The sequence below is a fragment of the Archangium sp. genome, assembly GCF_045802675.1.
In the GTDB taxonomy this organism is placed as follows: Bacteria; Myxococcota; Myxococcia; order Myxococcales; family Myxococcaceae; genus Archangium.
Map to the genome: position 1 here is coordinate 1 of NZ_JBJMQO010000051.1, position 56,017 is coordinate 56,017.

Here is a 56,017-nt window from a genome sequence, read left to right on the forward strand (position 1 = left end):
GGGGCCGCTGGGAGGGGGGAGGGGGGTGGGATATACCGGACGCTTGCCCGCTCGCCGTTCCATGCTGGACGCCCGGGGGACTGCACGAGCAGGGGCCGGGCGTTATCACTGGCGTTGGCGTCGGCCGTCAGGGAGAGTGGAGGGTGGGCTCCCCTTGTCACCGGGCGAGCGGCCACTCGCGGGCACTCCTGCTCAGGGAGTCCCTGTCAGGCGCGGGACGTGGGTGGGGCGGGCTGCCTCACAGCCGGGTCCCGCACCCTGTCGTAATGCAGCAACCTGTCCCACCTTTAGGCGGGCCGGGTCTGAAACCCTTTTCGGAGGAGAGTCACCATCATTCGCGAACAGAGAAGCAGCCGCGGCGGTAGCCGCGACCAGAGGACCAACCGCCGTATCCGCGCTCGCGAGGTCCGGGTCGTGGGGTCCGACGGCTCGCAGCTGGGAGTCATGCCCCTCGAGGCCGCGCTGGATCGGGCCCGGACCGAGGGACTCGACCTCGTCGAGATCAGCCCCATGGCCAGTCCACCGGTCTGTAAGATCATGGACTACGGCAAGTTCAAGTACGAAGAGAAGAAGAAGGCCGCCGAGACGCGGCGCACGCAGGTGAAGGTCGAGCTCAAGGAAGTGAAGCTCCGTCCGAAGACGGAGGAGCACGACTACGAGTTCAAGGTGCGCAACACGCGCCGGTTCATCGAGGAAGGCAACAAGGCCAAGGTCGTCATCCAGTTCCGCGGGCGTGAAATCACCCACAAGGAGCTGGGCACGGCCATCCTCGATGACGTGGCCAAGGACCTGAAGGAAGTGGCGGTGGTGGAGCAGGCCCCCCGCATGGAAGGGCGCCTGATGTTCATGATTCTCGCGCCCACGCCGAAGGTCGCCCAGAAGGCGCGCGAGCTGGCACGGCAGGCCGTGGCCGCCCGGCGGGCCGCGAGCGAGAAGGACAACAAGCCGGCCGCCGCCGCGTCCACCCCTGCCCCCGAAGCGGGCGAGCAGGAAGCGCCGGAAGTGCCGGAAGCGCAGACCCCGCCGGCTGCTCCCTGAGTCCGCACGCCGCACGCGGTGGACGCGCTCCACCGCGTGCAGACGGGCTCCTTCGCACCGCCCTCACGCTCCGGTCCGCCCGGACTGCACGCCCCCGCCCTCCGCGAGGGGCTGCGTTGCGGCCCGGGGCGCTTGTGTCAGCAGGGCCCGGGCGGCGATCTCCGTGAGGGTGTAGAGGATGAAGGCGTCCTGATCGTCGATGGGGCGCTCGTCCTGGAGGGCGTGGATCTTCTTCCGCCGCTCGTTGAGGGCCGAGAAGATGTTGTCCTCGAAGCGGCCGATGAGCCCGTGCTGGCGGCAGGCGCCCACCAGCTCGCCGAGGGTGGCCCGGCCCACGTCCTTGCCTCCCACCTGAGTGACGGGCGGCTCGTGGGCGGCCAGGAGCCCGCGCAGCATCCGCTCGCAGCAGCGCGCGCACGCCACCACCACCTTCTGCGCCTGACGCTCCTCGAGCGCCAGACGGGCCGAGGCCAGCTCCTGCAGCAGCTCCAGGTCATGGGTCTGCCAGGTGAAGAGCGAGACGGGGAGGGCGAGGGTGTCGGTCCCCAGGGAGGTGAGGGTGAGCTGCGGGCCGTGGTGCTCGTCCACCACGTCCAGGTAGCCGAGGGTTACCAGCTTGCGCAGCCGCAGGTTGAGGTCCCTCACGCCAATGGCCATGTCGTTGATCATCACCGCGGATACATCGCTGCCGCTCTGGGCGACGAGCTGCAGCACGCGGTAGTCGAGCGTATCGAGCGGCGTGCGGGAGGACAGCAGGGGTCCGGCGCCATCGAGCGCGCCGCGCGCCGAGAGCACCATGTGGGGATCGAAGCCCGCGAGCCAGCTCTGCTGGTGGAGTACGGCGGGCAGCAGGCCCACGCCCACCACGGACAGGAGGAGATCCGCCCAGAAGGCTGGCAGGGCGAAGCGCTCGGGCCAGACGACGAGCAGGAAGCCGTCGAGCGCGACGAGGACCTGGAAGACATTGCAGAAGACGGGGTAGAGCCGCAGCAGGGCGCGGTGCTGGTACACGGAGACGTCGGTGATGCCCAGGCGCACGAGGACGAGCACGGCGGGGTAGGCGCCCGCGAGCACGAACAACCCGGCGAGCCGCGCCAGCAGCCGCACCTGCGAGAGCGCCGAGGCCTCCACCCAGGCCGGGAAGGTGAGCCGGGCCACCAGCGGAGTCGCCACGCCCAGCGCCACCACTGTCAGGATGGCCGCGGCCCGCGTGTCGCGCAGGCTCCCCAGGTCCAGATGCTTGCGTCCGGCGTTCGCCATGGCCCCGGAGCATAGCCTCGGGGACGCGCCCGAGGCAGGCTGCACATCGCTTGTAGATGTCTACAAGCGAGGCTTACGAGCACCCATGAGCCGCAAGCTCACTGATCGACCGACTGTGGCGGCGGCTTCGCGCTGAAGTTGGGCACGTAGCACTTGCCCTGGTATTCGTAGAGCACGTCCGGACACGGGGCCTTCAACTCGTGAGGCGTCCAGCAGGCGCCGATGAGCTCCACCTCGGCGTAGCGGTTGCAGGGAGGGCGCTTCTGCCCCTTGAAGGGCTCGCGCGGCAGCGGACGGGCGATCACGGATTCCCCAGCGTCCGCGGTGTCCACGAGCGCACCGCTGGAGAAAGGATCCGGCGTTCCAGCGGCCTCCTGTGCGTTGTCGCTCATGAGCACTGGCGGGACGTCCGCCAGGGGCTCCGAGTCGCTCGGCGGTGGGGACCCGGAGACCAGACGCACCAGTGCGAAGACCGCGGCGGCACTCGCCAGACTCAGCCCCAGGCGCCAGAGGGGGCGGGGGGCCTGGGGCCCAGCGAGGGCGCGGTCCATGCTCCGCACCCCCTCTTGCACACCCTCGAGCGTGAACACCAGCGACTCCACCGAGTGCTTCTCGGGAGACACGGACCAGGGGGTCTGCTCCACCTGCATGGCGACGTAGTTCTCCGAGGCCGAGGCACTGAGGAGCACCCGCCAGTCCTTCTGGGAGACCTTGTCCTCCTCGGCGGGCTTGAGCACCAGGGCCGAGGCTCCGCTCGTCTCGTGCGTGGCCCGGTAGAGCTCACCCTGACTGTCAGGAGACTGCGGCACCTGCTCCTGGAGCTGATACGGCCCCAACTGCTCCAATTCCTCGCCGCCCGCCCCGGTCTTCTTCTTGTCGTCCATGCGTGCTCCTCACGGGCCGTCCCATCCACAAGAGGCCCGAGCACCTGTTCGCATGGCGCTGGCTCCGGCTCCAGGAGCTACCCGGTACCTCTGGGGGTGCCCTACCCCACGGGTGCATGCTCGAGCCCGGCCCCAGACACGGCTTGAATCCCTGACGCGCTTCCGCAGAAGGTGTCAGACGACTCGTGACGCCGAGCTGCTCTCCCGTGGGCCTCTCAGTCCAGGTTCTTGTCGGCAAGGAACCGCGACAGCAGGTCCGCGATCTGGACATTGTTGGTGTCCGAGAACGGGAAGTGGGTGTTCCCTCGGATCCCGAGCTCCGGCAGATGGACGAGCGTGACGTCCCCGCCATGGCGGTTGACGGTGTCGCGCCAGAGCCGCGCCATCGCGAGCCGAACGCGCCAGTTGTCCTGCCCCGGATTGGGCGATGGCTCCTCCGGGATGTTGTCCCCGAAGTAGAGGACGATCGGGATTTTGGTCAGCGGCATGAACTGAGACAGCGGAACGCCGACGGCCTCGAGCGGCCCCGTGAGGCTGGGCATCGGCGGAGGCACCTCTCCCTCTGGAAAGACGAAGCCGCTGCCCGGCTCATACGAGACGACCGCCCGAACGTTCGGGTTCCGCATCACGACCAGCCAGCCGGGGCCACCTCCTTGCGAGTGCGTGACGAGAATGCCTGGCCCCATCTTGCCGAACAGGGCGGAGACGGCGCTCGCGCTCACCTCCGCATCGAAGGGCCCCGTGTTCGGCGTCATCGCGCGGAAGAACTGGTTGAGCGCCTCCGGTTCACGAGAGAACTGCACCCCGGGGAAGTAGTCCGGCCAGACGCCCATTCGGAACATGCCGAACCAGGTCTGGTCGTCCGGTGTCGCCGGCATCGTGAACGGAACGGTGCTGCGTCCCGCATCGCCGCGGCGTGGCTGGTCCAGCAGATAGACCGAGAACCGGCGTCGCAAGAAGAGATTCTGAAACCCTTCCCGGCCGTCCGCGGTGGTTTCCCACGTCTTCGAGGACTGGCCGGCTCCGTGCCAGAACACGATCGGGAGCCGGCGCGCGTCGACTGGGACCTGGTAGAAGACGTACGCGTGGTCCCCGTGAAGCGTCGCGCCCTCCGACGAAGGATGGAGCGGGTCAAAGGTCCCCGGGTTGGCCACGACGGTCCCGCCAACGGCGAAGCTCCCTTGCTCCCGGAGCACGAGGCCTGGCGACGCCGCCACGCCAGTCCTGGTCGGCCCCACGCATGAACTCAACGCCACGCTCGTCACGACGAGCGACCACTGAATGAACCGTCCTGGCAGCTGCGCGCGCATCTGGGTTACCCTCTCAGAGTTCTCATGAAGAAGTCCGTCAGCTTCGTCACGGCGGGCGTGACGAACTGCTCCTTGTCGTACATGTCAATGTGCGTCGCGCCTTCGATGACGAAGAGCTCCTTGGGCTCCCTCGCCTTCGCGTAGGCCTCCTGACTCCAGTACAGGGTGTCGGCCTTGGAGCCACCGATGAGCAGGATGGGGCGAGGCGAGATGGTTTCGATCTGTTCGAACGGGAAGAAGGCCATCTGCAGACCGAGCGTGGTGAACACGTACCGATTGGGCGAGTTGGGGTGCTGCGCTCGCGACGTGCGGTAGTACTCGTAGCCCTCCCGATAGAGCGTCGGCGTCGTCTCGGTAATCTCCGCGGCCGTGTCCGGCACGACGGGAACGAGCTTGAGTGGCTCACCGCGTGCCTCCCGGGCACGTTGCCTGCCCACCTCTTGCAGGCGCCTCATACGCTCCTCGTACGAGATGGTTCCTCCGACCCCCTCCCGCCGGGCTGCTCCGAGGTTGAACGTGCTGACCGCGGCGACGGCCTTGATGCGCATCTCGGTTTGCGTCGCATTCAAGGCGTACCCGCCCCCCGCGCAGATGCCGAGTGCTCCGATGTGGTTCTCATCCACGAGCGGGTGGTTGCTGAGGTAGTCGACCGCGGCGCGGATGTCTTCCACGCGCGCGGCAGGGACCTCCATCAAGCGAGGCTCGCCTCCGCTCTCCCCTTGATACGAGGCGTCGAAGGCTAGCGTGATGAAGCCCTGCTCGGCGAGCTTCGCGGCATACAGCCCGGACGTCTGTTCCTTCACCCCTCCGAACGGGTGGACGGTCACGATGGCAGCGTGCTTCCTCGACCTGTCGATACGATGGGGGATGAAGAGGTTGCCCACCACCGTGATTCCCTTGCTGGGGAACGTGACGCGCTCAACGACGACGTCGGTGGGAGTGTAGTTCACGACGCTCACGACGGTTGCGTCCGGCGATCGGCGGTGGGGCGCGCCCACTGTAGTGGGCGAGGCGCACGACATCGCCATCGAGCTCGCGGCAAGAAAGAGTTGGATGAGTGCTCTTCGGTTCATGGCTTCAGCGCTCCTTGGGTGGAGTGTCACTTTCCCTCGAAGACTTCCTTCGCTACGCCGATCGCCGTCATCGCGCTCGGCCAGCCCGCGTAGAAGGCCAGGTGGGTGATGGTTTCGATCAACTCCTCTCGCGTCACCCCGTTCTCCCGCGCCCGGGCGAAGTGGGACCGGAGTTGGTCCGGACGGTTCATCGCGATGAGGGCGCTGACGGTCACCAGGCTGCGGTCCCGCTTGGAGAGCTCCGGGCGCTCCCAGATGTCCCCGAAGAGCACGCCGTCGGTGAGCTCGACCATCTTGGGCGAGAAGTCGCCGATCAGCCGCTGCGCCGGGGTGGGCTGGCCACCTGCACCGACGCCGGGGCGCGCGAGTGAAGCGGACGTCGCCTTTCGGCCCGTGGCGGGCGCGTGATACTGCTCGTCGCTGACCTTCTCCATCCAGTCGACGGACTTGCCGTCGAGGTGCTCCGAGACTGCGATGTGTGTCATCCGGCTCTCGGGCGAAGCGCCGTGCCAGTGCTTCTGCCCGGGCGGAATCCAGACGACGTCCCCCTGCTGGAGCTGTTCGACAGGGTCGCCCCAGCGCTGCACCCGGCCGGAACCCTCGGTCACGAGCAGGACCTGGCCCAGGGGATGCGAGTGCCAGGCGGACCGAGCGCCAGGCTCGAACGTGACAGCGGCGCCCGAGGCGCGTGCCGGGGCCTTCGCCTGGAACAGCGGGTCGACGCGCACGTCCCCCGTGAAGTTCTCGGCAGGCCCCTGGCGCGGGGGCTGCGAGCCGCTACGGGCAATCTGCAGCGCCTGCGCGCCGTCGCCTGGGGCGGACACGGGCACCTGCGCACCCGAGATAGTCCCTGCCTTGTTCGTGTGGGTACAGGCCGCGGCAACGAGCGGGAGCGCCAATGCGGTCAGGGTCAGCAGTTTCATGTCGGTCCTTTCAATTGAGCCTCGGGGCCCGGTGCAGCCCTCGCGCCTCCAGGCGGCCCTGCTGGGCCTTTGGACGGCGCGGGGTGGCGCTTCCTAGGGCCGTGGCGGCGCCTCCACGCCCGACAAGACCAGCACTGCGTCCGGCAGACGCTGCCCCTGGGTCTCGATCGCGGCAACCTCCGAATTCAAGTCAGCGAGCTCGGAGGGCGTGAATCGAACCGCGGCCGCGCCGTTGTTCTCGAGCATGTGCGCCATCTGTGTCGTCCCGGGGATGGGCACGATCCAGGGCTTGCGCGCCATCAGCCACGCCAGCGCGATTTGCGCGGGGGTGGCCTGCTTCCGCTCAGCCCACCTCTTCACCAGGTCCACGAGCGCCAGGTTGTGGGGCAGGTTGTCTGGCGAGAATCGGGACTCGACGCCGCGAATGTCACCGGGAGCGAACCGTGTATTGGCGTCGATGGCACCGGTGAGGAAACCGACCCCCAGCGGGCTCCATGGGACGAAGCCGATTCCCAGCTCCTCGCAGAGCGGAATGACGTCGTGCTCCGGCCCGCGCCACAGCATTGAGTATTCGTTCTCGACGGCGCTGACGGGCAGCTCGGCGTGCGCTCGGCGCAGCGTGTTCAGCCCCATCTCGGACAGGCCCCAGTGAAGAACCTTGCCTTCCCCCATCAGCTCCTTGACTGCGCCGGCGACGTCCTCGATCGGGACCTGCGGGTCCACTCGGTGCTGGTAGAGCAGATCGATGCGGTCGGTGCGAAGGCGCCTCAGCATGCCCTCCACCACGAGTTTGATGTGCTCCGGCCGGCTGTTGAGCCCGGGGCGCCACGCGCCGGTCTCCTGATCGATGTTCCAGCCGAACTTGGTTGCGATCTGGACCTTGTCTCGGAAGGGGGCCACACCTTCGCCGAGGATGCGTTCCACCTCATGAGGGCCGTAAGCCTCGGCCGCGTCGAAAAAGGTGACACCGCGGTCGAAGGCCGCCCGGATGATGTTGAGCATCTCGGGCCGATTCGGCACGGTCGTTTCATACTTGCGGCTCATGTTCTGGACCCCCAGCCCGACTGCCGATACCTCCAGCTGACCAAGCCTGCGGCGTCCGAGCGGCTCCGTCGACTCTCGAGGAGGGTCGACGATGCCCGGCCCCACGCAACCCGCGAGCCCGGCCACGAGCGGAGTGGCGCCAATCGCTACCGCACCCTTGAGAAGGTCACGCCGGCTGCTTCCTGCCGTGCCGGGACTCTGGGGCTGATTCCTCTTCGAACGCATGTGTGGTGATCCCGTCATCGTCCAGTGGCTGCTGCTCTTCGGTGGTACAGCTCAACCAGGCTCAATCCAGCCCCTTCTGCGCGAGAAACCGCGACAGTGGCGATGCTCAGCCGTTCGTCAGCTTCAGCACCGACTCAGGAAGCCGCGCTCCATGCACCGTGATCTTCGCAGCCGCGATCTCGATCTCTTGGAGGTCGTCCGCCGTGAGTTCGACATTCGCCGCGCCGACGTTCTCCTCCAACCGGTGCAGCTTCGTGGTCCCGGGAATTGGCACGATCCACGGCTTCTGGGCGAGCAACCAGGCGAGTGCGATTTGCGCGGGCGTCGCCTTCTTCCTCTCGGCGATCCGCTTCAGCAGATCGACCAGGACCAGATTTGCCGCGCGGGCCTCGGGAGCAAAGCGCGGGACCTGATTGCGGAAGTCGGTGCTGTCAAACTGAGTGGTGGTATCGATCTTTCCTGTGAGAAAGCCCGCGCCCAACGGGCTGAATGGCACGAAGCCGATCCCCAATGCCTCACACGTCGCCAGCACGTCGTTCTGCTCCGGATCTCGCGTCCACAGTGAGTACTCGCTCTGCACCGCGGTGAGCGGCTGCACCGCGTGTGCACGGCGGATCGTCTTCGCGCTCGCCTCCGATAGACCAAAGTGCTTGACCTTGCCCTCCTGAATCAGCTCCTTGACCGTGCCGGCGACGTCTTCGATCGGCACATTCGGGTCGACGCGGTGTTGATAGAGAAGGTCGATCCTTTCGACCCTGAGCCGCTTGAGCGAGCTCTCCGTCACCTGCCGGATGTGCGCGGGCCGACTGTCGAGTCCGTACCGACTACCGTCCGGGTTGATCCCGAAGCCGAACTTGGTGGCGATCGTCACCTGTTCTCGGAAGGGGGCAAGCGCCTCGCCTACCAATTCCTCGTTCTTGAAGGGGCCGTAGGCTTCGGCGGTGTCGAAGAAGGTGACGCCGAGCTCGACGGCAGCGCGAATGAGCTTGACTCCTTCCTGCCAGTCGAGCGGCGGGCCGTAATTTGCGCTGAGCCCCATGCTGCCGTACCCGAGCGCCGAGACTTCCGGGCCGCTGTTTCCGAGTCTGCGTTTCTGCATCTTTCCTCCTATGTCGTAGGACCTTCCGAACGGCCTGGCGTGCGCTGCATTGCCAGGCGACGATGGCTGTCATCTTGGCGCGCCCCGGCGTTCCGGAAGGGCGCCGTGCTGCCGGGACGGTTCATGGCGATGAGCTCGTGCGGACGCGTCCACACATCGCCTAAGAGCACTTCGTCAGTCAGCTCGACCCGCTTCGGCGAGAAGTCGCCAATCTTCGAGAACTGCCCCCTCAGTCCGGAATGGAGATGGAGAAGCGCATGCTGTCGACGACCTCGGGGGGCGGGCCGCCGCGCACGCCGGTGTCCAGCGCGTCGATGGCCGCGGCCTCCTCCGCCGTCAGGGCGAAGTCGAAGACATCGAAATTCTCGGCGATGCGCTCGGGCCGCACGGACTTGGGGATGGCCGACAGGCCGCTCTGCAGGTGCCAGCGCAGCACCACCTGGGCGGGCGTCTTGCGGTAATTCTGCGAGAGCGCGACGACGACCGGGTGCGCCAGCGGGTTCTTCACCGCCTTGGGGTTGCCGGGCATGTACACGTTGACGCCGCCGAGTGGCGACCACGCCTGGGTGACGATGCCGCGGCGCGCGTGGACCGCGCGCAGCTCGCGCTGAGTGAAGAAGGGGTGTACCTCCACCTGGTTCACGGCGGGCACCACGCGGGTGCGCGCGGCGAGGTCCTCCAGTTGCTTCGGGCTGAAGTTGCTCACGCCGATGGCACGGACGCGCCCGTCCGCGAGCAGCTTCTCAGCGGCCCGGTACGCCTCCACGGTCGCCTCGAAGTCCGAGGGCAACGGCTGGTGGAGGAGATACAGGTCGATGGACTCCAGGCCGAGCTTGCGCAGGCTCACGTCGAAGGCGCGCAGGGCGCGCTCGTAGCCGTAGTCGCTGATCCACAGCTTCGTCGTGACGAACACCTCGGAGCGCGGCACGCCACCGCGGGCGATGGCCTCACCCACCTGGGGCTCGTTGAGGTACGCCGCGGCGGTGTCGATGAGCCGGTAGCCGCGGGCGAGTGCCGCCGTCACGGCGTCCACGGTCTGCTCGGGCGTGCTCTGGAACACGCCGAGTCCGAGCGCCGGCATCTGGACGCCGTTGTTCAGGGTGAGAGTGGGGTGGGCCTTGGTCATGGTCCTGTCGTTTCTTGTGGTCGTGCGCGGCTCGGCGGTGGGGACCAACTCGACGTCCCTCGCCAACACGAAGAGAAATAGCCGTCACGGGAGCAGCGAACTAGGTGGCGAGAAGACGATGGGCCTTTAAGCTGCGCTTGAAGATCGGCTGCGGTTGATACACAGTCGTTGAACGGGCACGGACGCTCGGGGCGCCACGCGCCGGCGGAGCGAGCCAGCGGTGGCCTGCACGGACGCTCCTCATGAAGACGACGCTCCTCCCGCAGCTCCAGGTATTCCTCGTGGCGGCGCGCCTGAAGAGCTTCAGCGCGGCGGCGCGCGAGCTCGGCGTCTCTCCGGCGGCGGTGAGCCTGTCCGTGCGCCAGCTCGAGGAGCAATTGCGAGTGGTGCTCTTCGCCCGCACCACCCGCAGCATGTCGCTCACGGACGCAGGACGGCGGCTGATGGAAGGCGCGGGGCCGGCCCTCAGCCAGGCGCTCGCGAGCCTCACGGAGGTGTCGGCGCAGCCGGGCGAAGTGGTGGGGCGGCTGAAGCTGACGGTGCCGGAAGTCGCGGTACCCTTCGTCATCACCCCGGTGCTGCCCGCCTTCCGCGCACGCCACCCGCGGGTGGAGGTGGAGGTCGTGGCCGAGAACCGCCTCGTGGACATCGTCGCGGAGGGCTATGACGCGGGCGTGCGCCTGCACGAGGCCCTTGAGCGCGACATGGTGCAGGTGCGCCTGACCGATGGCTTCCGCTTCGTCGTGGTGGGCGCCCCCTCGTATCTCGAGCGACATGGTACTCCGCAGCGTCCCGAGGATCTGCTGCGCCACGAGTGCTTCACCATCCGCATGCCTTCGAGCGGGGGGCTCTACGCCTGGGAGCTGGAGCGTGGGAGCAGGAACTGGCGGGTGCCGGTGCGAGGCGGCGTGGTCACCAACAATCGCGAGCTGACGCTGGCCCTGGTGGAGCAGGGCCTGGGACTGGCGTACGCCTCCGAGCCGGCGGTGAAGGAGCAGTTGCGCACGGGGCGACTCGTGCGTGTGCTCGAGGCGTACGCGCCAACTGTGCCCGGCTTCTTCCTCTACTTCCCCAGCAGGGCGCAGCGCTCCGAGCCGCTGCGCCTCTTCGTCGAGACGGCGAAGGAGTTGGCCGCTCGCCCATGGGGTGAGCGGTAGGGGAAATGACGAAAGCCCCTAGCGAAACAGCCTCTTACTGCTCGAGCGACGGGGGCGGGGGCTTCGCGCTGATGGTGGGCACGTAGCACTCGCTGCGTGCTCGAGCCCGGCCCCGGGCCCGGCCTGAATCCCTGACGCGCGTCAGGTGCCACGGCCGTGCGCCGCCGCCGTCAGCTGCGCGGTATCGACGCGGACGAAGATCGAATCGCCCACCGCGGTCAGCACGTCGCCGGCGTAGACCTCGCAGAGGACCCGGCTCTTGCGGCCGACCTCGCCTTCGACTCGCGCTTTCAGGGTGAGCGGCACACCCATGGGCGTGGGCTTGAGGTACTTCACGCCAAGCTGGCCCGTGACGCATTCGATCTTCGGCTCACTGCCGGGCTCACGGCCTTCGGCGCGGTAGTGATAGGCCATGGCTGTCCAGTTCGAGTGGCAGTCCACCAGCATGGCGATGAGCCCGCCGTACACCAGCTCGGGCCAGCCACTGTATTTGGGCTCGGGGGTGTACGTGGCCATGACGTGGATGCCGTCCTCGTGCCAGTAGCTCTTGATGTGCAGACCGTGCGGGTTGTTGCAGCCACAGCCGTAGCAGATGCCTTCTGGCGCGACGACTTCTTGCAGAGACGGGGTTTCCATGGCGGAGCCTTTTACTCGATACGGCCCGACTCCTCACCGACGTGTCTCAGGGCTTGCTGGCGCCCGTGATGGGCGTGGCGATGCACCCCGGAGCCTTGGGGTCCTTGCAGCACCGGGCGAGCTCCTCCACGCTGGTGCGGTAGGTGGCCTCCCACTGCCCCAGGGACATGGAGAGGCCCGGTGGCATCCAGTGCGAGTTCGGGTAGAGCATCGCCCAGCTGTCCAGGTAGGGGCTGAGCGTCTCGCCTATCGACTCGTACATGGCCGTATTGCAGGTGTGCTGCGAGCCGATGCGGTGGCAACCCGTGCACGCGTTGCCCCGCGTGGAGAGGGCGACGGGCTTGGGCCACTTCTTGAAATCCTCGCCAATGTCATTGGCATACAGCCCGAGCGGGTCCCTCGGCATCTTCCCCGTCTGTCCGATGAGCGGGCTGTACATGAAGGGATCGCTGTCGTGGCACGCACCGCAGTTGGCGGAGGCCGTCTTGACGGGCGGATTCCAGAAGTCCTTCGCGGCCACCTTCCCCGCGGGAGGTGTGGCCTCCTCGGGGGGAGGCACGCGCCGCCCGTCCAGCCCCTTGTCGGCCGACAGGGGATTGGGCGCCAGCGCCTGGAACCAGCAGGTGCTGCCCGTCTCCACGTTGTGCGAGATGAGGTCCACCTCGTCGTAGAGAGAGGTATTCGCCGGACGGACCTTCTTCTGGCGGCAGTAGGCGCTGATCTGCACCTTGCCGTCGTCCCGCAGCACCAGGGCCCGGGACTCGGGAATGCATTGCCCGTCGGTGTTCTCGCCCTCGCCCGGGGGCAGCAGCGAGGGCCGGTCACACGTCATCTGGGGCACGTAGGCGGTGGGGACCTTGCCATTGACGGTGATGGGGACGCGCGTGCCCGTCCGGCAGTCGAAGGCGGGAATGGGGCCGATCTTCTCGGCGCACTCGCGGGCATAGGGCAGCAAGTCTTGTTGGGCCCACGCTCCGGGTGCGAACAGCACCAGCAGCCAGCAGGCACCACGGCGGAGGGACGATATCGGTCTGGACCAGCGCATGGGGGAACGGGCGCCTCCCTGAAGTCGAGTGCTCACCGCACCGTCAGCCCGGGCGTCCCCAGGATGACCTTGCGGATGGCGGCGTAGTAACGGGCGTAACCGGTGCAGCGGCAGATGTGGCTCCCACAGGCGTCCTGGATGGCCGCGTCCAGTTGGTCCTCGGGGATGGGCTTCGCGCGCAGCCGCTCCATCAGCATGTTCGTGGCCATGAGGAAGCCCGGCGTGCAGTAGCCGCATTGGAAGGCGAACTCGTCGAGAAAGGCCTGCTGGAGCGGGCTCGGACCCGAGGGCCCGGCCAGTCCTTCCACCGTGGTGAGTGTCTGTCCATTGAGCTCGCCCACGGGCGTGGAGCACGCGAGCGTCGGCACCGCATGGGCCTTGGGCACCCGGCACGCGGCGACCGTGCAGGCCCGGCACACGCCGATGCCGCAGCTGAACTTGGTGCCCGTCAGCGACAGCTCCTCGTGCAGGAAATCCACCAGCGGCAGCGAGGCGGGCACCTTGCGGGTGTATGTCTTTCCATTGACCGTGAGGGTCACATCGACAAGGGGGGAGCTCATGAGCGGAGGGACTCCAGGATCTTGGCCGGGGTGATGGGCAGCGAGCGGAAGCGGCGCTGGGTGGCGTCGGTGACCGCGTTGGCGATGGCGGGAGGAATCGGGCACAGCACCGCCTCGGCGATGCCCTTGGGATGGTCATCCGGCGGGGGCAGGGGAGGCAGCACGTTGAGCTTCATCCGCCCCAGCGGCAGGTCTCCCGCGAGCGCCACCCGGTAGCGGTCCAGGTTCCAGTTGCCCTCGCCCGCGCCCCCCACGCCCAGGGGCAGTTGCTCCAGCAGCGCATAGCCGATGCCCATGGCCACCGCGCCCTCGGATTGGCCGACGACCAGATCGGGTTGGATGAGGCGTCCGGCGTCGAGGAAGGTCTGCACCTCGATGACCTGGACGCGGCCCGAGGTGGGGTCGACCTCGACGGCCACCAGGGCGCCCGAGGGCGAGTAGAGGCAGCGTCCGTAGGAGGCGCTGGCGGCGGTCGGCGCGACGACGTTCTTGCGCTCGTGCCACCGCCAGGAGCCGGCACTGGCCAGCCGCGTGCACAACCCGTCGATGGGCCACGTCCAGGTGGAGCCCTCGAGCGTGTAATCCGCCTGCACCCAGCGCGCCTGGTAGAGGGCGTGCACCATGGCGCCCGCCACGCCCTTGTCGGCGTGGAGCCGGGCGGCGATGGCCGCTTGCGCGAGGCGAGGCAGGCCCGGTGCCACGAGGAAGCCATCCTCCCAGTGCGTGTCCTCCGCCTTCAGGGGATTCGAGGGCGCCAGGCCCCAGAGCTTCCGGGCCGCGGGGAACAGGCCCGTGGTGAAGAGCACCTGGCTGGCCTGCTCGATGGCGTGCACCTGCTGGAAGGCGGTGATGCACGCGCTGGACGACATGGAATAGCTCTTCGTGTAGTGCGGATTGTCCCAGGGGTTGCTCGAATCGGTGGGGGCTGACTCGAGGGTGGTGGGACGCTCGTTGCGCCGCAGCAGCTGCGAGGAGTTGAGGAGCCGGAAGGTCTCCCCCTTCTTCTGCACGGCCTTGGTGTTATCGGAAGAGCTGACCGGCTGCTGATTGGGCTGGACGAAGCCGAGCACGTCGAAGAACTCCACCTGCCCCATGTCCGCGCGCGAGGCGTTGACTCCGAGGTAGCGCGCCGTGCTGATGGCCAGCGACGTGGCCGAGCCATTGCCCATGTCCACGCAATTGCTGGTCAGGCGGAGCGCCCCCTTGGCATCGATCTCGACCGCGGCCATCACTCCGTCCGCGCCCGTGCCGTACGCCTGATTGGCCAGCGCGAAGCCGACCCCGTAGAGCCGGCCCTGCTGCTTGCGCTTCGCCTTCTCTTCCTGGCGCCGCGTCCACAGCTCGTGCTTGCGGGCCAGCTGGCAGATCTCCGCCAGCCGCATGGGCTCCTGGAGCGGAGCGCCCGTCACGGTGTTGTTGCCCTGGACCAGCGCGTTCTGCTCGCGCAGCTCGATGGGGTCGCGGCCCAGCGAGGCGGCGATCTCATCCATCATGGACTCGACGGCGAAGAAGGCCTGCGGCCCCCCAAAGCCTCGCATGGAGCCCGCCACCACGCCGACGGAGGGCTGGGCGAGCGCGTCGATGGACACCCGGGGCACCCTGTAGCCGCCGCCGCCGCAGTAGCCCGCGAGCTGGGCGACCCACTGGCTGTAATTGTTCTGGCCGCCGGCCAGCAGCGAGAGCTGGCTGACGATGGCCTGGAGCTGGCCCTTGCCATCCACGGCGAACGTCTGGCTCATCTTCGCGCCGAGCTGCTTGATGCCGCCCTGGAACTGCTCGAAGCGGTCATAGGCGATGCGCACCGGGCCGTCGGAGTAGGTGGCCGCCAGGAGCATGAGGATGGGGAAGAGCGACACGTCCCGTCCGCCGAAGCCTCCACCCGGGTAGCAGGAATTGAGCACGACGCTCTTCACGTCGAACGGGCCCGAGGAGTGGTTCTTGAAGAGGCTGAAGGCATCCGAGAGGTCACCGTTGGTGCTCTGCGTGCCCAGCACCAGGTTCATGCGCTTGTTGGCGCGGTCGAGCCACGCGAGGCCCGCCTCGGGCTCCATGAACATGGGGTCGAGCACCTGGGTCTCGTAGGTGCCCTGGAACACCTTCCAACCCGCGGTCTTCAGCTCTTGCTGGATGAGCTGGCGCGTCTTGGCGGCCTCCTGGTCCTGCGGCGTGGACGAGGAATAGGGATTGGTGGAGCCGTCCTTCACCTGGGAGAAGCGCACCTCGCCTTGGGCGCCGCCGTAGAACGTGAGGTAGGTGGGCGGGCTGTAGGGCGCATAGCTCTGAGCGCCGGTTGCCGGCTGCGGCGGAGGCCCGTACTGGAGCACGTCCGGGTTGAAGCGCAGCAGGCGCGAGGCCTCGCGGAAGACGTAGTAGCTCTCGAAGATGAGCAGGGCCACGGGCTGCCCGAGGTAGGCGGGCACCTGATTCAAGGCCGCGAGGAAGACCTTCTGCCGGCCGTCGGGGGGCGTGGTGCTCGAGGGCAGCTGCAGGCCGTCGCTGGCCAGGTCCACCGAGGTGACGACGCGCAGGGGCTGCAGCTCCGGCGGCAGCCCGGACAGGTCGATGGCGACGAGGGGGCGGTCCGCGGAGGTCGCGCGCAGCACCATGGCGTAGCGCTCGGTGGTGGGCCACCCCTTCATGTCCCGGGCCCGGAAGTCGCGCGCGTAGATTTTCTGCCCGGTGACCTTGGGCAGCCCCTCGATGCGGAAGCGCGCCTTGCCCGGCGGCCCCATCCAGCCCGAGCCGCCCGCCTGGCCTCCCGAGGCTTTCTGGGCCATGGAGGGCAGGGAATTGAAGATGACGGTGATGCCTCCCGCCGCGGCGGCCGACTCGAGGAACTGCCTGCGGGAGAAGACGAAATGATCGGTCAAGGAGAACCTCCTCGGCCGGAGACGAACACCATGAGCGAAGAGAATCAAGAACCCGCGTGAAATTCGGAAAGGGGCTCCAGGCCATGGAAGGCCGGGGCGGGGGTCCTCACGCTCAGAAGGAGATCCGGAGCTGCACGCCGACGTGGTGGGGCGCCATCGCCACGCCGACGCGCCAGTCGAGCGCGGCCAGGCCTTCTCCGGCGAGGGTCTTTCCCTCACGGTAGGCGCGGAGCGCGTCCTGGGCTCCGGTGGGTTGCGTGAGAATCATCACCTCGCCGAGCAGCACTCCCGTGGCCGCGGTGAGCACGGCGGAAGGCCAGCGGTCGAAGAACAGGCCCAGCACCAGCCCGGTGAGGACGTTGTAGACGACGTTGGCGCCATGCATCAGCAAGCTCCGTCCCTCTTCTTCGCTCCGGGCGCTCCGGACGAGCAGCCGCTCGGCCTCGGCGAGCACCGCGCAATCCACCGACTCCGGTTGTCGCGCTGCCAGTGCGTCGAGCGTGGGAGAGTCCTCCATCACGGTCAGCGGGACCGCGAGCAGCACGGCCACGCCCCCCGCTGAGGAGACCGCGCCCACGTAGAAGTCCACCTGCTCCTCGGGCGAGAAGAGGGGTGCGAGCGCGAGCTGGCCCACCGTCAGCACGGACCAGGTGGCGCCCCATGCGCCCGTCCAGATTCGCGCCCGCCGCGCGTCCTCGTGCAGGTGCGACTGGATGAAGGCGAGCCGCCGTGAGGGCTCCAGCTCACCCACCGATGCACTTGCACCTTCCGGCACGGGGCAGCGGAGCTGCGCATGGGCAAGACACGGCGGCAGGACGCACAGCAGGAGCAGGAGCCGGAGCGCGGGGGCGTTCACGGAGCCGCCTTTCTGGTGGATTTGGAGGGCACCTGGTGGCCTGTCATAGTCGAGGAGACCTTCTCCCGTCTGGCCTTCATGCTCGAAAAAATCAATCGGCTGTCCGAATCCCACGGCCATATGCCGCGTGGCGTTGGCGTGGTCTCCGGTGTCTTCGCACTGGTCCTCGGCCTGCTCTGTCTCCTGGGCGTGTTGGCCTTCCACTTCCCGGCCTACCTGACCACGCCGGAGCTGCGCCGTGGTTACGACGTGGCCGGACTCCGGCAGGTGCTGTTCTGGTCCATGGTGGTCGCGGGCGGTATCTCGCTCGGCAATATCGTGCTCGGGCGGGTGCGCTGGCTGTCGGCCTGGGCCTTCCTGTCCGTGGTGGTGGCCGCCCTCATGGGTGGGCACAAGGTGCCGGTCCACGATTTCGCCGACCATACTCCGTATATCGGCCTGGACTGGTTCATCCTCGACCTGCTGGGCTCGAGCCTGATCTTCATCTTCATCGAGAAGCTGTTCCCGCTCCGGCGCCAGGCGGTGTTCCGCGCCGAGTGGCAGACCGACTTCCACCACTTCATCGTCAACCACATGGTGGTGGGCTTCATCCTGCTGGCCACCAACCTGCTGGTGCACAAGCTGTTTGGCTGGGCCGTGCGCGGCGGCGTGCAGAGCCAGGTGGAAGGTCTGCCCTTCGCCGTCGAGCTGTTGCTCATCATCCTGGTGGCCGACCTGGTGCAATACTGGACGCACAGGGCCTACCACGAGGTGCCCATGCTCTGGCGCCTCCACGCCGTGCATCACAGCGTGAAGAGCATGGATTGGCTGGCCGGCTCGCGACAACACATCATCGAATTGCTGCTCACCCGCACGTTGATCCTGGCGCCCATCTACGTGCTGGGTTTCAGCAAGGAAGTGATTGATGCCTATATCGTCGTGGTGGGATTCCAGGCCGTGTTCAACCACGCCAATGTGAGCGTGCGGCTCGGGCCGTTGCGCTACCTGATCGTCACCCCCAACTTCCACCACTGGCACCACAGCCAGGACCAGGAAGCACTCGACCGCAACTACGCGGCCCACTACGCCTTCCTGGACTACCTGTTTGGCACGGCGGTGAAGAGCGACCGCGAGTGGCCGAGCGATTACGGCGTGCTCGGCGATTACGTGCCGGACGGCTTCTGGAAGCAGCTGGCCTTCCCGTTCCGCAGGAAGGATTAGTGGCAGCTTGGGTGGCCCGTGCTGATGCCCACGGCCCGGTAGATGAGCACCGCCGCGGCCAGCAGGGGCACCGCTCGTTTGAGCACGAACGCCGCCATGCGCGGTTGCCGTTGCCATAATCCCGTCTGGAGCTGCGCGCCCAGCAGCGCCGGGAGCCCGCCCAGCGCGAACGCTCCCATCAGCAGCACGCCTCCTCCAATGGAGCCGCTCGCCAGGGCCGCCGCGTACACTCCGTAGAGCAGGCCGCACGGCAGCAGCGGCGTCACCGCACCCATTGCGCCCGCTTTGCTCAAAAGCGAAAACTTTGCGCCCGCCCGGGTGACGGCTGCCGCCAGGTGGGACAGGCCGGGCAATGGCCGCAGCCGCTTCCCCAGCTCCAGCGCCGAGGCCACCAACGCCGCCGCCATCACCCACGGCAGGTACGGCCGCGTCGATACCGCGAGCACTCGTGTCACCCCTCCGCCCAGCGCTCCCAGCAGCCCGCCCATCAGCATGTACGCCCCCACGCGCGCACTCTGATACGCGAGCACCGCGCGCCACCGCTCCGGGCCCTTCACCCCCGGCAGTCCCGCGCACGCCAGCGGCCCGCACATGAGGAGGCAGTGCACGCTGCCGGTGACGCCCACCAGCAGTGCGCCCGCGGCTCCCGCCACCACCACCGGGGCCGCCGGGAGCTGCGCCCACACGCCTTCGAGAACGGGAAATGCCGGAGTCATGCCCCCGCCCATCGCAATGGGCATGCCGTTCGCAAGGGGCCCGTCCCGATGCCGGCCTCCCAGCCAATCGAGCAGCACCCGGCCTCGTGCCGTCACTGTGGCAGCCCCGTTCCCGAGGGCTCGCCGCTGAAGGACTTCTGTTGCGCGGGCTGCGACGCCGTCCACCGGCTCCTCGTGGACCAGGGCCTCACCCGCTACTACGCGCTCGCCGAGGGCAAGGCGGCCCCAGCTCCCGAGCCCAAGCAGGACCGTGGCTTCGTCTGGCTCGAGCCGCTCGTCGCCCGCGCCGAGGCCTCCTCCAGCTCCGTGTGTGCGCTCGAGCTGGACGTGCAGGGCATCCACTGCGCCGCATGCGTCTGGCTGATGAACGAGTTGTTCCGCCGCCAGCCGGGTGGGGCCTCGCTCACCGTGAATCCCGCGCTCGGCAAGGTGCGGCTCGCCTGGCGCAAGGGCGCCTTCGACGTCTCCAGCTTCCTCCGCTCCGTCGAGGGCTTCGGCTACCTCTTCGGCCCCAGCCGCAAGCGCTCCGAGTCCGCCTCTCATGACTTGCCCCTCCGGCTCGGCATCTGCGCCGCCATCACGATGAACGTGATGCTCTTCTCGGTGAGCTTCTACGTGGGGCTCACCCCCGCAGACGGCGAGGTCTTCTCTCTTTTCAGCCAGCTCAGCGTGTGGCTCTCCACCGGCGTGGTGCTGGTGGGGGGCTGGCCCTTCTTCCGCTCGGCGTGGCGCGGGCTGCGCAGTGGCGTCCTCCACCTGGACCTGCCCATTGCCCTGGGCATTCTCCTCGTCTTCTCCACCTCGCTGCTCGAGGCGCGCGATGGCCGGGGAGACCTCGCCTACTTCGACACGCTCAATACCTTCGTCACCCTGATGCTGGTGGGCCGCTGGCTGCAGCAGCGCGTCCTCGAGCGCAACCGCCGCTTCCTCCTGGAAGATGATGGGGCGGATGGCCTCTTCGCCCGCAGGCAGGAGGGGGACCGGCTCGTCACCGTGCGCGCCGCCCAGCTGCGCGCGGGAGATGTGCTCGTCATCGCCCCGGGCGAGCTGGTGCCCGTGGATGCCGAGCTACTCGACGCGCGCGCCAGCTTCTCCACCGACTGGGTGACGGGCGAGCCGGACGTGCGCGCGGTGGAGCAGGGCGGTGAGGTGCCCGCCGGTGCCTTCAACGCGGCTCGCGCCGCCTCCCACCTGCGGGCCCGCACGGACTTCCAGGACTCGCCGCTGGTGGCCCTGCTGCGCCAGGCGCCCGCTTCTCCCAGCCGCGTGCCCGCCCATGCGCGCTTCTGGAACGTGGTGTCCCGCCGCTGGGTGCTCTCCGTGCTGCTCATCGCCGGCCTGGGCCTCGCGCTCTGGCTGCCCAAGGGACAGGACAAGGCGCTGCAGGTGGCCGTGGCCCTCCTCGTGGTGACGTGCCCGTGTGCTATTGGCATCGCCGTGCCGCTCGCCTACGAGCTCACCCAGACGCGCCTGCGCCGGCTCGGCCTCTTCGTGCGCAGCCAGGACTTGCTGGACCGGCTGCCCCGCGTGCGCAAGGTGCTCTTCGACAAGACGGGCACGCTGACGCTCGGCCGTCTGGAATTGGTGGACCGCGAGGCCGTGGACACACTCGCGCCCGAGCTGTGTGACGTGGCCTTCGACCTGTCCGCGCGCAGCAATCACCCGGTGAGCCGTTGCCTCGCCGCGGCCCTTTCCCGCGCTGGCGCGCGTTTCTCCGCTGGTGCACAGGTGACGGAGCACCCCGGGCAGGGCCTGGAGTGGCTCCGTGCGGACGGTACGTGGCGGCTGGGTGCCCCGGGATGGGCGGCGGCCGGTGCCACGGGGTTGGATGGAACCGTCCTATCCCGCGATGGCCAGCCCCTGGCCTCTTTCGCCCTGCGCGAGTCCGTGCGTGCCGATGCGCGCCGGGAAATCCAAGCGCTGCGCGACTCCGGCCACGAGGTGTGGCTCATCTCCGGCGACGCGCCCGAGCGGGTGCGCACCATGGCCGAGGCGCTGGGTGTGCCGGTGACGCACGCGCTCGGCGGCCAGCGGCCCGAGCAGAAGGCCAAGGCGGTGGTGTGCATCGACCAGTCGGACACGCTCTACCTGGGGGATGGCGTCAATGACAGTCTCGCCTTCGAGCGCGCCTTCTGCGCGGGCACGCCGGCCATCGACCGGCCGGTGCTGCCGGGCAAGTCGGACTTCTTCCTCATGGGCGAGGGCCTGTCCGCCATCCGCGAGGCCCTGGAGCTCTCGGGGCGGTTGCGCCAGGTGGTGCGCCGCATCATCGGCATCTCGCTCGCCTACAACGTGGTGTCGGTGGCGGTGAGCCTCGCCGGGCTGATGACGCCCCTGCGCGCGGCGGTGGTGATGCCGCTCAGCTCCCTGTCCCTCATCCTCTTCACCCTCGCGAGCCTCTCCGCCCGCCGCCAGCACGCGGCCGGCGAGCAGCCCCGAGCGCTCGAGGAGGTGCCCGTATGAATGTCATCGTCCTGCAGGTCTTCGTCAGCCTGATGCTCGTGGCGGGCTCGGTCCTGCTCTACGCCTTCAGCGTGCGGCACCGCGACTACGAGCACTCCGACCGTCTGTCCCTCATCCCGCTCGAGGACGACACCGCGCGCCCCGACCCGGCCGCGTCCTCCGAGTCCAAGCCGCAACCGTGAATTTCCCGAGGTGATCTCGTGCAACAGCAACGCATCGTCTACGACGACACCACCACCCGGCACTTCATCACCGCCTCCGTCCTGTTCGGCGTGGTGGGGCTGCTGGTGGGCTGCCTCGCCGCCGCCCAGCTCGCGTGGTGGCAGCTCAACTTCGGCCTTCCCTACACCACCTTCTCGCGCCTGCGCCCGCTGCATACCAACGCGGTCATCTTCGCGTTCGTAGGCAACATGATGTTCGCCGGCATCTACTATTCCACCCAGCGTCTGTTGAAGACGCGGATGGCGTCCGACCTCCTCTCCAAAATCCACTTCTGGGGATGGCAGGCCATCATCGTCTCGGCGGCGGTGACGCTGCCGCTCGGCATCACCACCTCGAAGGAGTACGCCGAGCTCGAGTGGCCCATCGACATCGCCATCGCGCTCATCTGGGTGGTGTTCGCCATCAACTTCTTCTGGACGTTGGCGAAGCGCAACGAGAAGAACCTCTACGTCGCCATCTGGTTCTACATCGCCACCATCATCACGGTGGCGGTGCTGCACATCGTCAACAGTCTGGCTTTGCCGCTCAGCCCGCTGAAGAGCTACTCGGTCTACGCCGGAGTGCAGGACGCGCTGGTGCAGTGGTGGTACGGCCACAACGCCGTCGCCTTCTTCCTGACCACGCCCATCCTGGGCATCATGTATTACTTCCTGCCCAAGGCGGCCGAGCGCCCGGTCTATTCCTACCGGCTCTCCATCATCCACTTCTGGGCCCTGGTGTTCATGTACATCTGGGCCGGTCCGCACCACCTGCTCTACACCGCGCTGCCCGATTGGGCGCAGTCGCTGGGCATGGTGTTCAGCGTGGCGCTGTGGGCTCCCTCCTGGGGCGGCATGCTCAATGGGCTGCTCACCCTGCGCGGCGCCTGGCACAAGCTGCGCGAGGACCCCGTCATCAAGTTCTTCATCGCCGGTATCACCTTCTACGGCATGGCGACCTTCGAAGGCCCGCTGCTCTCCATCAAGTCGGTGAGCGCGCTCGGCCACTACACGGATTGGATCATCGGCCACGTGCACGGCGGCGCCCTGGGCTGGAACGGCCTCATGGCGGCCGGCCTGTTCTACTGGCTGGTGCCCAGGCTGTACGGCACGAAGCTGCACTCGCAGAAGGCCGCGGACCTGCATTTCTGGACGAGCACGGTGGGCATCCTGCTCTACATCGTCGCGATGTGGGCCTCGGGTATCACCCAGGGCCTCATGTGGCGCGCCACCAACCCGGACGGCACGCTGCTCTACCCGAGCTTCGTCGAGACGCTCATCGCCATCCGGCCCATGTACATCGTCCGCTTCCTCGGCGGCACGCTCTACCTGCTCGGCTTCCTGCTGATGGTGTGGAACCTCTGGAAGACGGCCCGCTCCGGCCAGGCGGTGGATGGGGAGACGACGGTGGTGGTGGAGGACAAGGCTCCCGCGTCCATCTTGACGGGCCGGCCCGCGTGGGTGGCCATCGTCACCGGCTGGCCGCTCCTGTTCGCGCTCGCCATCATCGGCGTCACGCTGTTCCTCGGCTGGTCCGGCCCGGTGCGCGCCATCGTCATCATGGGGGCAGTGGTGGCCCTGGGCGAGTTCGCGTGGATCGTCGCCCGGCGCAACCGCGAGGCCGGTGGGCCCTCCTGGTTCGCCCTCATCGAGGGCCGCCCGCTGGCCTTCACCGTGCTCACGCTGCTCGCCGTCCTCATTGGCGGTGTGGCGGAGCTGCTGCCCACCATCCTCATCCGGCAGGCGGTGCCGGCGCATGGCGAGGCGCAGCAGCCGTACTCCCCGCTGGAGCTGCAGGGGCGTGACCTGTACGTGCGCGAGGGCTGCTATGTCTGCCATTCTCAGATGATCCGTCCCTTCCTCGCCGAGTCGCAGCGCTATGGCGACGTGTCCCGTGCCGAGGAGTTCATCTACGACCACCCGTTCCAGTGGGGCAGTAAGCGCACCGGCCCGGACCTGCACCGCGTGGGCGGCAAGTACCCCAATCTCTGGCACTACACGCACCTGATGGATCCGCGCGCCACCAGCCAGGGCTCCAACATGCCGCCGTACTCGTGGCTCGCGGACAATCGAATCGACGTGAAGCTGGCGCCCAGGAAGCTCGCGCTGATGCAGAAGCTCGGCGTGCCCTACACCAACGCCGACATCGACGGGGCCGAGGCCCGACAGAAGGCCCAGGCCGAAACCATCACCGCGGACCTCGCCACCCAGGGCATCCAGGTGGCGTGGGACTCGGAGATGGTGGCCCTCATCTCCTACCTGCAGCGGCTCGGGCGCGGGCCCCAGGACATTCAGCAGACGCCGGGCAGCCTCGAGACGGCCTCGGCGGGAGGGACTCCCTGATGTGGCGCCAGTTCTACGAGGGAATGGATTGGGTCCATCTCCCGCTCTTCACCCTGCTTCTCTTCTTCGCTGTCTTCCTCGGCGTGACGGCGTGGGTGCTGCTCGCCCGCCGGGGGCAGGACTACGACGCGCTCTCGCGGCTGCCGCTGGCCGAGCCGGGCGCGATGACCTCCGACTCTCGCGGCACGAGGAGCCACCATGAGCTCGAGTGACAAGCCGGGCGTTCTCCACGTCTATGACGGCATCGAGGAGATGGACAACCACCTGCCCAACTGGTGGTTGTTCCTCCTCTGGACCACCCTCGTGTTTGGCTTTGGCTACTGGTTCTACTACCACGCGAGTGGAATGGGCGCCGGCTCGCTGGAGGTGTACAAGGCCGAGGCCCAGGAGGCCGCGCGCAAGGCCGCCTCCGGCAAGCCCACGTCCGATGAGACGCTGCTCGCGCTCATGCAGGACCCCCTGGTGGTGGACCAGGGCAAGACGCAGTTCATCCAGCAGTGCGCGGCGTGCCATGGCCAGAAGGGCGAGGGGCTGATCGGCCCCAACCTCACGGACAGGTTCTGGCTGCACGGCGGCAAGCCCATGGACCTCCACAAGACGGTGTCCGAGGGCGTGGTCGTCAAGGGCATGCCCGCCTGGGAGCGGACGCTGGGCGCCGAGCGCGTGCGCTCCATCGTCGCCTACGTACTGACGCTCAAGGACACCAACGTCCCCGGCAAGGCCCCCCAGGGCGAGCCGGAGCAATAGGGGAAGGCCTATGCAGCCGCGAGCTCCAGGGCCGGGTACCGGGCACCTCTCCTCCATCCGTCCGGATGGGTCGCGGGTGGCCATTCACCCCTCGGACGTGCGCGGCCGCTTCGTCTCCTGGCGGCGCATCGTCTACGTGGTGCTGATCGCCATCTATGTCGTGCTGCCCTTCGTCCGGGTGGGGGGCCACCCCGCCGTCCACCTGGACGTGGCCGCGCGCCGCTTCTACCTCTTCGGCAGCACCTTCAACGCGCAGGACTTCTGGATCGTCCTCTTCCTGCTCACCACCGCGGGCTTCTGCCTGCTCTTCGCCACGGCGTGGCTCGGCCGCGTGTGGTGCGGTTGGGCCTGTCCGCAGACGGTGTTCCTCGAGGGCGTCTACCGGCGGATCGAGCGGTGGATCGACGGTCCTCGCGAGCGCCGTCTGAGAATGGCCGCCGGGCCGTGGACGCCGGACCGGGTGCTGCGCGCGGTGACGAAGCACGGAGTCTTCCTCGTCGTGTCGTGGCTGCTGGCGCACGTGGCGCTGGCGCTCTTCGTCTCGGTGAAGGACCTGGACACCATGGTGCGCGAGGGGCCCGGTGGTCACGGCGTGCCCTTCGCCTGGGCCATGGCCGTCACGGGCGCGCTGTACTTCAACTTCGCCTGGTTCCGTGAGCAGTTGTGCGTGGTGCTCTGCCCCTATGGGCGCCTGCAGTCGGCCATGCAGGACAGGGACTCGCTCATCATCGGCTATGACATCGCCCGCGGAGAGCCCCGTGGCCGGCTGGTGAAGGCGCGGCTGGGTACTCCCGAGGCCCCGCGCCAGGGTGACTGCGTGGACTGCCGCAAGTGCGTCATCGCCTGTCCCACGGGTATCGACATCCGCAATGGCTTGCAGATGGACTGCATCGCCTGCGCGCAGTGCGTGGACGCCTGTGACGAGGTGATGGGCAAGCTGGGGCGCTCCAAGGGCCTTGTCCGCTATGACTCGCTCAACGGGCTGGTGGGCCAGCCGCGCCGGGTCGTCCGGTCACGCCTGCTGCTCTACGGCGTCCTGCTGCTCGTCTCCGCCATCGCGCTCACGGTGGCCCTGGTGGGCCGCACGCCCTTCGAGGCCAACCTGCTGCGTTTCCAGGGCCTGCCCTACTTCCTGGAGGACACCACGGTGCGCAATCAATTCGAGCTGCACCTGGTGAACAAGAACCCCGTGGACACCACCTTCACCGTGCGTGTGGACAGCCCCGTCCCCGCCAACGTGGTGGTGGCGCAGCCGCGGGTGAAGCTCGGCTCCCTGGAGAGCTTCCGACTCCCCCTCTTCGTCACCGTGGACCGGGCCCAGCGCTTTCCCTTCACCTTCCAGATCGAGGTCGCCGACCAGGCGTCCGGGCAGGTGAAACGGCTCGAGGCCCGCTTCCTGGGGCCGCCCACGCCGGGCCGGTAGCGGGACGAGGGCGTTCCAAGCGCAGCCAGTGTACGCCCTGGCTGGTTGCGAGGGGCTGTGCCCGAGGCTCTGGGGATTACGTCAGCAGCGCGCGGGCCCACCTCCCCGTATAGGGCCCACTCCAAGCCGGGCGGTGTGTATGCCGCGCCCCTCGCTCGCTCGTTCGTCGCTGTCGAAGCGTGCTGGCATACTCCCCAACGCGCCCGACTTGAGCCTGCCCCCTCGCTTGATAAAAGGACGTGACGATGCGCTTGCGAACTTGGAGCGCGCTCCTGGTGCTGCTCACCGCCTGCGCTAGCGCGCCCGCCCCGCGGTCGATGCCACGGCCCCACGCCTTCGCGTCGACTCCCGCTTCGGGCCCGCGCATCCGGCTCGTTTCCACGCCGATGGAGCCGGCACCGGAACGGTCGTGGATTGGAAAGGCGGACCTGGACAAGGCCAGGGCACTGCTGTCTCGGGCGCGCGAAGACATCGAGCCGCGTCAGTGGGAACAGTTGGACCGCGAGCTCACCGCAGCGGAACGGGCCTTCGAGCGCTTCTCCCGCGCCGCGAGGACGAGCGGGCAAGCCGCTGAGGTGGCGAGGGGGGCCGAGGGCCTCGCCCAGGCTGGACGTGCCAGCGAGGCCCCTTTAGCGCTCTCCAGGGTGGGTCCGGTGCTCGTGGCCCTCGTCCTGCTCTGGCCCTCCAGCACCGCCGGGCCGGAGTCTGACAGCCGTCCGCCCTGGGTCGACGCTCAACGGGAGTTCGAGGCACGGCTGCGGGACGTCTCGGAGTCCTCGCGGCAACTCATGGTGGAACTCGAGGCTCAGCCTCGTGCGACGAAAGTACCGGCCCGGGAGCCGTCACCGCGAAAGCAGCCCGCGACCGCCCTCACCCAGGAAGAAGACGACCCGAGATGCAAGCCCATCCCCTTGCCGCGCCACCTGGGCGGGCATGACCCGCACAACGAATGCGCCGACAAGATGCCGGGCAACACCTTCCCCGGTGGGGATGTGTACGTGAATGGGAAGAGCTTCGACGCGCTGCAACTGGCCACGCGCACGCTCTGGGAGGTCAAAACGGATGACTTTGAGAAACAACCGCCTCGCTCGCAGCAGTTCTTCGTCGAAATGAAGTTGCCGGAAATACAGCGAGAGCGAAGGCTTGCTGAGGAATGTGGCTTCAAATTTGTCGTCGGCGTTCGTAGCGAAGCACACAAAGCAGCTTTGCTCCGAGCAGACCCCAGCCATGACGTAGTAGTCATGAATTGGTGTTGAAATGTCAGACAAGAAAAATCCCCTCACCCTCAATGTCTACGCGCCTTCACTCATGAATCATGATGAGCGCAGACTTGCCATCGTTCATGGGATGGAACGAGCTTTCCCTGGTTTGCACCTGGGATGGACGATGTCCAAGGAAGAGGGACTCGTCTCTTTGCCCCAACGAGATGAGTGGGTCGAAAGGGAGAGAACAGATGGGGATTTTCCGTTCCTCTGTAATGACGATGACAACCATGTCGTGACGCTAGGCGGATGGGAAATCCCGGCGGGCCGTTATCCGGGCGCCCGGCCGCAGCTTCAAATCCATGCGATGTTGCCGCTGGAGGAAGCCGCTATCGCCGCCGCGGGGGGTGTATTGGCAGGTGTGGCAGAGGGTGCACAGGCTTTGTGGGGACACATAACGCCGGGAAACGTGATGCTTGTCATTGCGGAGCAGATGGGGCCGAAGATGTATGGGCCACCAAAGCCACCACGGGGGTTGCCAGCGCTCAAGCTCCCAGACGCCATCCCCGCACCCGAGATTCCACATTGTATCGGGTGGTTGAACTACTGGTCGCAAGCTGCCGCACGGGCCATCGGCTTTCCGGATCCCGCCCGCGACGCGGAGCTGCTTTCGCGCTCACGGCGTACCGCGACGGGCGGGTGGGTTGTCCGGCTCACCGAGGCTCCGCTCGACCTGGACAACCCCGCGCACCTGGACGCGCTGAAACGGGCCTACGAGCGTTTCCCGGAGATCGGCGGGCGCTCCACCCCTTGAAGCCCGCCGCAGCTCGCAAGGGCTGTGCTCGAGAGCCCGTCTCCTGGCTCACCGGGAAGGTGAGACTCCCCGGAAGGTCAGCAGGCGTCCGGGCAGGTGAAACGGCTGGAGGCTCGCTTCCTGGGTCCGCCTACGCCGGGCCGGTAGCGGCGCCGAGGGCCTCCGGAGCGCAACGCTTGCGTCCGGACGCAGCCCTTGCACCCGGAAAGGCCCTCGGGACGGGGGTTTCCGAGGGCCCGGCGTTGGCACGGTGCTTGGAATGGCAAGGGCACCGATGGCTGCGTCCCTCGACATCCCGACCCCCTCCGAAGAGCTGATGCGGCGCTACGATGTCGCCGGCCCGCGCTACACCAGCTACCCCACCGCCCCCGAGTGGAAGCATGACTTCGGCACCGAGCACTACGCCGAGCGGCTCGACGTGGCGGGCAGCGCGAGCCCCGACGAGCCCCTCTCCCTGTACGTGCACCTGCCTTTCTGCCGCAGCCTCTGCTGGTACTGCGGGTGCAACGTCGTCATCTCCCAGGAGCGGAGCGCCGCGGACGTCTACATCGACCACGTCCTCCTGGAGCTGGAGCAGGTGCTGGCCCGGCTCGGAAAGCGGCGCAAGTTGTCGCAGGTGCACTGGGGCGGCGGCACGCCCACCTTCCTCTCCGAGGCCCAGCTCGAGCGCCTGTGGAGTGGCATCACCCGGCGCCTCCGGATGCTGCCCGACGCGGAGGTGGCCATCGAGGTGCACCCGGCCGTCACCTCCCCCCAGCAGCTCTCGCTGCTGCGGGCGCTCGGCTTCAACCGTGTCTCCATGGGCCTGCAGGACTTCGATCCGAAGGTGCAGGAGGTCACCAACCGCCACCAGCCCTTCGAGCAGACGCGCGAATTGCTCGAGCACGCGCGCGAGCTGGGCTTCTCCGGGGTGAACTTCGATCTCATCTACGGGCTGCCGTACCAGACGCCGGAGAGCTGGGAGCGCACGCTGCGCCAGGTGCTGTCGCTGAGGCCGGACCGGCTGGCGGTGTACTCGTTCGCCTTCATCCCGGAGGTGCTCAAGCACCAGCGGCGCATGCCGGCCGAGGCCCTGCCGGACGCACGCACCAAGCTGGGGCTGTTCCGCGCCGCGTGGGCCGCCTTCGCGGACGCGGGCTACCGGCCCATCGGCATGGACCACTTCGCCGTCCCCGAGGACGAGCTGTCGCGCGCCCAGGAGCGGCGCTCGCTGGGGCGCAACTTCCAGGGCTACACGGTGAAGGTGGCCTCGGACGTGGTAGCGCTCGGGGCCACGGGCATCAGCGACGTGGGCGGGGCGTACGCGCAGAACGTCCGCGCCCTGCCGTACTACTACGAGCGCGTGCGCGAGGGCCGCTTCGCCACCGAGCGCGGCATCCAGCTCACCGGCGAGGATCGCCGCCGCCGCGCCATCATCACCCAGCTCATGTGCAACTTCTGGGTGGACCTGGGTGAGGACGGCACACGCGACTTCGCGCTGGAATTGGAGCGGCTCGCGCCGCTGGAAGAGGACGGGCTGGTGCGCCGCGAGGGCAGCCAGCTCGAGGTGACTCCCCTGGGGCGGTTGTTCGTGCGCAACGTGGCGATGGTGTTCGACACCTACCTGCGCCAGGCCGAGCGGCCCCGCTTCTCCCGGACGGTGTGAGCATGGACGCCATCGACATCCTGGTGAACGAGCATCGTCACATCGAGCGCGTCATGGATCTGCTCGGGTGGGCCGTGGAGCACGGGCGCGGAGGAGGGGAGGTGTCCCCGGTGCTCTTCGAGCGCGCCGCGCACTTCCTGCTCACCTTCGTGGACGGCAGCCACGACGCGAAGGAGGGCGAGGTCTTCCAGGCCATCACCGCGCGCGGGGTGCCACTGGGCGAGGGCGTGGTGGCGGCGCTCTCGGCGCAGCACGAGGTGGGGCGGGAGATCGCCGGGGAGCTGCGCGAGGTGGCTCGGGCGGTGATGCGGGGCGAGAAGGAGCCCGAGGAGCAGTACGCGCTCGCCGAGCGCTACGTGCGGTTGCACCGGGGCCATACGGAGTCGGAGGAGAGTCGCTTCTTCCCGATGGTGCGGCGGCTGCTGCCGGTGGACGCGATGGAGCGGGTGCGGGCGAAGTTCGCACGCATCGAGGCCGCGCATGGCTCGCTGGGAGAGGCGGCGGATGCCTTGGAGCTGGCCTTCCCGGTGCCGGCCACGGCGGTGCGCCGCCCGGGGAACGTGCGTGCACAACCGTGGATCGGGAGGTGAGTGCCATGAAGCGCATCCTGGTGGTGGATGGCGAGCCGGTGGCGATGGGCGCGCTGTGCGACCTGTTGGTGATGGACGGCTACGCGACGGTGGGCCTGTGCGAGTCGGAGGAGGCCGTGCGGCGCCTGCGCGACGAGCTCTTCGACGCGGTCATCACGGACGTGGAATTGCCAGGAGGACACGGGCTGGAGGTGATTCGCACCGCCCGCGAGGCCCGGCCGGGCGCACCGGTGCTGGTGGTGACGGGGCACGTGAATTCACTGGCCTCCGACGTCGCCCGGGCCCTCGGCGTGCGCCGCGTGCTGGGCAAGCCGCTGCGCTACGAGACGCTCATCTCCGAGCTGGAGAGCTCCATCCAGGGCCGCTGACGGCTCATGGATGGGAGAGGATGGAGTCGGCGATGACGGGCACTCCGTCCGCGGGAGCCAGGAGGAAGCCACGCCGCTTCACCTCGCGCGTGGGGTGTTGGGATTGCGTGGCCGTCCGGAGCCCCGCCCCACGGCAGCACGGCGAACCCCGCCGGCAACTCCCACTGTTCCAGCATGAGCGGGCCCTCGGTTGTCTGGCCGCCGAGGGAGGCTCTGGAGTCACTGCTTCACCCGGCTGCCAGATAGGTGGAGCGGGCCGCAGCGGATGTGATGCGTGGCGGAGTCCCCATGTCTCCGCCTTATCGAAGGAGTTGCCCGGGCCCGCTGCCGCGAGCGGCCTGGAACGCGGGATGTCGTTTGGGAATCGATGCCCCCGGACCTGGTGTAGACAGGGGTCATGGCCGACAAGCGTCGCTTCGAGCTCTTCGCCCAGTTCCTCACCGAGCGCTTCCCCGCTCCGCGCATCTACGACATCGCGGGAGGGCAGGGCCGGCTCAACGAGGCCCTGTCCCAGCTGGGGCGCACCGTCACCACCTTCGACCTGCGCCACAAGCACCTGCCCGTCCGCTACGCCCAGCGCATGTTCACCCTGGAGGAGCCGTGCGAGTGCGACCTGCTCGTGGGCATGCACCCGGACGGGGCGACTCGAATCATCATCGAGTACGCGGCGCAGCACCGGCTGCCCTTCGCGGTGGTGCCGTGCTGCTCGGACAACAGCATGCCGTACAACCCGTGGCGGCGGTTCCTGGCGGACCTGGCGCGCGAGCGCGGCTTCACCTCCGTCGAGGAGCATGAGCTGCCCATGGAGGGCCGCTCGCGCGTGGTGCTCGGAGACTTCCTACCCCGGTAGGTTCTGGGGCAGGTCGAACGTGGCGTCCTGCCCGCCCAGCCCGATCGACACGGCCCGCCGCCAGTAGGCCATGCCCGCGTTCAGCGCCAGCACGTCCACGCCCGGTAGCCGGCGCAGCACCTTGTGGGGGCCCGCCAGCAGCCTGCGCAGCAGCGGCGCCATGAGCCGCCACGCATTCTGCGGGTAGCCGAGCGCATCCGCGTGCACGTCCCCAATGAGGTAGCGGGAGATCCCGTAGCCGAGCTCGATGGCCCGCGCCGCCCGGTAGAGCTCCTCGGGCGTGCGCGCCTGGACGCGGGGGCTCTCGATGAGGGCCTCGGTCAGGGCCGCCGAGTCCTCGTCCGGCGGCCCCTGCGTGCTGGTAATCAGCTCCCAGAGGGTGCGGGCCTCGGGCTCGGTGACGCACAGCAATTCCTCGCGCACGCCGAGCACGTAGCCCGCGTAGCGCCACAGGTGCAGCAGGTCCGACACCTCGGCCGGCGACAGTTGCACCCCGAGCCGCCGCAGCCCATCCACCGCCACGAGGCTGAAGAGGAGCACCGTGCCCGCCATGTCGAGCTGGTTGATGGGCGCGCCCCAGAGTCTCGCGTTCCACCGGGGCGAAGGGGTGATCAGGCGCCGGACCTGCGCGTGCATCAGCCGCACCCGGACGGAGGCCTCGAAGCCGGGCGCACCCCGCCGCATTCCTCCGGGCAGACACACCGCCTCGACGAAGCGGCCCGTCTCGGAGAGCCTGCGTGGGGCGGACGCCGTGAGCCGGCCCGAGAACGTGAGGGCCTTGTTGCCCGCGGGCGAGCAGTAGCCCAGCACCAGCGAGCGGAACGCGAGCACGAAGCCGCCGAAAATCCCCGTGCGCAGGAAGGCCGCGCCCCCACGGTCGCAGCGCGCGTCATCCACCCAGAAGGGCACGTGGTGGACGTGCTCGAAGAAGCGGACCACCGCGGGTGGTGCGGAGGGCGGATTGTTTCCCGCCGTCATGCTGACGATCAGCTGGTTCCTCAGTTGGGGAGGGAACGTGGCGAGGGCATCCACGGCCTCGTCGGCGAGGGGATCTCCCTCACCGAGCATGGCGCCGAGGCGGTCCACGCGATCTCCGAACCGGAGGCGAGCCTCGTCGGTGTGAATGTAGCGCTCGGGAAACATGGTCCCGGAAGACTAAACATTGCCTCCCAAGCGGGCTGCGCGCCGTCGCCCTCCCGGCCGATGCGTCAGGCATGGCCATGCGCAGGGCGCGGTATCCCGGTCCCCTGCTTTGCTTCCATGGAGGCGGGCGCTCGTACCTCCGACAGCCGGCCGAGGGTGAAGGCTCCCACCGCCATCACCAGGTCCCTCGCCGCGATGTCGAAGTAGTGGCCCGTGGTGAGCAGGTTCAGGGCGATGCCCACCAACCAGGCCGACACGATATAGGCGCCCACGCGCGTCAGCTTCGAGAGCACCAGCAGGCCCGCGGCGATCTCGATGATGCCCACGACGTGCATGAACGTGCTGGCGGGAACGACGCGGGCGACGAGGGGACTGAGGTACTGCTCCCAGTTCGTCAGCAGGTTGAAGAACTTGTCGAGCCCCGCGACGATCGGCACCACGCCGAACGCGAGCTTCAGGGCCCACCAGGACTGATTCACACGGCTATCGTTCAGACGGCTCTCCCGACGGCTTTCCATGTCGATGACCTCTTCATCGGTGCGCTTGCACCTCGTTGGCTGCCAGAGATGGGAGTCGCGAGGGCAGCGGGAGGTGACACGGCGAGGGGCTGTCACGTCCGGGCCTTCCGCCGCATCTGAAGGACATGGAGACGATGAGAGAGCAGGGGACCAGGCTGACGGGCGGGGGCTCGCCTTCCGATGAGGAACTCGCCCACCGAGTGAGCGAGGGCGAGACGACCCTCTTCGAGGTGTTGATGCGCCGGTACAACGCGCGGGTCTACCGGGCCGTGCGCGCGGTGCTGTCGGACGAGGACGAGGTCGAGGACGTGATGCAGCAGGCCTACGTGCTCGCGTTCACGCACCTGGAGCAGTTCAAGGGCAACGCGAAGTTCTCGACATGGCTCATCCGCATCGCGGTGAACGAGGCGCTGCTGCGCTTGCGGAAACGCAGCCGGCTGGTTGCCCTCGATGGCGGTTCGGACGAGGAGCCGGAGGCGGCGATGAAGCGGGTGGAAAGACAGACGTCCGACCCCGAGCGGCAGGCCTCCGACCGTGAGCTCGTCCACCTCCTGGAGTCCACCCTCGAGGCGTTGCCGGCGCCCTACCGGATGGTGCTCATGCTGCGCGAGGTGGATGAGCTGTCGACGGCGGAGACCGCCGAGGTGCTGTCAGTCAGCGAGGACGTGGTGAAGACCCGGCTCCACCGGGCCCGGGCCATGCTCCGGGACGAGCTGGATACCCGGCTCGGGGGCCAGCTCGAGGAGGTGTTCTCCTTCCAGGCGCCGAGGTGCGATCGGGTCGTGGCGGCCGTGTTCGCGCGCCTCGGCCCGCACTGACGGCGCACGGGCTCAATCCCACCCCCGGAGGGCGACGCTCATGCGCCGCATCCACAGGTCCAATTCCTGGCGGCGCAGGGTGGCGAACACGCGGCTTCCCACGATGGTGAGGCCGGTGAGCGTCATCACCACGAAGCCGATGCGGTGGTCCCTCAAGCCCGCGTGGACGAGCGTGGCCGCCACGTCCAGCGTGAGGAACAGCGTCCCGAGCGCCAGGTAGGCGCGGATGTGCAGGGCCATGCCGGCCGCCACACCCAGCAGGCACACCGCGCCGAAGACGAAGGCATACGTCCCGTCCGAGGCCTGACCCATCTGCAGCGCCAGCTTCGCCGCCGCGGGCATGTACAGCAGCAGGCCTCCCACGGTGCGCACCGCGTTCCTCGCCGCTCGCGGCAGGCTGCCCGTGAAGAGCTGGCCCAGCATCAGCAACAACAGGCCGAGCGGCGCCAGGTACACCTCGAGCCCCTCCATGTTCATGGAGAGCGCGCCCACGAGGAGCGCCACGTTGCAGGCCGCCGCCGCGAGCGAGCCGAACAGCCGGCTGTGCTCCACCGCGCCCAGGGCCGCGTACAGCAGGCCCGAGCCACCCGCCAGCAGCGCGGCCTCGCCCGTGGCCTCGCTGGGGAGCACCAGCGCCATGCCCACCGGCAGCAGCGCCGCGAACCGCCGTGTCGCCTGCTCCACCGGCGGAATGCCCGCCCGCTTCGCCAACACCGTCACGCCCACCAGTGCGAAGCCGAGCGCCAGGGCGAAGAGCGCATCGTGCTCGGGACGCAGGTTCCGGGCGTACAGCGTCCGGACGAGCGCGTACACGCCCACCACCGCCACCTGCACGAAGTACACGTGCCGGCCCGTCCGCTCGCGCCACGCGCAGTGGAGCGACACCCCCACCGCCAGGGCGATGGCCGTGCCCGCCAGCGGGAGCGTCTGCTCATCCGGTGTTCTCGACAGCGTCGCCACGAGCGCGAGCAGTCCTCCCGTCGTGATGAGCCACAAGTCCCGGCCCCAGGCGAGCCCTCGGGTCAGGTCCTCGCGCCCGTGGCGGAGCTGGCGGCCGGTGGCGTGCGCGAGCGCCGCGACTCCCGCCACGCAGAGCGCCAGTGCCGCGCCCCGCAGCCTGAGGAGGGCGATGTAATCGGGGTCCACCCGGGAGCCCGCGACTCCCGCCACGAGCGCCACCGAGAGGCCCGTCACGGCCGCGAGCCCCGTCAGCGTCGTGGCCCACCCCGCGCCCATCCTCGCCAGCGCGCCCTTCCACTGGGCCGCGCCGATGAAGAGCGTGGTGGCGAGCAAGGCCAACGTCATCGGCAGGGCGGGAGAGCGCATCCAGTCTCCGCCGAGCCCATACAGGAAATCGAGCAGCAGGCGCGGCGCGGCCCACTGCGCGTCGGTCACGCCGCCAGCGGCCAGGGCGTACACCATCGCGTTGAGCCCGTAGAACAGCGCACCCAGTTGGGCACGAGGGCGCGCCTTGCTCGCGTCGACGCCACGCCAGCGGGCCACCCACGGGCTCAGCGCCACCACGCTCAGCGCCAGGAGGGCGAGCACAGGGCCCGGCCATGCGCCCACGGTGGGCTCACGGTGCGCCAGGGCATGGATGACCAGGAGCAGGCCCAGCCCCGGAAGCAGGCGTCCCAGGGGCCGAGCCCGGGCCGCGAGCAGCAGCAGCCCGGCCCCGAGCGTGAGCACGGCGGCTTCGAGCCCCGGCTGGACGAACGCCGCCGCGAAGACGAGCAACGCGGCGGCGCCCGACCACTCGTGCAGGGCCTGGGTGAGCTTCTGCCCGAAGGAGTCGGACTCGCCGGACAGGAACGTGCGCAGGAACTCGAGGCGCACGCCCACCCGGGCCAGCACCAGCCCCACTCCGGCATACGCGAAGCCCACGGCGGCGAGGCCCACGAAGGCCTGGTACCACAGGGGGGCGATCGTCTCTCCAGAGGCCAGCCACGCCTCGGGCGCGAGCCAGTCGATGCTCTGGGCCGCTTCGAGGAACCCGGCGCGGACCCATTGGCTGCCCGGGGGCACCGCCGCCACCAGCGCATGTCCGAGCACGGAGCGATGAACGGCCCACAGCGCCGCTCCCGGGAGCCCCAGCAGCAGCCCCACGTGGACGAGCCCCGGAGACCGGAAGGAGAAGGCGAGCAGCACCGCCAGGAGCGCGGCGCCCAGGAACATGAGCGGGGGCACCACCGTCAGCGCGCGGGACAGGATGGGTCCACCCACCACCCAGCCCTCCACCGCGAGCAGCACGCCCAGCGCGGCCACGCCCGCATGCGGAACGAGGTGGTACGCGCGGCCATGGCGCTCGTTCTCCAGCAGCCGTCCGAGCCACGGTCCGAAGCGCCGGGTGGCGAGCGCCAGCAGCCAGACGCCCACGCCGATGAAAGGCAGCTTCAGGGCCACGACGTCAGGAGGCAGCGGACGCCCCACGCGGTTGAGCACCGCCGTGAGGGCGATGAAGAGTCCCGCGAAGGCGAGCGTCCCCACCGAGCCGCGCATGCGCCACGTGACGAAGCCGCGCGAGACGAAGGCGAGCACCGCGCTCCCCGTGAGCAGCGCGCCCGCGAGCACGGCCTGGGAGCGAGTGAATTCCCGCGCCGAGGGCATCCAGAGCGTGAGGAGGGCGAGGGAGAACGTGGCCCCCACGAAGGCCATGGCGGCGAAGCCATCCGTGTAGAGCGCACGGCCCTGCTCGGGGAAGGGCAAGCGGATCCAACCGAACAGCCGCCGGCCTCGCGGGGTGGGCTCCTCGCTTCCCCGTCCACGCAGGGCCGCGATGGCGGACATCCCGAGCGTCAGACTCGAGAAGAGCAGGGCGAGGGTGCCGATGGGCGGGACGCCTCTGTAGGTGACGAGCTGCACCACCGTGAGGCCAAGACCCCAGGCGGCCAGGGCGCTGACGAGCCGGCTGCGATCCCGCCTCACCCGCAGCAGCAGGAGCACCGAGGTGAGCAGGAGCGGTACGCAGAGGCTCAGCTCATACAGAGGGAGCACGCCGCGCACGATGAGCTCCAGCAGCCCGTTCCCTTCGTCGAGGGGCAGGCTCAGGCCGAGCTGCGCACACAGCACCGCCAGTGCGGCCGCCGCGAGCGAGAGGTCGTCCAGGGGCAGCAGCTCGACCGTCTTCCCGGTACGGCGCATCCATGCTTCCTGAAAGAGCCCGGCCACGCCGTAGAGGCCCGCCACCCCGGCGAGCGTGGCCACCTGTGCCCAGGGCCTCTCGGTCATCTCCATTCCGGTGATGGCACCGAAGCTCGCGAAGAGGAGCGCGATGCCGCCCAGGTAGTGCAGGGCCCTCCAGCGGTAGCCGCCCGTGAGGTGCGCGGCCACGGCCACCAGCGCGCCCGCGGCGACCACCGGCCACCACGCATCCGAGCCCCAGCCCATGAAGTCGTTCGAACTCAGCGGCAGCGAGGCCACCGACAGCACCACGCCCCAGCCGAGCAGCCAGAAGCGGCGGGTGCTCCGCCCGCTCATCCGCGCCACGGCCAGCAGGCCCGCTCCCACGGCGGCGACTCCCACCATCCACCCCCGCGGCTCGGTGGGCACCTGCAGCCGTGCGAGCAGCAGCCCCGCCAGGGTCAGGGCGAGCACTCCCGGGTGCACCAGTGCCCGGCGCCGGGGCTCGAGCACGAAGAAGCTCAGCGCCGCCGCCACCGGTGCGAAGGCCGAGGCCATGTCCACCCACGGCTCCACCCCGGGCCCCACGGAGAAGGCCGCGAGCGCTCCGGCGAGCGCTCCGCAGGCCACCACCGCGTGCGCCAGCGTCTCCGCTACCGGCGCCGCCTGGGGATGGGCCTCGCGCACCGAGGGTTGTGTCGCCACGCCCGCCACCACCGCCGCGAGCGCCATCGCCCAGAGCGTCATCGCGGCGAAGAGCGGACTGCCAGGGAAGAAGGCGTCGAAGCCCGACGGTGCGCTTGTCACCGCGAAGACGGCCAGGGCCAGCGCTCCATAGAGGCTCGTGGTGAGGACGGAGAGCCCGGCCCGGCCCGGCTGCTCCTTCCCGGCCCTCCACGCGGAGGCCGCGAGCGCCGCCACTCCGGCGAAGGCACAGGCGCCGCGCATCCACGGCGCATCGTCCAGCGCCATCAACGGCAGTCCCGCCAGCAACGAGGGCAGCAGCCCCACCGCGAGCGACACCGTCGAGGCCCCATACAGCAGGCGTCCCGCGGGCCTCAGGGTGAGCAGGGCCAGGGCCGCGACTCCGGCCGACACGGGCCAACCCATTACCGGGTGCAGGCCCACCAGGGCGGACAGCGCGACGAACACCACCGGCATCAGCGCGAGGCCAATGCTCGCGAGCACCCGCCCGGCCGACGACGAGCGCCGCGCGAGGAACACCCCGAGTCCGATGAAGGCCGCGTGGTAGGCGAAGAGGGCGCCCGTGACGAGCAGTTGCCGGGGCACGCCTCCGAGTGCGCGCCACGCCTCGCGTACGCCCATGAGCGAGCCGCCCAGCACCAGCACCGCGCCGAGGAACCACCAGACGTACTCATTCAGCTTCGGGGTCGCGCGCGCGCCGTCGTCGAGCGCCACCATCGCGTCCAGCCCGCCGCCGAGCGCGCTCGCGTCCACGCGGCTGAACAGCGCCTGCCCCGAGTCCGTCCCGAGGCCGAGTCCGTCTCCGTCCTCCTCGTGGGCGCGCCGGGACTCCTCCTCGCGCTCGGCCCGCGCCGCGCCCTCCAGCGCCTGGAAGAACCGCTGGCCCCAGTCCGGCCGCCAGTCCTCGAACTCCTCGAGCTTCCCGGCGAGGGCGTTGGCCTTCTGCTCCAGGGTGCTCGCGTCCTCGAGCAGCGGGACGGCGACGGCGCTCGCGACGGCGGTGCCCTCGAGTGCCGCGGTGAGCCGGGTCGCGGTGCGCGGATCGAGCACCCGCGTGGCCTGCCAGGCGGAGATGCGCCGCTTCAGCTTCTCCTGGACGAGCAGCTCCAGGTGCTCTCCGGTCGCGGGAATGAGCTGCACGCCGCACGTCGGGCACGTCTCGCTGGCGTTCTCATCGCGCAGCTCGGCACAGGCCAGGCAGATCATCGAGCCCCCCTTCTCCTTCGCATGCCGGGCCGACGTGACAGGGTGGGTAGGCCCGAGGTGACGCATGACAGAGGGTGAGACTAGGCTGTGTCGCGTACTTCACGAAAGGGCCTGTCCATGAAGGCTACTTATACGCTCAGCCGTCCGGTGCTCCCCGTCGGTACGCCGTCCAAGGTCGATCTGCTGGTGACCTTCCAGGCGGAGGCTCCCGCGGCGGCCGCGAAGCGCTCGCTCAACCTCGCCCTCGTCATCGACCGCTCGGCGTCCATGGCCGGCGTTCCGCTCAAGCACGCCCTCCAGGCTTCGCGGCAGCTCGTGGAGCGCATGAGCCCCGAGGACTGGCTCTCCATCGTCACCTATGACGACGGGGTGTACTCGATGCTCGCGCCCACGCGCGTCACGGACAAGGCGGCCATCGGCCGGGTGCTCTCGCAGATTCGCGTGGGCGGGTGCACCAACCTCAGCGGCGGCTGGCTCAAGGGCGTGGAGCACGTGGGCGCCAACAAGGCCAGCGAGCGCGTCAACCGCGTGCTGCTGCTCACCGACGGCCAGGCCAACGCGGGCATCACGGATCCGCAGACGCTCATCTCCACGGCCCGCGAGAAGTCCGCCGCCGGCGTGATGACGACGACGCTCGGCTTCGGCTCCAACTTCAACGAGGACCTGCTCATCGGCATGGCCAACGCCGGCGAGGGGCACTTCTATTACATCCAGACGCCGGAGGACGCCGAGGGCGTGTTCGGCATCGAGATGGAGGGCCTGGGCTCCATCATCGCGCAGAACCTGGAGGTGACGCTCAAGCCGGCGCCCACGGTGAAGGTGGCGAGCGTGCTCAACCGCTACCGCTTCGAGTCCCGGGGCCAGGAGGTGGCGGTGGGCCTGGGCGACGTGTCCTCCACCGAGGTGCGGCAGCTCGCGGCGGAGCTGTCGGTGGACGCGGGGGCGGCGGCGGGCCCGGTGACGCTGGCCACGCTGGTGTACCGCGCGCAGGCGGTGGTGGACGGGGCCATCCGGGAGATTTCGGGAGAGCTTCCCATCACCGTCAACCTGGCGGCGGCCTCGGAGTCGGCGGCGGTGTCGGCGGACAAGAACGTGCTGGCGCAGACGAACCGCCTGCGCATCGCGCGCGTGAAGGATCAGGCCGTCGAGCTCGCCGACAAGGGCGACTTCACCTCGGCCTCGCAGCGGCTGCGGCAGGTCATCGGCGAGCTCTCCGCCACCCTCGACAAGGCCTCCTATGACATCGCCGAGGAGGTGGAGCAGCTCGCGCACTACGCGCAGCGGCTCGAGTCGAAGAAGTATGACTCCGTCATCCGCAAGGAGCTGCGTGACCAGTCCTACCAGGCGGGCACGCGCAACCGTGGGGACCTGGCGCTGCGCGGCACGGCGGGCGGCTCGGCGGACAGCCTGGAGCCGGTGTCCAGCGCGGGCTCGGGCGTCATCCTCAAGTGCGTGCGCGAGGGCGGCAAGCTGCGCATCCACGCCGCCTCCGAGGGCCATGACGCGAGCTTCAACGTGCAGTTCCCACGGAGCATGCGCGAGGAGGGCGTCACGTACGTGGTGGACAAGCTGGAGCCCTCGGGCGACGGCACCTTCTACCGCGTGGTGGGCTCCATCAAGCGGCTGGTGCTGCCGGGACAGGAGCGCGTGGCGCGTCCAGCGGGCGCGGCTGTGGCGAAGAAGAGCAAGCCCACGGCGTCGAAGGTGACGGCGGGCTCGGCGGCGGACCTGCCCACGACGAACAGCGTGGGCTCGGGCGTCATCGTCCAGTGCATCAAGGAGGGCAGCAAGCTGCGCGCCCGCGTCGTCTCGGACGGCTACGACCCGGAGCTCAACATCCGCTTCCCGCGCGACATCCGCGAGGAGAACGTGCTGTACGTGGTGGAGGAGATCGTCACCACCGGCAACGGCGGCTCGTACATCGCCTGCGGGGACATTCACCGGCTCGTCCAGTAGCTCGCCCGTGCGCACCGAGCCCGCTCACGAGGGCCGCGAGCTCTTCCTGCCCGCCGTCTACAGGGCGTGGTGAGGCCGGACCCTCCCCGGAGGGCACCCGCCTGTCCTTCCCCGGACAGATGCGCGGGGCCCGGCTGAGCGGCCACCTGTCCGCCGGTACAATTCGAGAACTCTCAGCCGGGGGGCGGGTCGGGCTGAGGGTTCTCGCAATCAGGTTACATCCCACCGGCGCTGTCTCGCCCCAGCGCTGGCTCCACGCCGCATGCGGTCTGGAGGAGCCCATGAGTGCTTCGTCGGCGAAGACGCCCCAGGTATTGGACCCCGAGCAGGTCCTCCAGGGGCTGCATCCGCTCATGATGAAGGGCAGCCTCCTGCTCTCGGCCGCCATCACCTTGCAGTACGTGGGGCAGTGGCGGGTGATGGCCTGGGTCTTCGCGGCCAATGCCTTTCGCATCCTCCTCAACGTCCTGCTCTCGCGGGTGTTCGTGCGCTGGCTCCCTCCGTGGGTGATGGAGTGGACGCGCCTGGCCATCAACGTGTCACTGCTCTCGGCGATCGGCGTGGGCGTGGGGTGGACGCTGCTGCTGTGGAGCTACGTCCCGTTCTCCATGTTCTGGCTCTACGGGATGAATGGCTCGGGGGGCGCCCGGGCGCTGGCCTACATGGGGGTGATGGACGCGGCGGCACTGCTCAGTGGGTGCGATCCGCGCGAGCCCCTGGCCTTCAGCGTCCTCGCGGCCTTGAGCTTCCTGATGACGGAGAAGCGGGCGGAGCTGCTGCAGCAGAGCCTGGAGCACATCATCTCGCAGCGCGAGCAACTGGCCCGGGCCCGGGGCGAGCTGCGGGTGTTGCACGAGCGCGCCTTCGAGCAGGAGAAGTTCTCCAGCCTGGGCATGATGGCCGCGGGCGTGGCGCATGAAATCAACAACCCGATGGCCTTCGTCACCAGCAACGTCAACCTGCTGTTCAAGGATCTCCAGCAGCAGCCGGTGCTGCCCGAGCCGCTGAAGGAGTACGTGGACGAGGTGCTGCCGGCGACGCTGGACGGCATCAAGCGGGTGAACGCGATCGTCTCGGACCTGAGGCGCTTCGCGCGGGGAGACCCGGAGGTGTATTCCGAGTACGACCTGGACGCCGAGCTGAAGGCGGCGCTGCGCATCGCCCAGGGGCAACTGGGTCACGTGCGGGTGGAGCTGGAGCTGGGTGAGGTGGGGGGGGTGGTGGGCCGGTCGCAGCAGCTCGTCCAGGTGCTGGTGAACATGCTGGTGAACGCGGGGCAGGCCATGGCGCCCGGAGGGGTGGTGCGGCTGTCCTCGCACCGCGAGGGGGACGCGGGGGTCCGGGTGGAGATCCGCGATACGGGAACGGGGATGACGCCGGAGGTGCTCCGCCACCTGTTCGAGCCGTTCTTCACCACCAAGCCGCCGGGCATGGGGACGGGGCTGGGGCTGGCGGTGGCCCACAGCATCATCACCGGGCAGGGCGGCCGCATCGAGGTGGAGAGCGCGCCCGGCCAGGGCACCTGCTTCACCCTGTATCTGCCACGCGTGGCCCGCCGCTGCGCCTCGGGTGCGCACACGGGGGGCGGGGTGACCTCCGCGGCCGCGTAGCCGCGCGGGCCCGCCCCCACGCTCGAGGCTTACGGCTCAGCCGCAGCGGCCGCAGTCCAGCCCGCAGTTGTCGTATTGCCGGTTCGTTCCACAGGACTCGGTGAACTGGCAGGTGCCGTCACCGCAGCGGTAGATGTCCTCGGAGCGCAGCCGCGTGGTGAGGGGCCGGTAGGTGATGCCGTTGTAGGTGCAGCTCACGTAGTACGTGTTGGTGGGATCCTTCCGGCAGCGGCTCTGGCAGCTATCGACGTAGACGAGGGGAGGGCAGGCGCCGCGCGCGTCCTCCGCGCTGGTGGAGAGGGCACAGGCCCGCGCGGTGCTCTCACGCTCGCTGAGCATGCCCCGGTCGTTGCCCACGAAGAGGCCCTCGCCGGTGAAGAAGTTGCCGAAGAAGCAGGCCTCGCGCTCCGGAAAGAAGTCGAGCTCCCAGGAGGGGGTGGGGATGGGCTCCCCTCGAGCGCTCCGGCCCTGCACGGAGATGAGCACGCGCTGGCCGTACTTGTTGCCATGGGCGGCCAGACAGGCGGAGATGAGCTGCTGCTCGGCCGTGCTCGCGGGTGAGCCGTTCGCCCAGTCCGGTGCCAGCCCGAACCAGCCGTTCCAGGTATAGGTGGTGCCATTCCGCGTGTACGTGCGGACCTGTCCGGACGGTACGGCGCACGCGACCGTGTAGCGCATCACCATGTCGGCCCGCTGCGGATCCACCTGGAACCAGTCGGAGAAGGCCTGGGTGGACAAACCATTGAAGGCCAGTCCATTGAAAGCCAGGCCGTTGAAGGCCAGTCCATTGAAGGCCAGTCCATTGAAAGCCAGTCCATTGAAGGCCAGTCCATTGAGGAATAGCAGCTCCTGGGCCGTGGTGCCGAGCTCCGGCGTCTCGGTGGGCGCGTCCGTCGGGCCGCAGCCCGCGCCAGCCCCCAACCACAGCAAGGCCGCGGCGCACCACAGTGCCCTCGACAGCCGGGATGACGCTCTTCCTCTGGAGTGAACGGCCCGCGCGATGTGAGTCATTTCCATGTGCTTCCCTCCCCAAGCCACGTGGTGGGTCTCCTGGGGAAATTGCCGCCCGAGATGAAACCTGGATCCAGGATGTCTTTTTTTCCCGGGAGGGTGCGTTGTTCAGGATCTGTGACGTGTCATGGCAAACACAAAGCCTCCAGGGCCCGGCTTCCCACACACCGCGAGCATGCGGCGGGGAGGCGAGGGCGCCCTGGAGGCCTCGGGAGGGCTCAGCCGCGGGCGGCGCGAGCCAGCTGCATCTTGGTGGCCTTGGGGGCCTCGTCCTCGCCCTTCATCCAGCTCTTCATGGCGGGGACGACCTTCTTGCTCCAGTTGCGGCTGGCGCGCACCTCGAGGAAGGCCTGCACCAGCGTGTCCACCATGCCGGAGAGCTGCTCGGTGAAGTAGAGGCGCTCCTGCAGCCGGTCATCCTCCTCCTCGGTCATCAGCTCCGGCAGCTTCGCGGCGCGGATGTCGAGGAACTCGGCGTCCAGCGTCACCTCGTACACCTTCTCGCCGTGGGTGAGGCGCAGGCGGGCCTGGTGGATGAGCAGGCCGCGGTCCAGCGAGTGCTTCACGTTCTCCGAGTAGGGCGCGAGCGCGCCCCGGGCCGACAGCTCGGTGACGTCGCCGTTGACGCCCCTCAGGATGCAGCGGCCGGTGTAGAGCACCACCAGCCCGGTGCCCTCGAAGTCCACCAGCGCGTCGCCCGACTCCGAGCGCCACAGCAGCCAGGTGAGGAACTCGCGGCCCAGGTACGCGCGGCCGCGCAGCAGCGCCTCGCGGGCTTTGTCGCGTTCGATTTCGGCTTCGTCCCGCGTGTCCTCCTCGGTGGCGGCACCGTCGATGCCCGTGTCGCCCCGCATGAAGGCCGCCTCGGCCATGGCCTGCTCACGCTTCCCCATGTGACACCTCGCTGCTCGGAATCTCGTGGTTGGCAATCTCCAGGCCGATGAGCTCCGGCGTGGGGACGAGCGCGTCATCGGCGATGCCGGCGCGCGCCGCCAGGGCCGCGGGCACCAGCGCCTGGAGCTTCACCTCGAAGGCCTGCTCCAGGGCCAGGAGGATTTCATCCACCGCCTTGCGCGAGGCGGCCCAGAGCTGCACCTGGCTCGTCTTCAGGTTCCAGCTCACGTCGTGCACCTTGGTGCTGGGCACGGCGCGCTGGCGCAGCATGTGGCGGATGGAGGCGCGGTTCTCCGCCTTCTCCCCGCGGGTGGGCTGGCGGCCATTCTGCTTCTCGAAGGCCTTCATCCACTTGTCCAGCTCGGCCTTGAGCACGGCGGCGGGAATCTTCACCGTGTCGACGCGGAAGCCGAACAGCGCGTACTCGCCATAGAGGACGCTGCCGGTGGAGAAGTCCACCGAGTCCTGGTTCTCCAGCTCGACGAAGCCCACGGCCCGCTCGTCCTCGGTCTTCTTGAGGTCGATGGGCTCGAAGGCTCCGGACTTCAGGCCCTTGGCGAGCCAGCGTTTCGTATCGGAGGGAGCGTTTCCGGCGGGTTCCGCCCGGAAGCGCGAGAAGGTGACGGCACCACTGAGGACTGGCATGAAGCCGCGCAAATTGGACAAGCCGGGCCCCGCCGTCAAGGCACTGGAGGTATGGCCCGCAAGTCCGGGGACTTGGACGCGAGGGTGCGCCTTGTGCGAGGGCACGGGGGGAGGGGACACTGGGCCCCACGTCCCATGTCCTCGAGTACCTCGGGGGCCGGCGCTCGGCCTACGTGCGCCCCTTCCGGCTCTACCTCACCGCCAGCTTCCTGTACTTCCTCGCGCTCTCGGTGCTGCCCACGCTCGGCGGGTAGGGCCCGCCGCGCCCCGGGGCCCGGCTGTCCAAACGCCCGCCCTGTCTGGTAGATGGGGGCTCCAGCACCTACCCTCGCGAGCCCCCGCCATGAACGACTTCCTGCCGAACCTGACCCCTGATCTGCTGCTGGCCTTCCCGGGCTTCCGCCTCTACGCCCTGTGCGCCATCGTCCTCGTCTTCAAGATGCACGCGGTGGGCATCTTCACGGCCAGCACGCGCGCGCGCCTCAAGGTGGCGCTCAATGCCGAGGACGCGGCCAGCTTCGGCGCCCAGCTCACCACCACCGAGCACCCCGACGTCGAGCGCGTGCTGCGCGCCCACCGCAACGACCTGGAGAACATCCCGCCCTTCCTCATCCTCGGCATCATCGCCGTGCTCGTCGGCGCTCCGGTGTGGGGCCTGCGCATCTGCTTCATCGCCTTCACCGCCGCCCGGGTGGCGCACTCCCTCGCCTACGTCAAGAGCATGCAGCCGTGGCGCACGCTGAGCTTCGGCATCGGCGGGCTCTCCCTGCTGGCGCTGAGCGTGATGATCGTCATCAAGCTCGTGCCCTGAGCCCGAGCCCCCGAGCCGCGAGGAGCCCCCGTCCATGCCCCAGATGCTCGACAGCCTGCCGGTCCTCTACCGGGAGCTCCTTCCCGACTTCTTCCGGAAGGAGATTCCCGAGGAGACGAAGGCCACGTGCGCCTCGTGCGCCATGTGCCCCTCGTCGGCCTCGGGGACGGTCGAGTCCGTGGACGGGGTGAGCCGGCTCTTCCGGCCGGACACCAAGTGCTGCACCTACTACCCCAAGCTGCCCAACTACCTGGTGGGCGCGCTCTTGTCGGACACGCGCGCGGAGCTGGGGGAAGGGCGGCGGCGCGTGGAGGAGAAGATTGGCGGCCGTGTGGGGGTGACGCCGCAGTGGGTGCGCCCCTCGGCCCGCTACAACCTGCTGTACCGCAACTCGCGCCAGTTCTTCGGCCGGGCCACGTCCATGCGCTGCCCGTACTACGAGCTGGAGCACGGCGGCTGCACCATCTGGCCCTACCGCGAGGCCGTGTGCTCCACGTTCTTCTGCAAGTACGTGGCGGGCGCCGACGGGCGCAAGCTGTGGATGACGTTCAAGACGTACCTGGCGCTCGCGGAGATTCAGCTCTCGCGCTACGCGGTGCTCCAGCTCCTGCCCGAGTACATCCTGGCCGGCCGCGACAAGCCGGACCTGTCGGAGACGCCGAGCCTCGAGGACCTCGACGACAAGCCCCTGCCGCAGAAGGAGTACGCCGCGCTGTGGCGCCAGTGGGCGGGCCGTGAGCCCGACTTCTACCGGGCCTGCTTCGAGGCCATCCGCGCGCTGTCCCCGGAGCAGGTGGAGAAGATCATGGGCCTGGACGGCGTCATCGAGCTGAAGGTGCTCGAGAAGAGCCTCCGGGACGTGGTCGCGCCCGAGCTCCCCCGCGTGCTCAAGCTCAACCCCGAGGCCACGGTGAAGTGGCTGCCGGACGGCAATGTCGCGCTCGGGGCCTACAGCGAATACGACGCCGTGGCGCTGCCCGGCCTCGCCTACTCGCTCCTGGTGGAGTTCACGGGCCGCGAGCCCGTCCCCGCGGTGCGCGAGCGCCTGCGCCAGGAGAAGCAGGCGGACCTGCACGAAGACATCCTCCTGGAACTCTACCGGCACCGTATCCTGATGGAGGCCTGAGTCCCGGGCCTCTCGAAAGGATGCTGGATGCGAGCGGGTGTCGTGTTGTCGTGGGGGGTGGTGCTGGTGTGCGGCGGGTGCGCGGAGCTGCGGAACGTGCTGGCTCCGCCCCCGGACCCGGCCCCGCGGAGCCAGACGGTACAGGCCGAGGCGGCCGTGCCCTCGCCGAAGTGCCCGGAGCTCATCGCCCAGGAGGCGCCGCTGGAGGCGGAGCTCGTGCGCTCGCTGGGGCCCCGCTCCTTCGTTCCGGGCGTGACGCTGTCGGAGCTCGGCCTGCTGCGCGCGCCGGGCGCCCAGGTGAGCAGCTCCTTCCAGTCCGAGGTGACGCTCGCCGATGGGCCCGTGACGCTGGTGGGGGTGACGCAGGAGAGTGGCGCGGGCCTGCTGATGTTGCGCCCCGCGGCGGACGGCTACTGCGTGGTGAATTCGTGGTCCACCTGGCAGTCGGGGGCGCTCCAGTACACGCTGGACTCCTCCTGGACGTCGCCGGACGGCCGCATGGCCATCCTCCTGCTGAAGCTGGTGGTGGCCCCGGGCTCTCCCGCCGAGGAGCTTCGCTGGGTGGTGCTGGGCACCGACGGGTGGCGCGCCTGGATCGCCCTCGGCACTCCGCCCGAGCACCAGCTCCTGGTGCCCTCCGTCCGCCTGTTTCCCAAGGGCAAGCAGCTCTACCTGGACGTGAAGCTGGAGCACACGTCGCGCTTCGCGCTGGGCAAGGACGGCCACTTCATCACGGGGCGTTAGGCCGCTGCTCCGCGTAGACCGTGAGGGACGCGGCTGGCAGCTCCAGCGTGAAGGTGGTGCCCTCTCCTGGCCCGCTCTCCGCCTGGATGGAGCCGCCGTGCGCCGCGACGATCTCCCGGGTGAGGAACAGCCCCAACCCCAGCCCTCCGTACTCGCTGGAGGACACCGCCCGCTCGAAGCGGCCGAAGATGCGCTCCATCGCCTCCGGGGCCACGCCGATGCCGTGGTCCCTCACCCGCAGCCGGGCGACGCCCTGGTGCTCGCTCACCTCGAGGTCGATGGGATGGCCCGCGCCGAACTTCATGGCGTTGCCCAGCAGGTTGACGAGCGCCTGCTCCAACCGGACCCGGTCCCATTCCCCCATCGTGTGCGCTCGCAGCTTCAACACGGGCACGCAGCGGGCCTTCTTCAAATCCTCGGCGAGCCGCTCCACCACGTGCCGCACGAGCTCGGACAGGTCCACCGTCTGGCGCTCCAGGTTGAGCCGCCCGGTATTGATGCGGCCCATGACGAGCAGGTTCTCCACGAGCTGTGACAGGCGCGTGCTCTGACGGGCCAACTGGTGCAGCTGGGCCAGGGGCTTCTCCGGATTCGGGAGCCGGCCCAGGCCGCGCATCAGGTCCTGCAGGTACAGCCGGAGCGAGGTGAGGGGCGATCTCAGCTCATAGGCCGCCACGGTGGTGAACGCGTCGCGCAGGTCGATGGCCTCCTGGGCCTGCTGGAAGAGGCTCTCGTTCTCCAGCGCGAGCGCGCAGCGGTAGGCCAGGTCCCCGGCGAACGCGAGCTCCCGCGCCGAAAGCCGCGCGTCCGGTCCGTGGCGCACCAGGGCGATGCCCCCCAGCCCCTTCCCATGCCGCCGCAGCCGCGCCACCACCGCGCCGCCCCCCCGCGCCTCCACGCGGGAGAGGCCGGGCTCCTCCTCGCGCTGGAGCCGCTCCTCGAGCCGCTCCCGCCAGCCCGGTTCCAGCCCCACCTGCACCACCGGCTCGAGCGCCCCCCCGGGCTCCCTCCGCCAGGCCGCGAAGCCCGAGGCCATGTCCGGCACCACCAGCTCGGCGATGCGGGGCATCGTCACCCGCTCATCCATGGAGCCGGCGAGGATGGCGCTGGCCTGGGACAGCAGGCGTTGAATGCGCTCCGTCTCCTGGCGCTCGCACACCAACGCCGCCAGGCACAGGGCCGACAGCTCCATCATCGCCAGGAAGGCCTGGAGCAAGAGGAACGCGTCGGCCGCGCTCGCCTCATGCAGGTTCCCGAAGGGGCCCCGGCCCGCGGCGGTGTGCCAGGCCGCGAGCGTGCCCACCACCACCGTGCCGAGCGTCCCGCCCCGAGGGCCATGGCGCAACGCCATCCACAGGACGGCGGGGAGGCACGCATAGGGCAGGGACACGAGGATGCCCTGGGGTTTCGGCGCGCTGAAGAGGACGTGCGCGAGGAGCACCAGCCCGGCCACCGTCACGCCCAGCTCCCAGGGGTGGGAAGGGCGCCGGGAGCGTCCCCGCTCCGGGGCCCCCCACGCCAGCACCAGGGCGGCGACCATCATCCCGCCCAGCACGTCGCCGAGGTACCACATCAGCCATTGCCACCCGAAGGACGCGTGGCCCAACCCGAGCGTCACCGCCGTGGCCCCGAAGGTGGCACTGAGCAGGCTGCCCACGACGAGCGCGAGCAGCAGCCCGGCCACGTCCCGGAGCTGGCGGAAGCGCAGGGGCGGCCCCGGCCAGGAGCGCAGGAGCCAGGCGCCCGCCAGCACGGACAGGCTGTCGCCCACGCCCCAGAGCAGGTTCACCTCCCAGGGGATGCCGGCGAAGAAGCCGGGGAGCGCCTCGGCGAGGAAGAGCGCCAGCCCGTAGAGCGGCCAGTCGCGGCGGGGAGTGCGGACGAGCACGGCGAGCGCCAGTCCGCTCGCGAGCCAGATGGCGGAGCTGTGCAGGGGAGCGAAGACGAAGAGCCGGCTCCCCAGTCCCAGGGCCACCCACGCCAGGGCGAGCAGGGTGGCGCGAAGCCAGGCCCGCCGGGTGCCCCCCCGTGGGGTGCCAGGTTCATCCGAAGCCATGCCCACCCCCTGACCGCAAGGCTATGTCTCGCCCCGGAGGAACGGGAGGCCAGGGGGGGTTGCGGACGCCTGCTGGCGTTCCTGCTAGGGCCGGGGGGGCGGGGTGACCTGGCGGAGAATCTCCAGGGGCCCCAGCTCCCGCAGCTTCTGGAGTTGCTCGGGCGTCTTGACGAGCAGCGAGCCGGCGAAGCCCATGGCGTTGACGTTGATGCCGTGGCTCTCCGCGCACGAGCGGGGCACCAGCAGCATCCAGTCGCGCGTGGCGAGCAGGTTGTAGGGCGGCAGCGCGTGCGCCATGCCGAGCGCGGCCCGCAGGGACTCATAGGCCTCCAGCATCCGGGCCCCATCCTTCTGGGGCGAGGACTCCCACGGCCCGAGTCCCGTCACCGCGTGGAGGAAGCCGAGGGCGGGCACGGTGGTGACGGGGCCTCGCGCGGGAGGAGGGGAGAGCAGGGCCTCCATGGGGGCGCGCAGCCCGTCGGGGCCGAGCGGCTGAATGAGCTGCAGGTGCTTGTGCCGCTGGCTGGCACCGGCCACCTCACCCGAGTTGTAGAAGGCCAGCCCGTCCAGGCCGTCCATGCACACCGCGAGCGCCTCGAAGTCAGCGGCGGTGAGGGGGGACTCCTGCTCCTCGAAGACGCGCGTGATGAGGAGCAGGTGGTGCTCGACGACGTTGAACTTGTTGAGCAGACACACGTGCGTGGGCGAGGGGTCGCCCACCACCATGTCCGGCTCGGGGTGCTCGAAGGGGTTGAAGGGGGCGGCGCGGGGCTTCTCGCGTTTGGCCCGCTCATCCTTGAGGTGCGCCCGGCCGAGCACGCGCACCTGGAAGGCGACTCCCTGCTCCACGAGGGTCCGGCACTCGGTGGCGATCGGCTGCAAGGCGCCGGTGGACAGCGCGTGCCGGGTCGTCTCGACAGTGCGGGGCCACAGGTCCTCGGGCCGCAGCAGCGGCCGCTGGGGGGCGGGGGAAGTGCTCATCGTGGCGCACCTTACCGCAGCGCCATGGCCCTGAGTGCCGCCACGAGGACCCGTGCGCGGCTTCTCTAGCCGCTCGTGCCCACGCGGAACACCTGGAAGCCCGAGTCCGGGTCATTGCCCGTCATCTCGACGCGGCCGCGGATGGACCACTCGTGCTGGGTGTAGTGCCCGGCGAACGTGGGCTGCGCGTTGGAGGGCAGGCGCACCGTGCCCTCGAACGTCTTCGTCTCGTTGGGCGCGAGCGTGAAGGCCGGGGCGAGCTGCACCGCCTGCTCGAAGCTGGTGTGCGAGGTCTGCACCGACTGCTCCACGCCCGCCGCCGTGCCGCGCGGCAGGTTCACCCGCTCGACGGCGCGCAGATCCGCGAAGACGCCGCCGGACTTCACCTGCGGGCCCGTGGACGTGGCGGTGATGCGCACCGAGACGTTCTCCCCGGGGAACGCCACCTGCGGCTCGTACTCGATGGAGACGCGGGCCGCGCCTCCCGTCACCATGTTGGCCACGTCCTTCAGCTTGTCGAACAGTCCCATGCCGCCCTCCCGGGCTTCGTGAAGAGAGGCGGGCAGCATAGACACTCGCGCCAGCCGGACGCGAGCCTCAGCCCTTCAGCAGCCGCTCCACGAGCGCCACGTACTGCTGCATGGCCGCCTCGCGTCCCACTCCCTTGCGGCCCGCCCAGGCGTCGTACTTGGCGCGGCCCTTCAGGTCGAGCATCCCCGGGCGCTTGCCCTGCACGTCGCCCTCGGTGGCTTGTTTGAACAGCGAGTAGAGCTCCAGCAGCGTGTCGTTGGAGGGGCGGGTCTTGAGCGTCTTCACGCGCTCCTGGGCGGAGCGGAAATCATCCTCGAGTGCCATGGGGTGTCTCCTCTATCGGGTCAGTTCTTCCAGCCAGCGCGCGAAGGGCTCCGAGGCCACCACCGGCGCCAGGCGCGCGCGCAGCGACTCGCGGCCGAGCTTCTGGAAGGTGTCGAGCAGGCCGAGCGCGCCGAGTACCTCGCGCACCGGGCGCTTGCCATCGCGCTCCATCGAGCGGGCGATCCAGCTCTCCAACTGCGCGGTGGCGTCCTCCGAGGCGTGCCACTGGGAGAGGCCCTTGCGCACCACCGCTGCGGCGCCGGGGACGTCCGCGCGCGACAGCTCGCGCCCGAGCTTCGCCAGGGGCAGCTCCAGCACGCCGTCGAGGATGGCCACGCGCATCTCCGCCTGCTCCGGGGCGCGGCCCGGGTCGGTGAGCGCGTCGGCGAGCTGCTGGAAGATGCCGGAGAGCGCCGAGTCGGTGAAGTCTCGGGCGCGCTTCTCCACCTGGCGCTCGATTTCATCCGAGAGCGCGCTGGCGATGCCGCCCAGCGCTCCGCCCGTGCTCTTCGCCTGCTCGGCCGCGAGCCGCGCCAGGCCGGAGAAGCCCTTGGCAATGCGGTTCTCCGTCACGGGCGCGCTCACCTTGCGGCTGAACTCGATGAGCACGTTGAGCAGCAGCCCGCGGGCCAGCGCGCGGACGGGGGGCCGCTCCAGCACGGTGAGCACCAGTGTCCTGTCCGGCGAGTAGCGGCGGGCGGCCAGCTCGGAGAGGGCCTTGGGCAGCTCGGGCGGCAGGGCCTGGCGCACGGTGCGCTTGTCCTGGGAGAGCTGGCGGTGCAGGTGCTCGAGGGCGGAGGTGAGCTCCTGGTCGGCGGTGTCGGAGGCGAGCCACCCCTCGAGGGCCGCTCGCAGCGCGCGCGCCACGAGGGCCGGCGGGAAGAGCGTCTCGAGGGGCTGGGAGAGCTCGTGCTCCACGACGAGCGCGGCGAGGCGGTCCAGGGGACCGTCGGGAGAGGCGTCCTGGAGTCGGGCGAGGAGTTCCTGGGCGTTCATGGCGGCGCCACGCTCTCCGAAAGCGCGCGCCGTGTCTACCTGCCAGATTCATCTCAGAGCGGCCCGCCGAGGTTGGCCGGAGGAGGCTCCTGGGGGGCGTTCTCCGCGTGCGCGATGCGCGAGTGCTTGTGGCCATAGCCGAAGTAGACGGCGAAGCCGATTCCCATCCAGACGATGAGCCGCAACCACGTGGCGAGCCCCAGGCCGAACATGAGGCTGCCGCAGACGAGGATGCCGAGCACGGGCACGAGGGGGACGAAGGGCGTGCGGAAGGGCCGGGGGAGGTCCGGGCTCCGGTAGCGCAGCACGAGGATGCCCGAGCAGACGACGACGAAGGCGAACAGGGTGCCGATGGAGACGAGCTCGCCGAGCAGGCCGATGGGGAAGAGCCCGGCCACGGCCATGGCCACCACGCCGGTGATGAGGGTGGCGATGTAGGGGGTGCGGAAGCGCGGGTGGATCCGCCCGAAGAAGTGGGGCAGCAGGCCGTCGCGAGACATCGCGTAGAAGATGCGCGGCTGGCCCATCAGCATGACGAGCACCACCGAGGCCAGCCCGGCGATGGCTCCCAGGGCGACGATGGGCCGCAACCAGGAGAGCGCGGGCCCGGCCTTGGCGATGGCCACGTATACGGGCTCGGGCACGTTGAGGGTGCTGTAGTGCGCCAGGCCCGTCATCACCAGCGCCATGAGGACGTACAGCACGGTGCAGATGGCGAGCGAGCCGAGGATGCCGACGGGCAGATCCTTCTGCGGGTTGCGCGTCTCCTGCGCGGCGGTGGAGACGGCGTCGAAGCCGATATAGGCGAAGAAGATGACGCCCGCGCCCGAGAGGATGCCGCTCCAGCCGAACTCGCCGAAGGTGCCCGTGTTGGGCGGGATGAAGGGCGTCCAGTTGTCGGAGTTCACGTAGGCCGCGCCGAAGCCGATGACGAGCAGCACCACGCCGACCTTCAAGACGACGATGAGGTTGTTGACGCGGGCCGACTCGTGGATGCCGACGACGAGCAGCCCCGTGACGAGCGCCACCAGCAGCATGGCCGGCAGGTTGATGATGGCTCCGGTGGCATGGGGGATGTGCGAGCCCGGATGCACGTCGAAGGGGGCGCTCGTGAGCTCCAGCGGGAGCTGCCAGTGCAGGTAGTCGCGCAGGAAGGCGGTGAAGTAGCCGGACCAGCCCACCGCCACGGAGGAGGAGGCGAAGAGGTACTCGAGCATGAGATCCCAGCCGATGGTCCACGCGACGAGCTCGCCGAGCGTGGCATAGCCGTAGGTATAGGCGCTGCCGGCCACGGGGATCATCGCGGCGAACTCGGCGTAGCACAGCCCGGCGAAGAGGCAGCCCACCCCCGCCATCACGAAGGACAGGACGATGGCGGGCCCCGAGTGCTGGGCGGCCGCCGTGCCCGTCACCACGAAGATGCCCGCGCCGATGATGGCCCCGACCCCCAGCAGCATCAGGTGGATGCCACTGAGGGTGCGGTGCAACTCGTGCTTGCCTTCCTCGCCCTGGAGTTGGGCGATGCTCTTCTTCGACCAGATACCCATGGGCGGCAGTCAACGCCGCTCCGCCCGTGCGCGGAAGCCCGTCTTCACGGATTGTCACCCGGAGGGCGGATGGACCGCCGCCCCTCACGCCAGACGCGCGAGCGCCTCCCGGTGGAAGTCCTGCAGCTCGTCATGGCGATCCTCGCGCACCTTCCGGGCCCACTGCGCATCCGACAGGAGCGCGCGGCCCACCGCCACGAGATCGAACTCCTCCCGCTCCAGACGGCGCAGCAGGTTGTCCAGCGAGGCGGGCTTGGAGCTCTCGCCCCGGAAGGCCGCCGTGAACTCACCCGACAACCCCACCGAGCCGACCGTGATCGTCGGCTTGCCGGTGAGCTTCTTGGCCCAGCCGGCGAAGTTGAGCTCCGAGCCCTCGAACTCGGGCTCCCAGAACCGGCGCTGCGAGCAGTGCAGGATGTCCGTGCCGGCCTCGACGAGCGGCGTGAGCCAGGACTCCATCTCCGCGGGCGTCTGGGCGAGCTTCACGGTGAAGTCCTGCTGCTTCCACTGGGACAGGCGCAGGATGACGGCCATGTCCTTGCCGGCCCCGGCGCGGACGGCCTTCACCACCTCGGCGGCGAAGCGGGAGCGCTCGGCGAGGGTGGCACCCCCGAAGGCGTCGGTCCGCACGTTGGTGCCGGACCAGAAGAACTGGTCGAGCAGATAGCCGTGCGCGCCGTGGATCTCCACCACGTCGAAGCCCAGCCGCTTCGCGTCCGCCGCCGCCTTGCCGAAAGCGGCGATGGTGTCGGCGATGGCCTCGTCCGTCATCGGTTCGGTGAAGCGCTTGCCCGGAGAGGACAGGCCGGAGGGCGCGTCCACCGGAGGCGGCGCGACCCACGTCGCCTGCGGATTGCGCGCCGAGCCCACGTGCCAGAGCTGGGGGCCCATCTTCCCGCCCGCGGCGTGCACCTCGTCGATGACGCGCTTCCAGCCCGCCAGCGCCCGCTCGCCATGGAAGTCGGGCACGTTGGGATCGTTCTTGGCGGAGGGCCGGTCCACCACCGTCCCCTCCGAGAGGATGAGGCCCACCTCGCCCTCGGCCCGGCGGCGGTAGTACGCGGCGACCTCGGGCGTGGGAACGCCGTCCGGAGAGAACGAGCGCGTCATGGGCGCCATGACGATGCGGTTCTTCAGCGTCAGCGACTGATGGGTGAAGGGGCGGAACAGCGAGTCTGCGGCCATGGGGGGAACTCCGGGGGCGAAGCGTTCAGGAGCCGCTGATTAACCACTCAGCCCCGCCACGGCCGTTAGAAGTGTTGATGCCGGCGAGAAGCCTCGTGCTCGCGAGAGACAGAACGGCTGTGGTAATCCGCCCACGAGCCCGGCCGCTCAGCCACCAGGCGGCTGCCGTGACAAACGCGATGGAGGCCGAGTGGTGGATAAGCAGGCGAGTTCGATGTGGCGGTCGCTGACGCCGGAGATGGAGCAGCAGCTCCGCCAGGACCGCGAGCATTTCCGCAAGTGTCTCGACTACCTGCGGGAGCACGCGGCGGGCGAGCTCGAGGGCTTCTATGGCCCCGGCAGCATGACCTGGGTCATCTACCGCGAGCCGGTGATCCTCCTCGGCGGACTGCGCGCCATCCTGCTGCAGATCGCCCATCCGGC

Annotated in this window: 50 protein-coding genes (1 of these 50 cut by a window edge); 23 read left to right on the forward strand and 27 right to left on the reverse strand. The window is 69.3% G+C overall.

Annotation, left to right across the window (positions count from 1 at the left end; translation table 11 throughout):
- Nucleotides 1–330: 330 nt before the first annotated feature.
- A complete protein-coding gene (gene infC / locus ACJ8AN_RS15175; RefSeq protein WP_407756113.1) occupies nt 331–1,038 on the forward strand; it encodes a translation initiation factor IF-3 in 708 nt (235 codons plus the stop codon).
- 63 nt (nt 1,039–1,101) lie between these two features.
- On the opposite strand, the gene ACJ8AN_RS15180 is transcribed toward infC, so the two are convergent.
- From ACJ8AN_RS15180 to ACJ8AN_RS15215, 8 genes are all read right to left on the reverse strand, one after another.
- Nucleotides 1,102–2,298: a hypothetical protein gene (locus tag ACJ8AN_RS15180; RefSeq protein WP_407756062.1), complete on the reverse strand. Its 1,197-nt coding sequence runs from the start codon at nt 2,296–2,298 to the stop codon at nt 1,102–1,104.
- Between the two features lie 98 nt (nt 2,299–2,396).
- Nucleotides 2,397–3,182 (reverse strand): hypothetical protein, encoded by a 786-nt coding sequence (locus tag ACJ8AN_RS15185; RefSeq protein ID WP_407756063.1) that lies wholly within the window; start codon nt 3,180–3,182, stop codon nt 2,397–2,399.
- Between the two features lie 215 nt (nt 3,183–3,397).
- Entirely contained in the window at nt 3,398–4,492 is a 1,095-nt protein-coding gene (locus ACJ8AN_RS15190; RefSeq protein ID WP_407756064.1) for an alpha/beta hydrolase, read from the reverse strand.
- A gap of 5 nt (nt 4,493–4,497) precedes the next feature.
- On the reverse strand, nt 4,498–5,451 hold the full coding sequence (locus ACJ8AN_RS15195) for an alpha/beta hydrolase (RefSeq protein ID WP_407756065.1): 954 nt from the start codon (nt 5,449–5,451) through the stop codon (nt 4,498–4,500).
- 140 nt (nt 5,452–5,591) lie between these two features.
- Entirely contained in the window at nt 5,592–6,488 is an 897-nt protein-coding gene (locus ACJ8AN_RS15200; RefSeq protein ID WP_407756066.1) for a cupin domain-containing carboxymuconolactone decarboxylase family protein, read from the reverse strand.
- Between the two features lie 93 nt (nt 6,489–6,581).
- Entirely contained in the window at nt 6,582–7,637 is a 1,056-nt protein-coding gene (locus ACJ8AN_RS15205) for an aldo/keto reductase (RefSeq protein ID WP_407756114.1), read from the reverse strand.
- A gap of 226 nt (nt 7,638–7,863) precedes the next feature.
- Nucleotides 7,864–8,856, reverse strand: coding sequence for an aldo/keto reductase (locus ACJ8AN_RS15210; RefSeq protein ID WP_407756067.1), 993 nt, complete (start codon nt 8,854–8,856; stop codon nt 7,864–7,866).
- A gap of 229 nt (nt 8,857–9,085) precedes the next feature.
- Nucleotides 9,086–9,982, reverse strand: coding sequence for an aldo/keto reductase (locus ACJ8AN_RS15215; RefSeq protein WP_407756068.1), 897 nt, complete (start codon nt 9,980–9,982; stop codon nt 9,086–9,088).
- 242 nt (nt 9,983–10,224) lie between these two features.
- On the opposite strand from ACJ8AN_RS15215, the gene ACJ8AN_RS15220 reads away from it, so the two are divergent.
- On the forward strand, nt 10,225–11,139 hold the full coding sequence (locus tag ACJ8AN_RS15220) for a LysR family transcriptional regulator (RefSeq protein ID WP_407756069.1): 915 nt from the start codon (nt 10,225–10,227) through the stop codon (nt 11,137–11,139).
- Between the two features lie 141 nt (nt 11,140–11,280).
- Here the strand turns inward: ACJ8AN_RS15220 and ACJ8AN_RS15225 are convergent, their stop codons facing one another.
- The 5 genes from ACJ8AN_RS15225 to ACJ8AN_RS15245 all read right to left on the reverse strand — a co-directional run bounded on the left by ACJ8AN_RS15225 (nt 11,281) and on the right by ACJ8AN_RS15245 (nt 17,001).
- A complete protein-coding gene (locus tag ACJ8AN_RS15225; RefSeq protein WP_407756070.1) occupies nt 11,281–11,775 on the reverse strand; it encodes a PaaI family thioesterase in 495 nt (164 codons plus the stop codon).
- 46 nt (nt 11,776–11,821) lie between these two features.
- Nucleotides 11,822–12,820, reverse strand: a complete 999-nt coding sequence (locus ACJ8AN_RS15230; RefSeq protein ID WP_407756071.1) for a hypothetical protein — start codon at nt 12,818–12,820, stop codon at nt 11,822–11,824.
- A 32-nt stretch (nt 12,821–12,852) separates the two neighbouring features.
- Nucleotides 12,853–13,380 (reverse strand): (2Fe-2S)-binding protein, encoded by a 528-nt coding sequence (locus ACJ8AN_RS15235; RefSeq protein WP_407756072.1) that lies wholly within the window; start codon nt 13,378–13,380, stop codon nt 12,853–12,855.
- The gene (locus ACJ8AN_RS15240) at nt 13,377–16,250 is read right to left on the reverse strand and encodes a xanthine dehydrogenase family protein molybdopterin-binding subunit (RefSeq protein WP_407756073.1); all 2,874 of its coding nucleotides are present in this window, start codon (nt 16,248–16,250) and stop codon (nt 13,377–13,379) included. The genes ACJ8AN_RS15235 and ACJ8AN_RS15240 overlap by 4 nt, the downstream gene beginning before the upstream one ends.
- Before the next feature lie 112 nt (nt 16,251–16,362).
- Nucleotides 16,363–17,001 carry a hypothetical protein gene (locus ACJ8AN_RS15245; protein WP_407756074.1) on the reverse strand — a complete coding sequence of 213 codons (639 nt, stop codon included), beginning with the start codon at nt 16,999–17,001 and terminating at the stop codon, nt 16,363–16,365.
- 42 nt (nt 17,002–17,043) lie between these two features.
- Here ACJ8AN_RS15245 and ACJ8AN_RS15250 point away from each other — a divergent pair, with 42 nt between their 5' ends.
- Entirely contained in the window at nt 17,044–18,306 is a 1,263-nt protein-coding gene (locus ACJ8AN_RS15250; protein ID WP_407756075.1) for a sterol desaturase family protein, read from the forward strand.
- Here the strand turns inward: ACJ8AN_RS15250 and ACJ8AN_RS15255 are convergent.
- On the reverse strand, nt 18,303–19,022 hold the full coding sequence (locus tag ACJ8AN_RS15255) for a sulfite exporter TauE/SafE family protein (RefSeq protein WP_407756076.1): 720 nt from the start codon (nt 19,020–19,022) through the stop codon (nt 18,303–18,305). The two genes, ACJ8AN_RS15250 and ACJ8AN_RS15255, sit on opposite strands and share 4 nt — an antisense overlap.
- A 48-nt stretch (nt 19,023–19,070) precedes the next feature.
- On the opposite strand from ACJ8AN_RS15255, the gene ACJ8AN_RS15260 reads away from it, so the two are divergent.
- The 12 genes from ACJ8AN_RS15260 to ACJ8AN_RS15315 all read left to right on the forward strand — a co-directional run bounded on the left by ACJ8AN_RS15260 (nt 19,071) and on the right by ACJ8AN_RS15315 (nt 31,667).
- Complete coding sequence (locus ACJ8AN_RS15260; protein ID WP_407756077.1) at nt 19,071–21,485, forward strand: heavy metal translocating P-type ATPase; 2,415 nt, start codon at nt 19,071–19,073, stop codon at nt 21,483–21,485.
- Nucleotides 21,482–21,667 (forward strand): cytochrome oxidase, encoded by a 186-nt coding sequence (locus ACJ8AN_RS15265; RefSeq protein WP_407756078.1) that lies wholly within the window; start codon nt 21,482–21,484, stop codon nt 21,665–21,667. Before ACJ8AN_RS15260 ends, ACJ8AN_RS15265 begins: the two co-directional genes overlap by 4 nt.
- 18 nt (nt 21,668–21,685) lie before the next feature.
- Nucleotides 21,686–24,028: a cytochrome-c oxidase, cbb3-type subunit I gene (gene ccoN / locus ACJ8AN_RS15270; protein WP_407756079.1), complete on the forward strand. Its 2,343-nt coding sequence runs from the start codon at nt 21,686–21,688 to the stop codon at nt 24,026–24,028.
- Nucleotides 24,028–24,240, forward strand: coding sequence for a CcoQ/FixQ family Cbb3-type cytochrome c oxidase assembly chaperone (locus ACJ8AN_RS15275; protein WP_407756080.1), 213 nt, complete (start codon nt 24,028–24,030; stop codon nt 24,238–24,240). The genes ccoN and ACJ8AN_RS15275 overlap by 1 nt, the downstream gene beginning before the upstream one ends.
- Complete coding sequence (locus ACJ8AN_RS15280; protein ID WP_407756081.1) at nt 24,227–24,775, forward strand: cbb3-type cytochrome c oxidase N-terminal domain-containing protein; 549 nt, start codon at nt 24,227–24,229, stop codon at nt 24,773–24,775. Before ACJ8AN_RS15275 ends, ACJ8AN_RS15280 begins: the two co-directional genes overlap by 14 nt.
- Nucleotides 24,776–24,851: 76 nt before the next feature.
- Entirely contained in the window at nt 24,852–26,198 is a 1,347-nt protein-coding gene (ccoG, locus tag ACJ8AN_RS15285) for a cytochrome c oxidase accessory protein CcoG (protein ID WP_407756082.1), read from the forward strand.
- A gap of 275 nt (nt 26,199–26,473) precedes the next feature.
- Nucleotides 26,474–27,454 carry a DUF6310 domain-containing protein gene (locus ACJ8AN_RS15290; RefSeq protein ID WP_407756083.1) on the forward strand — a complete coding sequence of 327 codons (981 nt, stop codon included), beginning with the start codon at nt 26,474–26,476 and terminating at the stop codon, nt 27,452–27,454.
- 1 nt (nt 27,455) lies between these two features.
- Nucleotides 27,456–28,214 (forward strand): DUF5953 family protein, encoded by a 759-nt coding sequence (locus ACJ8AN_RS15295; RefSeq protein WP_407756084.1) that lies wholly within the window; start codon nt 27,456–27,458, stop codon nt 28,212–28,214.
- A gap of 274 nt (nt 28,215–28,488) precedes the next feature.
- On the forward strand, nt 28,489–29,859 hold the full coding sequence (gene hemN / locus ACJ8AN_RS15300; RefSeq protein ID WP_407756085.1) for an oxygen-independent coproporphyrinogen III oxidase: 1,371 nt from the start codon (nt 28,489–28,491) through the stop codon (nt 29,857–29,859).
- A 2-nt stretch (nt 29,860–29,861) separates the two neighbouring features.
- Complete coding sequence (locus ACJ8AN_RS15305) at nt 29,862–30,449, forward strand: hemerythrin domain-containing protein (protein WP_407756086.1); 588 nt, start codon at nt 29,862–29,864, stop codon at nt 30,447–30,449.
- Nucleotides 30,450–30,454: 5 nt separating this feature from the next.
- Nucleotides 30,455–30,817 (forward strand): response regulator, encoded by a 363-nt coding sequence (locus ACJ8AN_RS15310; protein ID WP_407756087.1) that lies wholly within the window; start codon nt 30,455–30,457, stop codon nt 30,815–30,817.
- A gap of 397 nt (nt 30,818–31,214) precedes the next feature.
- Complete coding sequence (locus ACJ8AN_RS15315) at nt 31,215–31,667, forward strand: hypothetical protein (RefSeq protein WP_407756088.1); 453 nt, start codon at nt 31,215–31,217, stop codon at nt 31,665–31,667.
- Here the strand turns inward: ACJ8AN_RS15315 and ACJ8AN_RS15320 are convergent.
- Together ACJ8AN_RS15320 and ACJ8AN_RS15325 are read right to left on the reverse strand one after the other, a co-directional pair.
- Nucleotides 31,656–32,753 carry an oxygenase MpaB family protein gene (locus tag ACJ8AN_RS15320; RefSeq protein WP_407756089.1) on the reverse strand — a complete coding sequence of 366 codons (1,098 nt, stop codon included), beginning with the start codon at nt 32,751–32,753 and terminating at the stop codon, nt 31,656–31,658. The two genes, ACJ8AN_RS15315 and ACJ8AN_RS15320, sit on opposite strands and share 12 nt — an antisense overlap.
- A gap of 122 nt (nt 32,754–32,875) precedes the next feature.
- Nucleotides 32,876–33,289, reverse strand: coding sequence for a DoxX family membrane protein (locus ACJ8AN_RS15325; RefSeq protein WP_407756090.1), 414 nt, complete (start codon nt 33,287–33,289; stop codon nt 32,876–32,878).
- Between the two features lie 173 nt (nt 33,290–33,462).
- Between ACJ8AN_RS15325 and ACJ8AN_RS15330 the strand changes: the two genes are divergently transcribed.
- Nucleotides 33,463–34,146 carry an RNA polymerase sigma factor gene (locus ACJ8AN_RS15330; RefSeq protein ID WP_407756115.1) on the forward strand — a complete coding sequence of 228 codons (684 nt, stop codon included), beginning with the start codon at nt 33,463–33,465 and terminating at the stop codon, nt 34,144–34,146.
- Between the two features lie 12 nt (nt 34,147–34,158).
- On the opposite strand, the gene ACJ8AN_RS15335 is transcribed toward ACJ8AN_RS15330, so the two are convergent.
- Complete coding sequence (locus tag ACJ8AN_RS15335; protein WP_407756091.1) at nt 34,159–39,177, reverse strand: hypothetical protein; 5,019 nt, start codon at nt 39,175–39,177, stop codon at nt 34,159–34,161.
- 117 nt (nt 39,178–39,294) lie between these two features.
- On the opposite strand from ACJ8AN_RS15335, the gene ACJ8AN_RS15340 reads away from it, so the two are divergent.
- Complete coding sequence (locus ACJ8AN_RS15340) at nt 39,295–41,133, forward strand: VWA domain-containing protein (protein WP_407756092.1); 1,839 nt, start codon at nt 39,295–39,297, stop codon at nt 41,131–41,133.
- A gap of 281 nt (nt 41,134–41,414) precedes the next feature.
- A complete protein-coding gene (locus ACJ8AN_RS15345) occupies nt 41,415–42,743 on the forward strand; it encodes a sensor histidine kinase (protein WP_407756093.1) in 1,329 nt (442 codons plus the stop codon).
- A gap of 36 nt (nt 42,744–42,779) precedes the next feature.
- On the opposite strand, the gene ACJ8AN_RS15350 is transcribed toward ACJ8AN_RS15345, so the two are convergent.
- The 3 genes from ACJ8AN_RS15350 to rdgC all read right to left on the reverse strand — a co-directional run bounded on the left by ACJ8AN_RS15350 (nt 42,780) and on the right by rdgC (nt 45,293).
- Entirely contained in the window at nt 42,780–43,673 is an 894-nt protein-coding gene (locus ACJ8AN_RS15350) for a hypothetical protein (RefSeq protein ID WP_407756094.1), read from the reverse strand.
- Nucleotides 43,674–43,972: 299 nt separating this feature from the next.
- A complete protein-coding gene (locus tag ACJ8AN_RS15355; RefSeq protein WP_407756095.1) occupies nt 43,973–44,647 on the reverse strand; it encodes a hypothetical protein in 675 nt (224 codons plus the stop codon).
- Complete coding sequence (rdgC, locus tag ACJ8AN_RS15360; protein ID WP_407756116.1) at nt 44,634–45,293, reverse strand: recombination-associated protein RdgC; 660 nt, start codon at nt 45,291–45,293, stop codon at nt 44,634–44,636. The genes ACJ8AN_RS15355 and rdgC overlap by 14 nt, the downstream gene beginning before the upstream one ends.
- Nucleotides 45,294–45,412: 119 nt before the next feature.
- On the opposite strand from rdgC, the gene ACJ8AN_RS15365 reads away from it, so the two are divergent.
- The 4 genes from ACJ8AN_RS15365 (at nt 45,413) to ACJ8AN_RS15380 (ending at nt 47,974) form a co-directional block, all read left to right on the forward strand.
- Nucleotides 45,413–45,547: a DUF3667 domain-containing protein gene (locus tag ACJ8AN_RS15365; RefSeq protein ID WP_407756117.1), complete on the forward strand. Its 135-nt coding sequence runs from the start codon at nt 45,413–45,415 to the stop codon at nt 45,545–45,547.
- A gap of 89 nt (nt 45,548–45,636) precedes the next feature.
- Entirely contained in the window at nt 45,637–46,104 is a 468-nt protein-coding gene (locus ACJ8AN_RS15370; protein WP_407756096.1) for an MAPEG family protein, read from the forward strand.
- A gap of 34 nt (nt 46,105–46,138) precedes the next feature.
- On the forward strand, nt 46,139–47,230 hold the full coding sequence (locus ACJ8AN_RS15375; RefSeq protein WP_407756097.1) for a hypothetical protein: 1,092 nt from the start codon (nt 46,139–46,141) through the stop codon (nt 47,228–47,230).
- Nucleotides 47,231–47,257: 27 nt separating this feature from the next.
- Entirely contained in the window at nt 47,258–47,974 is a 717-nt protein-coding gene (locus tag ACJ8AN_RS15380; RefSeq protein WP_407756098.1) for a hypothetical protein, read from the forward strand.
- Here ACJ8AN_RS15380 and ACJ8AN_RS15385 read toward each other — a convergent pair.
- From ACJ8AN_RS15385 to ACJ8AN_RS15415, 7 genes are all read right to left on the reverse strand, one after another.
- The gene (locus ACJ8AN_RS15385) at nt 47,961–50,030 is read right to left on the reverse strand and encodes an MASE1 domain-containing protein (RefSeq protein ID WP_407756099.1); all 2,070 of its coding nucleotides are present in this window, start codon (nt 50,028–50,030) and stop codon (nt 47,961–47,963) included. The two genes, ACJ8AN_RS15380 and ACJ8AN_RS15385, sit on opposite strands and share 14 nt — an antisense overlap.
- Before the next feature lie 84 nt (nt 50,031–50,114).
- Nucleotides 50,115–51,011, reverse strand: a complete 897-nt coding sequence (locus ACJ8AN_RS15390) for an ATP adenylyltransferase (RefSeq protein WP_407756100.1) — start codon at nt 51,009–51,011, stop codon at nt 50,115–50,117.
- Between the two features lie 65 nt (nt 51,012–51,076).
- Complete coding sequence (locus ACJ8AN_RS15395) at nt 51,077–51,541, reverse strand: hypothetical protein (protein WP_407756101.1); 465 nt, start codon at nt 51,539–51,541, stop codon at nt 51,077–51,079.
- A 67-nt stretch (nt 51,542–51,608) separates the two neighbouring features.
- Complete coding sequence (locus ACJ8AN_RS15400; protein ID WP_407756102.1) at nt 51,609–51,866, reverse strand: acyl-CoA-binding protein; 258 nt, start codon at nt 51,864–51,866, stop codon at nt 51,609–51,611.
- 12 nt (nt 51,867–51,878) lie between these two features.
- A complete protein-coding gene (locus ACJ8AN_RS15405; protein ID WP_407756103.1) occupies nt 51,879–52,862 on the reverse strand; it encodes a hypothetical protein in 984 nt (327 codons plus the stop codon).
- A 53-nt stretch (nt 52,863–52,915) separates the two neighbouring features.
- The gene (locus ACJ8AN_RS15410; RefSeq protein WP_407756104.1) at nt 52,916–54,409 is read right to left on the reverse strand and encodes an amino acid permease; all 1,494 of its coding nucleotides are present in this window, start codon (nt 54,407–54,409) and stop codon (nt 52,916–52,918) included.
- 84 nt (nt 54,410–54,493) lie between these two features.
- On the reverse strand, nt 54,494–55,594 hold the full coding sequence (locus ACJ8AN_RS15415) for an NADH:flavin oxidoreductase (RefSeq protein ID WP_407756105.1): 1,101 nt from the start codon (nt 55,592–55,594) through the stop codon (nt 54,494–54,496).
- 214 nt (nt 55,595–55,808) lie between these two features.
- Here ACJ8AN_RS15415 and ACJ8AN_RS15420 point away from each other — a divergent pair, with 214 nt between their 5' ends.
- A protein-coding gene (locus tag ACJ8AN_RS15420; RefSeq protein WP_407756106.1) for an oxygenase MpaB family protein crosses the window boundary here: on the forward strand, nt 55,809–56,017 show its 5' portion. It continues 790 nt past the right edge of the window; the window shows 209 of its 999 coding nt (coding positions 1–209); it begins with the start codon at nt 55,809–55,811; its stop codon lies off the right edge, out of view.

What these genes read in the sequence shown, in the direction of transcription:
- ACJ8AN_RS15180 (WP_407756062.1), bottom strand. Translation starts at nt 2,298, where the DNA reads ATGGCGAACGCCGGACGCAAGCATCTGGACCTGGGGAGCCTGCGCGAC.
- ACJ8AN_RS15185 (WP_407756063.1), bottom strand. Translation starts at nt 3,182, where the DNA reads ATGGACGACAAGAAGAAGACCGGGGCGGGCGGCGAGGAATTGGAGCAG.
- ACJ8AN_RS15190 (WP_407756064.1), bottom strand. Translation starts at nt 4,492, where the DNA reads ATGCGCGCGCAGCTGCCAGGACGGTTCATTCAGTGGTCGCTCGTCGTG.
- ACJ8AN_RS15200 (WP_407756066.1), bottom strand. Translation starts at nt 6,488, where the DNA reads ATGAAACTGCTGACCCTGACCGCATTGGCGCTCCCGCTCGTTGCCGCG.
- ACJ8AN_RS15210 (WP_407756067.1), bottom strand. Translation starts at nt 8,856, where the DNA reads ATGCAGAAACGCAGACTCGGAAACAGCGGCCCGGAAGTCTCGGCGCTC.
- ACJ8AN_RS15215 (WP_407756068.1), bottom strand. Translation starts at nt 9,982, where the DNA reads ATGACCAAGGCCCACCCCACTCTCACCCTGAACAACGGCGTCCAGATG.
- ACJ8AN_RS15220 (WP_407756069.1), top strand. Translation starts at nt 10,225, where the DNA reads ATGAAGACGACGCTCCTCCCGCAGCTCCAGGTATTCCTCGTGGCGGCG.
- ACJ8AN_RS15225 (WP_407756070.1), bottom strand. Translation starts at nt 11,775, where the DNA reads ATGGAAACCCCGTCTCTGCAAGAAGTCGTCGCGCCAGAAGGCATCTGC.
- ACJ8AN_RS15230 (WP_407756071.1), bottom strand. Translation starts at nt 12,820, where the DNA reads ATGCGCTGGTCCAGACCGATATCGTCCCTCCGCCGTGGTGCCTGCTGG.
- ACJ8AN_RS15235 (WP_407756072.1), bottom strand. Translation starts at nt 13,380, where the DNA reads ATGAGCTCCCCCCTTGTCGATGTGACCCTCACGGTCAATGGAAAGACA.
- ACJ8AN_RS15250 (WP_407756075.1), top strand. Translation starts at nt 17,044, where the DNA reads ATGGGCAAGACACGGCGGCAGGACGCACAGCAGGAGCAGGAGCCGGAG.
- ACJ8AN_RS15255 (WP_407756076.1), bottom strand. Translation starts at nt 19,022, where the DNA reads ATGACTCCGGCATTTCCCGTTCTCGAAGGCGTGTGGGCGCAGCTCCCG.
- ACJ8AN_RS15260 (WP_407756077.1), top strand. Translation starts at nt 19,071, where the DNA reads ATGCCGGCCTCCCAGCCAATCGAGCAGCACCCGGCCTCGTGCCGTCAC.
- ACJ8AN_RS15265 (WP_407756078.1), top strand. Translation starts at nt 21,482, where the DNA reads ATGAATGTCATCGTCCTGCAGGTCTTCGTCAGCCTGATGCTCGTGGCG.
- ACJ8AN_RS15275 (WP_407756080.1), top strand. Translation starts at nt 24,028, where the DNA reads ATGTGGCGCCAGTTCTACGAGGGAATGGATTGGGTCCATCTCCCGCTC.
- ACJ8AN_RS15280 (WP_407756081.1), top strand. Translation starts at nt 24,227, where the DNA reads ATGAGCTCGAGTGACAAGCCGGGCGTTCTCCACGTCTATGACGGCATC.
- ACJ8AN_RS15295 (WP_407756084.1), top strand. Translation starts at nt 27,456, where the DNA reads ATGTCAGACAAGAAAAATCCCCTCACCCTCAATGTCTACGCGCCTTCA.
- hemN (WP_407756085.1), top strand. Translation starts at nt 28,489, where the DNA reads ATGGCTGCGTCCCTCGACATCCCGACCCCCTCCGAAGAGCTGATGCGG.
- ACJ8AN_RS15305 (WP_407756086.1), top strand. Translation starts at nt 29,862, where the DNA reads ATGGACGCCATCGACATCCTGGTGAACGAGCATCGTCACATCGAGCGC.
- ACJ8AN_RS15310 (WP_407756087.1), top strand. Translation starts at nt 30,455, where the DNA reads ATGAAGCGCATCCTGGTGGTGGATGGCGAGCCGGTGGCGATGGGCGCG.
- ACJ8AN_RS15315 (WP_407756088.1), top strand. Translation starts at nt 31,215, where the DNA reads ATGGCCGACAAGCGTCGCTTCGAGCTCTTCGCCCAGTTCCTCACCGAG.
- ACJ8AN_RS15330 (WP_407756115.1), top strand. Translation starts at nt 33,463, where the DNA reads ATGAGAGAGCAGGGGACCAGGCTGACGGGCGGGGGCTCGCCTTCCGAT.
- ACJ8AN_RS15335 (WP_407756091.1), bottom strand. Translation starts at nt 39,177, where the DNA reads ATGATCTGCCTGGCCTGTGCCGAGCTGCGCGATGAGAACGCCAGCGAG.
- ACJ8AN_RS15340 (WP_407756092.1), top strand. Translation starts at nt 39,295, where the DNA reads ATGAAGGCTACTTATACGCTCAGCCGTCCGGTGCTCCCCGTCGGTACG.
- ACJ8AN_RS15345 (WP_407756093.1), top strand. Translation starts at nt 41,415, where the DNA reads ATGAGTGCTTCGTCGGCGAAGACGCCCCAGGTATTGGACCCCGAGCAG.
- ACJ8AN_RS15355 (WP_407756095.1), bottom strand. Translation starts at nt 44,647, where the DNA reads ATGGGGAAGCGTGAGCAGGCCATGGCCGAGGCGGCCTTCATGCGGGGC.
- rdgC (WP_407756116.1), bottom strand. Translation starts at nt 45,293, where the DNA reads ATGCCAGTCCTCAGTGGTGCCGTCACCTTCTCGCGCTTCCGGGCGGAA.
- ACJ8AN_RS15370 (WP_407756096.1), top strand. Translation starts at nt 45,637, where the DNA reads ATGAACGACTTCCTGCCGAACCTGACCCCTGATCTGCTGCTGGCCTTC.
- ACJ8AN_RS15375 (WP_407756097.1), top strand. Translation starts at nt 46,139, where the DNA reads ATGCCCCAGATGCTCGACAGCCTGCCGGTCCTCTACCGGGAGCTCCTT.
- ACJ8AN_RS15380 (WP_407756098.1), top strand. Translation starts at nt 47,258, where the DNA reads ATGCGAGCGGGTGTCGTGTTGTCGTGGGGGGTGGTGCTGGTGTGCGGC.
- ACJ8AN_RS15385 (WP_407756099.1), bottom strand. Translation starts at nt 50,030, where the DNA reads ATGGCTTCGGATGAACCTGGCACCCCACGGGGGGGCACCCGGCGGGCC.
- ACJ8AN_RS15390 (WP_407756100.1), bottom strand. Translation starts at nt 51,011, where the DNA reads ATGAGCACTTCCCCCGCCCCCCAGCGGCCGCTGCTGCGGCCCGAGGAC.
- ACJ8AN_RS15395 (WP_407756101.1), bottom strand. Translation starts at nt 51,541, where the DNA reads ATGGGACTGTTCGACAAGCTGAAGGACGTGGCCAACATGGTGACGGGA.
- ACJ8AN_RS15400 (WP_407756102.1), bottom strand. Translation starts at nt 51,866, where the DNA reads ATGGCACTCGAGGATGATTTCCGCTCCGCCCAGGAGCGCGTGAAGACG.
- ACJ8AN_RS15405 (WP_407756103.1), bottom strand. Translation starts at nt 52,862, where the DNA reads ATGAACGCCCAGGAACTCCTCGCCCGACTCCAGGACGCCTCTCCCGAC.
- ACJ8AN_RS15410 (WP_407756104.1), bottom strand. Translation starts at nt 54,409, where the DNA reads ATGGGTATCTGGTCGAAGAAGAGCATCGCCCAACTCCAGGGCGAGGAA.
- ACJ8AN_RS15415 (WP_407756105.1), bottom strand. Translation starts at nt 55,594, where the DNA reads ATGGCCGCAGACTCGCTGTTCCGCCCCTTCACCCATCAGTCGCTGACG.